The organism is Sphingomonas sp. CD22, assembly GCF_034556155.1.
GTDB lineage: Bacteria > Pseudomonadota > Alphaproteobacteria > Sphingomonadales > Sphingomonadaceae > Sphingomonas.
The window spans coordinates 170,681-228,351 of record NZ_JAYDYX010000004.1; the positions used below are offsets into that span (position 1 = coordinate 170,681).

Consider the following 57,671-nt stretch of genomic DNA (forward strand, 5'->3'; position numbering starts at 1 on the left):
TTGCGACCTTAGTCGCGAATGAAACCGTGGCCCGGCAATCGCATGGTCGGCACCGGTCACCCGAGTTGCGGCCTGGTTCAGGCCAGCGGCCATGGTAGGGAGCGGCGACGGATCGGGAGGATAGAGTGACGAAGCACAGGCTGGTGGCCGGGATCGCGACGGCGCTGACGATGGCGATGGCCCCCGTCGGCTCCGCAGCGGCGCAGCGGGTGGAGCGCGTCGCGGAGATGCCCGCCCACCTGACGATCCTACCGGTACGGGTCCATGGACGCGTCGAGCGGAAGGGCGATGCGCTCGTTCGGCAGTGGCCGGGCAGCTATGTCGAGACCGCGTTCGACGGGGCGACGGCGCTTTTCACGATCGGGGCGGGTGAGGTCGGGCTGCACGTCATCGTCGACGGGCGTGAGATCGACACGCTCGTCAGGCCCGCACCCGGCGTCTACCGCATCGACGGACTGCCCGGCGGCCGACATGAGTTGCGTATCGAAGTCGCCTCCGAAAGCCAGGCGGGGCCGACGCGGCTGGGACCGTTCTACGCCGCGCAGCGCGCCGTGATGCCACCGCCACCGGCCCGCGCCCGCCAGATCGAATTCGTCGGCGACTCGCACACGGTCGGCTATGGGGTGACGTCCGCCAAGCGCGAATGCACGCAGGACGAGGTGTGGAGGACAACCGACACGTCGCGGGGCTTCGGCGCGCTCCTGGCGCATCGCTACGACGCGGATTACGAGATCAACGCGATCTCGGGACGAGGCATCGTCCGCAATTACAACGGCTTCGCGGCGAACACGCTGCCGGACGCCTATCCCTATACGGTGTTCGACCGGCAATCCCGCGCCACCGACCCCGATTGGCACCCGCAGGTGATCGTCGTCGCGCTGGGGACCAACGACTTCACCACCCCGCTTCATGCCGGCGAGACATGGGCCACCCGCGACGCGCTCCATGCGGATTACGAAGCGCGATATGTACGCTTCGTGCAGTCGCTGCGCGCGCGCGATCCGAAGGCGTTGATCGTGCTGTGGGCGACCGATTTGGCCGACGGCGAGATCGCAGCGGAGGTCACGAAGGTCGTCGCCAAATTGCGCGCGTCCGGGGAGCGGCGGCTGGCCTATGTCCCGGTGAACGGTCTGGCGTTCACGGCCTGCAACGCGCACCCGTCGCTAGCGGATCAGAAGGTGATCGCCGACCGCATCGCCGGGGCGATCGATACGCAGGCCGATGCGTGGCAGAGGTGACGGACTGAAACGCGGCAACCTCATCGGCCGATTAGCCAAACGGCAGGCGGTATGGAGGTGCGGCCGAAGCATTCGCGATACCAACCGCCATCGGCCAGACGCGACTTGCTGAATATTTGGCGTGGGCAGCGTCTCTTCGCCCTACAGCACAGTCTCCAGCCCACTAAGCGTCAGGATAACATTAACTAATCGCCATTATCAGAACTCGATAGCGCCGCGATATCGAGACTGAAATGCCGCCTCAAATCACGGTCATCATCAATTCCTACAATTACGGCCGATACATCCGGCAGGCGATCGAAAGCGTCATCGGGCAGGGCTATCCGAACAAGCAGATCGTCGTCGTCGACGACGGCTCGACGGATGAATCCCGCTCGATCATCCACCAGTATAAAGACGTCGTACAGATCATCGCGCACCGTAACATGGGGCAGGCGCGGTCATGCCTCATCGCCGCGCGGTACGCGACCGGCGACATAATCCAGTTTCTCGATTCCGACGACTACCTCCTTCCAGGCGCACTCAGTCAGATCGTCCAGAAGTTCGAACCCGGCGTGTCGAAGGTCCAGTTCCAGCTTTGCCCGATCGATAGCAAGGGCGAGGTCGTCGGCGACCCCTGGCCGATCGAGAACAATCGCATCGACAGCAAGACGATCATATCCCGGATCAGGCGCAACGGATGCTATCCTTCGCCGCCCACCTCCGGCAACGCCTATCGTGCAGATGTGGTCAGATCGATCGACAGCATCGACTATGAAACCAGTATCGACGGTATCATCTATTTGTATGCGCCGTTCGTCGGCGACGTCCGGCACATCAATCATCCGCTGGCATCGTACCGATATCACGACGCGAACTACTCTCAGCACGGCAAGCTCGACGCACGGCGGCTGCGCGATGAAATCCGGATCCATCATGAACGCATCAAACACCTGAACACGTTGGTGCAGGCGCTGGACAGAAGCTTCGTACCGATCACGAATACGCGACACCATTCCGTGGTCCTGATCAAATCGGTGATGACGGCGGTGTGCGACGGCCATCGGCCCAGCCTTTCCTCCCTGCTGCGCTATTGCCAGTCGACCTTTGCCGATCGGGCGCCCCCCGGGAAGCTCGTCCAGCTGGTCGTCTGGTCGCTGGCGATCTATCTGTCGCCGCGCGGCCTGCGGATCGCCTTGGCCCGATACAAGGCGTGCCCGTTGGACCGTTCGATCAAGGAATTGCTGAAGGGCGCATTCGGCCCCGCCGCTGCATCCCTACGCTATGGACGCGAGGCTGAACGGCCGGAAGGTCTCCCCGTGGCAGGCAGCAATCCACTGGGGTAGGGCGGCAAGGACACGGCACCCATCCTCATGAGGAGGGCGCTTGCTAACCCCGGCATCCTCGGCAAGGATGTCCTATGGGCATATCGACGCAATCCGACGATGCATTGGCGACGCGCGTCGCGGAAGACCCCCGCTACGCCGCATTGGTACGCGATCGACAGCGCTTCTCGTGGACGCTGACCGCGATCACGATCGCCGTCTACAGCAGCTTCATCTCGCTCATCGCCTTCGACAAGCCGCTGATGGCGCGCCCGATCGGCGGTGGCACGATCAGCCTTGCGGTGGTGCTCGGCTTCGCGATGCTGATCGGCACGGTGGCGATCTGCGCGGTCTACGTGCGACGCGCGAACGGCGAATATGATGCGCGGCTCGCCGAGCTGCTCGCGGCGGTCCGCGCGTGACGCGCAGCCTGTGGCGGACGCTCGCGCTGCTCGCGTTGCTCGGCTGGGCGACCGGGGCGAATGCCGCGATCAGCGGCGCGATCCAGCGTCAGCCGACAAACTGGACCGCGATCCTGATGTTCGCCGGGTTCGTCGCGATCACGTTGTTCATCACCGGCGCGGCGGCCCGCCGCACGCGCACCGTATCGGACTTCTACACCGGCGGCGGGATCACCGGCTTCCAGAACGGCCTGGCGATGGCGGGGGACTATTGCTCGGCAGCGTCGTTCCTCGGCATCACCGCACAGATCTTCAACGACGGGTATGACGGGCTGATCTATGCGATCGGCTTCCTCGTCGGCTGGCCGATCGTGCTGTTCCTCGTCGCCGAGAAGCTGCGCAATCTCGGCCAGTTCACCTTTGCCGACGTGGCATCCTATCGCTTTCTGCAGGGCCCGGTGCGCAGCTTCGCGGCGGTCAGCACGCTGTTCGTCGTCGCATTCTATCTGATCGCACAGATGGTCGGCGCCGGGCAGCTCGTCCAGCTGCTGTTCGGTCTGCCGTATCTCTACGCGATCACCGTCGTCGGCGGGCTGATGATGATCTACGTCCTGTTCGGCGGCATGCGCGCGACCTCGTGGGTGCAGATCATCAAGGCGGTGATGCTGTTGTGCGGTGCGAGCTTCCTGGTGCTCGGCGTGATGGCGCATGTCGGCTTTTCGTTCGAGACGCTGTTCGCGCGCGCCGTCGCGGTGAAGACGCGGCTGGCGCTCCAAACCGGTCTTTCGCCCGCCGAGGCGCTGGTGAAGGGGCGATCGATCATGGGCCCGGGCGGGTTCATCAAGGATCCGATCTCGGCCTTGTCGTTCGGCTTCGCGCTCATGCTCGGCACCGCCGGGCTGCCGCATATCCTCATGCGCTTCTTCACCGTTCCCGATGCCCGCGAAGCGCGCAAATCGATCATGTGGGCGACGGTGTGGATCGGCTATTTCTACGCGCTGACCTTCATCCTCGGCTTCGGCGCGATCGTGATGATCTCGTTCAATCCCGATTACGTCGGCGTGGGCGGCGCGTTACGCGGCGGCAACAACATGGCGGTGATGCATCTGGCGCATGCGATCGGCGGCAACCTGTTCCTGGGCTTCATCTCGGCGGTCGCGTTCGCGACGATCCTCGCGGTGGTCGCGGGGCTGACGCTGTCGGCGGCGTCCGCGATCTCGCACGACATCTATGCCAGCGTGATCCGCCGGGGGACGGCCGATCCCGTCAAGGAGCTGCGCGTGTCGCGCGTCACGACCGTCTTGCTCAGCATCCTGGCGATCGTCCTGGGCATCGTGTTCGAGAAGCAGAACGTCGCCTTCATGGTCAGCCTCGCCTTCGCGCTGGCCGCGTCGGGCAATTTCCCGGTGCTGGTGATGTCGCTGCTGTGGAAGGGCTGCACCACCAACGGCGCGGCATGGGGCGGCGCGATCGGGCTGGCGTCCGCCTTCGGCCTGACCGTCCTGTCGCCGGTGATCTGGGTCGCGGTGTTCGGCTTCGATCACGCCGTCTTCCCGTACAGTTCGCCCGCGTTGTTCTCCGTGCCGGCCGGGTTCCTCGGCATCTGGCTGATCTCGACGCTCGACCGCTCGCCGCGCGCGGCGATCGACAAGGCGGGCTATGCCGCACAGCGCCTGCGCTCCGAGACGGGGCTCGGCGTGCACGACGCCGTCGCGCATTGAGCGGACGGCGCCGCTAGAGCGTCCGGCGCTACGTCCGGGCCTCCGCCGGTATCCCGCAATACCGGTCGAGGAACGTCTGGTGAGGGGGCAATTGTCGCACGGCACCGGCGATCCCGTCGGCCATGTTCGACAGCGTCGCCTTGAGCTGCGCCGGCGGCATCAACTGCACCAGCGGATGATGGCTCGCCGCACCGAGCCGCTGGCCGAGCATCACCTGCAACCATGAGGCGACGCGAAACAATTCGTGATTGTCCTGATAGGCGTTGGCACTGTCGCGGAACAAGGCGATCCGCTCGGCGAGGCTGTCGGGAATGCGCATCTCGCGCCGGTCGCGCCAGAACGGCTCGTCGCGTTCGTTCAGGTGGTAATGGAGGATGATGAAGTCCCGCACCCCCTCGATCTCGCGCGCGGCTTGCTCGTTGAAGCGCGCCACCGTCGCGTCGCTCGGCCGTCCCGCGGGCAGCAGCTGGAGGAAGCGGGTCAGGGCGATCATGATGAGGTGGATGCTGGTCGATTCCAGCGGCTCGACGAAGCCGCTGGCAAGGCTGAGCGCGATGCAGTTGCGGTGCCATGCCGCGCGACGGCGCCCGGTACGGAATTTGATGAGCCGGGGCGTGATGAGATGCTCGCCCTCGACGGCGTCGAGCAGGCGCGCCTGCGCGGCTTCGTCGCTCAGATAGTCGGCGCAATAGACCAGGCCGTTGCCGACCCGATGCTGCAACGGGATTTTCCAGCGCCAGCCGGCATCGTGTGCGATCGCGCGGGTATAGGGCACCGCCGGTCCGGTCGCTCGCGTCTGGATCGCGAGCGCGCGGTTGGTCGGCAGCCAGTGGCTCCAGTCCTCGAAGCCGACGCCCAGCGTCTCGCCGATCAGCAACGCGCGGAACCCGGTGCAGTCGAAGAACAGGTCGCCCTCGACGCGCCTACCATCCGCCATGACCAGCGCCGCGATATCGCCGGTGTGGGCATCCTGCTCCACGCGCTCGATCTTGCCTTCGATCCGGCGCAGGCCGTTGGTCTCGCATTTGTCCCTGAGATAGCGCGCGTACCGGCCGGCATCGAAATGATAGGCGTAGTTCAGCGCCGGGCTCGCCCCGACGGCGAACCGGCCGGCGATCGCCGCCTCATGCTCTAGGCAATAGGCGCCGAAGGGCTGCGCCAGTCCCTTGCTCTGCGCCTCCAGCCAGAAATGGTGGAATTCGCTCATCCAGGTCGATTTCCCGACGTCTCCGAACGAATGGATGTACCGATCCCCGTCGCGCGCCCAATTCTCGAACGAGATCGCCAGCTTGAAGCTGGCGCCGGTGGCCCGCATGAACTCCTGCTCGTCGATGCCGATCAGGGCATGGAAGGCGCGGACCGTCGGTATCGTCGACTCGCCGACGCCGACCGTACCGATATCCTCGGATTCGACGAGCGTCACCTCGGCCAGCGCGCCGAGCTGACGGGTCAGGATCGCCGCGGCCAGCCAGCCGGCGGTGCCCCCGCCCGCGATCACGATGCGCCTGATCCCGGTCGTTCCGGTCATCGGTTGATCCGTTGCAGAAGCTGCGCGCGCAACCGGCGCGCGGACATGGCGTCGAGCGGGGCGAGCGCGCCCTGGGCTGCGTCGGGCAGGTGCGCCGCGGGGCGTCCGGCGGGGCCGAACACATAATAGTCGAACATCGCCGACCACGCCGCCTTTTCCGCTGCCGGCCGGTCGCGCAGGCTGAGGAGGGCGTGGAGCAGGGTGTTCATCGGCGAATCGAGGAAGGGGGGGGCGTCGTTCCACCAGAAATTGATCATCATGTTGAAGTCGGACAGCGCCTCGACGTGATGCCACCAGAGCGCTGGGTAGATGACGGCATCGCCTGCCTCGAGTTCGGCGACGCGTGCGGCGGCCACCGCTTTGGCGAAGTCCGGAAAGCGGTCGGGATCGGGGGCGCGGAAGTCGACCAGCGACACGACCTGGCCGCCGGGGGTCGGCTCCAGCGGTCCCGGATAGAGGTTGGCGATCTGGTCCGGCGGAAAGAGCGTGAAGCGGCGCGCGCCGACGGCGACGCACGCGATGTTGTTCGACATGTCGTAATGCGCGGACGCGGTCGTGCGGTTGCCGATCCAGATGCTGCGCAACAGGTTCGCCAACGCCGGGTCTGCCGTGGCGAGATCGTTGCCCGCGTCGGCAAGACCGGGGAAATACTGATCGAGATCGGTGGAGCCGACATAGAAGGACGGCGCGTCGGCATCACCCAGATGGGCGAGCATGCGGCCGAGATATTCGCTCAGCGACACCCGCTGCGCCTCGAAGTTCAGGCGGGTCAGGCTTTCGTCGTAGAAATAGCGGCCGCCGAGTTCCGCCGGCGCGGTGTAGCCGACCGCGGGCCGGCCGTTGTAGAACGACAGGAGATAATCGGCCGCCGCCTGCGCGCCGTCGCGTCCGGCGGCGACGAGCGGCCAGTCGCGGCAGAGGCCGCGCACGACGACCGGCTCGCCGGCCAGCACCAGCGCGTGGGGATCGATCCGCGCCTGTCCGGCATCGATTTCGCGGACGCGGGCGGCGGTGATCGGCGGAGCGGTCACGCCGCGGCTCGCTTTCGCGTCTTCAATTCGATCAGCCGCTGCACGTTGCCGAGCGACGCCGCCGCGAGGATCGCCCCCTCCAGCAGGCCGGCGCGATGCAGCCGCTCGAGCCGCTCGCCCGAGAGCTCGGCAAGCGCCTGCCGATCGACGGTGAGCAGGTCGGGAAGCTCGTAGGCGCTCTCGTCGTCGAGGCTGATCTGCAAGGTGATCGGTTGCAACAGGCCAGCCTCCCGCCACGCCGCATAGATCGCCGGCGCCGTCTCCAAACCCTCGTAGATCGTGCGCAGGACGTCGCTCACATGGTTCAGCAGCGGCGCATTACCGCCATGCTCGCGAAAAACCGGCAGCCCATCCGACATGCCCACCCGAGCATCATCAACATCAACATGAATCATCGGCTCGCCGGGCTCGATCTCGTGGGGGCCGGCCGGGCCGATCGCGATGGAAAAGGGGCCACGACGCTGGAAGGCGGGAACGTAGCTGCTGGTCCAGCGCCCGCCATCGAGGAACAGGTTTTCGTCGCGATCCAGGCCGAGCAGCACGTAGGCCTGAAGGCCATCGCCTTCCGGGCGGAAGATGATCGGGAAGGACCGCTGCGCCTCCTCGAACTCTGCCGGGAAGATCGGCAGCTGATTGACGCTGTCGCCGTAATCGGCACCCGCCCGGATGGCGACGCGAAGATCGGCATGATCGACATTGTTGAGCAGGACGCGGTTCATGACTTGGACACTCGGTGCTGAAAAGCAGCATGCTCTTGATGCTGCACGATTTACCGTGGATCGACCAGCGAGAGAGGGCGGCCGTCGAAAAAAAAAGGCCGCTCCGAAGAGCGGCCTCAGAGGGGGACGAGGCTGATCCGGGGATCAGAAGCGGTAGCGCGCGCCGAGCAGAAGCCGCGGCTTGTTTTCCTGCGCAAAGAACGTCTGGTTGTTCGAACGACCGTAGCTGCGCACGGACTCGCTGGTGAGGTTGATCCCCTCCAGGGAGACGGCGATCTGTTTGCTGATGTCCCAGCTGACGTTCAGATCGACGGTGCTGTAGGGCGCGAAGAACACCGGGTTGCGGTCGGTGGTGCCGCCGCGCCCGATCTCCGACAGGAACTTGTCACGCCAATTGTAGGTCAGGCGTGCCGATATCCCGTTCTTGTCGTAGATGAGCGACGCGTTCGCCGTGTCGGACAGGCCGAGCAGGGCGAATTGATCGACGGTCGGCGCGGCGAGGACATCGATCCCGACATTGCCGCGCACCAGCGTGTAGGACGCCGCGACACCGAAGCCGGTCTGGCCGAAGAAATACTGGCCCGCGAATTCGGCGCCATAGATCTCCGCGTCGCGGTTGTTGATGGGAGAAGCGATCGAGAACACGGCCAGCGGGTCGTTGCCGTCTGGCGTGATGTCGACGGCGCGCGACAGCGTGTCGAAATAGCCCTGGTTGACCGACGTCCCCGAGCTGTTCGCGCGGATATCGGCATCGGTCTGCCCGACGTTGCCGCCGTTCTGGATCAGCCTGGCCGTATAGCTGAACAGGTTGATGTCCGATCGGTCGAGGCCGAGGCGGCCGAGCGCTGCCGCGGCGGTGCCCGAACGCGATCCCGCGGCGCCCGTTGTGGCATCGCGCAGCCCGAACAGATTGCCGTTCGTCAGACCGGTGCCGACGAAGTTGCGGACCCGCTTGTCGAAGAAGCCGGCCGACACATAGCTCGACGACTTGAAATACCATTCCGCCGAGACGTCGAAATTGTCCGAGACCAGCGGTCGCAGGTTCGGATTGCCTGTCGTGCCGTTCGGCTGGCCGCCGAAGAGCGTGGCGCGGCTGCCCGCACCCGCCGTCGAGCTGACGAACTGATCGCCGTAGGAGGGGCGTGCGATCGTCCGGCTGAACGACACGCGCGTGATCACGTTGGTGAACGGCGAAATCTGGAAGTCGAGCGCGGGCAGCAGATTGTCGTAGCTGCCGCGGCCGCTCAGCGGCGACGCCGTCGCCGATCCGGGCACGTTGAAGTCATTGTCCGACGTCCAGATGATCGCCGACGGTCCGTTGACCCGCGAGAAGGCGCTCACCTTCGTCACTTCATAGCGTGCACCGACGACCAGGGTCGCATCGGCACCGGCGATCTGCCCCTTCCACGTCAGCTGACCGTAGACCGACGCAATCTTCTCACGAATGCTGTCGTCGTTCGCGGAACCGGCGGTCACCGGATTGCCGCGATCCGCATAGAGTTGCGAGAACAGATTGGTCAGGGCGACAGCATTGCCGCGGAACGCGTTGAGGCCCGGCCCAGTCACGCCCGGCTTGAAATGGTCGAACTTGCAGACAAGGCAGAACGTCTTGATCAGGTCGCCGGCCTGCGCCGCGACCTCGCCGGGGTTGCTGATGCTCCAGTCGCCGAGCGTCTGCGTCGTCTGCGTGCGGGTCGAGCGCAGCTTGGAGTCGATATAGCTGCCGCCGAACTCCGCCTTGCTGCCCTCGCCAAGATCCCAGCCGAGGCCGAGTTGTGCCTGATTGATGGTCTGGATCTGCCTGGCGCTGTTGGTCCGGGCGACCTGCGTGCCGAGATCGCCGACGTCGAGCTGGCCGTTGCAATTGCCGATCGCGCGGCCGGGGCCGGTGCTGGTCGCGAGCGCGTTACAGTCGTTGATCGTCTCGTTGATCTGCGGGAAGCCGCGCGACCAGTCGATCGTCTGGCCGTTGACGACGTTCGCACCCATCGAGAACAGGGTCGAACTGGCGCCATTCGACGCGTCCGGCAACGCCTCCGACTTGGAATGCTGGATATCCGCGATGAGCTTGAACTTGTCGGTGACGTCCCAGGCGGCGTTCAGGCCATATTCCTGGAGCTTGTCCTTGGTCGCGCGGAACTGCTGCTCGTAGCCGGTGTCCTTGGGGTCGGGGACGGCCTGCGAGATGACCGTCGCGGTGGGCACGGGACTGTCGTCGAAGGTGACGCTGCCGAACGGCCGATTGAGCCAGTTGGTCTGATCCTGCCGCGCTTCGCTTTGCCGGTTCTGCGCCCACAGGACGTCCGCGGTCAGCAGCAGGCTTTCGACGGGACGATATTGCAGCACGCCCGAAGCATTGATCCGCTCACGCGTCGATTCGGAGAAGTGATAGCGCGCGTCGTTCGGGAAGGCGATCAGACTGCCGCTCGCCGGACGGTTGGTCACGATCGTGTTGGCGCCGATGATATCGCCGGGATTGTCGATCGTGCGGATGTTCCACGCGTTGGACGTCGAACTGGCCGCCGCCGAGTTGCGCTTCTGGTAGCTGCCGAACAAGGCGACGCCGAAGGTATCGCTATCATTTTTCCAGTTCAAAAGACCGGACACTTCCGGCGTGACTTTCGCCAGGCCGTCTTCGTCCTTCTCGATGCTGGTATCGTACGAGGCCTTGGCACCGACCGAGCCCGAGAAGCCGGCCTGGCGCGAGTCGAGCGGTTTGCGCGTGATGACGTTGATCGTCGCGCCGATGCCGCCGGTGGGGATCGCCGCGCGACCGGTCTTGTAGACCTCCAGCGTGCTGACGCCTTCCGAGGCGAGGTTGCCGAAGTCGAACGACCGTCCCGTCGCAGTCGCGAAATCGACGCTCTGATCGCCGCCCACGCCCTGCAGGTTCGTCGCGGGCAACTGGCGGCCGTTGAGCGTCACCAGGTTGAAGCCGCCGCCGAAGCCGCGCGCGGTGACCTCGGCGCCTTCGCCGTTCACGCGATTGATCGAGACGCCGCTGACGCGCTGGAGCGATTCGGCGAGGTTGGTGTCGGGAAACTTGCCGATGTCCTCGGCGGAGATCGCGTCGACGATGCCGTTCGAATTGCGCTTGATGTCGATGGCGCGGTTCAGCGATGCGCGGATGCCGGTGACGACGATATCGTCGCTCGTGCTATCGGCGGAAGGCGTGGTCGTCGCGCCGTCCTGCGCAGCACGCGGCGCGTCTTCGGACCCCGGCTGCGCATTGGTCGCAGGGGCGTTGGCATCGTTGCCGCCGCCGACGACCTGTGCCGCTGCCGGACTTGCGATGCACATCGCGATCGTGCCGACCGATGTCGTGCAGACGAGCGCACCCGCTAATTTGAAACCCCTCATACTTCCTCCCCGTACGGCTAAGTTGCCGTTTTTTGCAGGCAGCCACATCCCACCCGATGACTGTAAATTACTGTCGTGTCCTACGTTGTCAACGGCAATAAAAATATACAATCCATTGCGTCTGTTGTGTCACACCGCCATTTTGCGCGGGCTATATTGGTATGCATGAGGCTCGCCGCGTGTGGTCGACGCCGCGCGCGTACATGTCGGCCCACAAGGCGCGCGACGTCAGGCGATCGTCGGTCCCGATGGCGCGAGCGTGAGGAACACGTTCGCCGTCAGGCGCCCCCGCCGCGGATCGGAGCTGAGCATTTCGGGCGAGGGCACCGTTCCCGAGTGCAGGACGCAGCTGCGGTAGACGACCAGCCGGTTCCACCTGGCCGTCACCCGCGCGGTCCGTTCGAACCAAGGGGCGCCGTCGTCGACGTAGCCGGCGGGTGCGCCTTCGGTAGCGCGCACCGCATCATATGCCGCAAGTCGCGCCTGGCTCAGCAGCTCGAACCCCGTGGCGCGATGGCGATAGAAAGCGGTGCCGCCGGCCGCTTCGTCGCAGAGATAGTGCAGGATCGCGAACTGCATCGGATTCACCGAATCGACATGCGGCACCCGTTGCGCCGGCTTCAGATTGGCCGGCGGCAGGGTCACGAGCGAGAACGCGCCCTGCGCATGCAGCGGGCGTACCGACCCCAGCGAGAAGGCTTCGGCGAGCGGCCTGACGAGCACGTTCACGACCGCCTGGATGTAGGCATCGGGCAGCGCCGCGCGCAGTCCCGGATAGCCTCCCGTCGGGCCGAAGGCGGGTTGGAACGCCTGCGCCGCGGCGATGTCGCGCAGCCCGGCCGGGTCGGCGAGGAATCCTTCGGCTTGAAGCAGCGGTTCCTGCTCGCTCCCGATCACGGATGCGCCAAGCCTGACCCCCGTCGCAAGGTCGAAACTCGTCGTCATCGCTCGATCACTTTCGGCAGGGCTGCCTTTTCACCGCGGATCAGGCGCTGCGCCCGAAGGGTCATACCAACCGGTTCTGCCGTATGACCTCCTTGTACCAGGCCGCACTTAACTTCGGGGTCCGTTTCTGCGTGGCGAAATCGACATAGTGGATTCCGAAGCGTTTGCCGTAGCCGTCCGCCCATTCGAAATTGTCCATCAGGCTCCACAGGAAATAGCCTTTGAGCGGATAGCCTTCCGCCACGGCGCGACGGAACTGCCCGATATAGTTTCGCAGATACATGATCCGGTCGACGTCATCGATACGGCCGTCGGCAACGGGATCGTCCGCCGATGCGCCATTCTCCGAGATGAAGAGCGATTTGGGCCGCCACAGCTCGCTCACCATCCGTACGCCCCAATAAGCGACTTCCGGGCCGACGACGAGCCAGGGCGACGCCATCCGCGGCGAGGATGCGATATGCGGGATGACGGCATATCCCTTAGGGCCGGCATCGGCGCGCACCCATTCGGGCGCGTAGATGTTGAGCGCGACGAAATCGAGCGGACTGCCGATCGCGGCCATGTCGCCCGGCTGCACCTTGGGAGCGGCCGCGCCCTGCTCGGCGAGATAGCTGTCGAGATAATGTCCCTCCATGATCGCGGTCAGGAACATCGCATTCTTTTCCCGTGTCGCCTTCTTCGCCGCGGCGATATGCTCGGCCGTTTCGATCACCGGGATATGGAAGCTGGTATTGTCCGCCAGGCCGACGCGCGTGCCCGGCTTGGCATGCGCGCGGATCGCCTGAACGCCCAGCCCGTGCGCGAGCACACCATGATGGCGGACTTGGTTGACCGCCGCCGCCGCCAGCTTGAGTCCGGGTGCGTGTATGCCGCGCTGATGGCCCAGATCGGTAAAGCAGGCGAGTTCGTTGACCGTCATGAAATCCTGGACGCGATCCGACAGCTTGTTCGCCATGAATCCCGCATAATCGGCAAAAGCATAAGCCGTGTCGCAGTTCTGCCAGCCGCCCGGCAGCGCCTGTGGAAGATCCCAGTGGAACATCGTCACGTACGGCCGGATGCCTGCGGCGATCAGCGCATCGATGATCTTATTGTAATAGTCGAGACCCTTCTGATTGACCTTGCCGCGCCCATCCGGAAAGATGCGCGACCACGCGATCGACATCCGGTAGCTGTTGACGCCGAGCGCCTTCAGCAGCGCGATGTCCTCCGCATAGCGGTGGTAGCTGTCACAGGCGACGTCGCCGGTATCATTGTTGGCGACCTTGCCGGGCGTATGCGAAAAGACGTCCCAGTTGGTCTGGCCGCGACCATCTTCGCGCACGGCACCTTCGATCTGATAGGCGGCGGTGGCACAGCCCCAGCGGAAGTCGGCGGGGAACGAGAGGTCGACGGGATCGGCAGATGCCCGTTGCATCCCCGCTGCTAGGCCGACGCCGGCCGTCAATCCGTTCCGTAGCATGTCGCGGCGGTTCATCTGCCCTCTCCGATATATCGCTTTTGTAGCGTTGCTGGCATAACGGCCTTTTTGTCCTACGTTGTCAATCGGCTGCGAGCGATATTTCGCTATGCTGTCCGGACGCCGATGTGGACCAAATGCACGATCGTGCCTACGCCGTCTCATGATCCACGATCAGCGCCGCACTACGATTGTCGATGTCGCCCGTCATGCGGGGGTGTCGATCAAGACGGTTTCCCGTGTCCTGAACGGGCAACCGCATGTGACGGAGGAGGTGATCCGGCGCGTCAGGGAGGCGGCTGCCGCGGTCAACTACCATCCCAACATGCTGGCACGCGCGCTGGTTCAGCGCCGGTCGCACCTGATCGGCCTCGTCTACGAAAATCCGTCGCCCAGCTATGTGGTCGATCTGCAGAAGGGTGTGCTGGAACGCCTGCGCGGCGAACATTTCCGCCTCGTCGTCATTCCGATCGCCTCGATCTCGGAGCATGAAGCCGACGTCGTGGGACTGTTACGGTCTGCAGCGCTCGACGGCGTCGTGCTCGCCCCGCCAGCGTCGGACAGCGCCCGCATCATGGCGGACCTCACCGCGGCGAGCATCTGCTTCGCGCGGATCGCCCCGACGCGCCTGATTGAGGCGGGGCCGAGCAATCTGATCGACGACGTGACGGCCGCGCGCGAAATAGCGGCGCATGTCATCGCGCTCGGCCATCGCAACGTGGGCATCATCACGGGCGATCCCACGCATGCCTCCGCCGATGCGCGGATGAAAGGCTATGGCGAGGCGTTCGCGGTAGCGGGTCTGCCGATGCCGCGCGATCACGTGGCGACCGGCTTCTACACCTATGACAGCGGCTATGCGGCGGCGCAGACCTTGCTGCATCGCGCCGATCGGCCGACCGCGATCCTCGCGCAAAACGACGATATGGCGGTTGGTGCCCTGATCGCCGCGCTCGAGGCGGGGCTGACGGTCCCGGGCGATCTGTCGATCACCGGCTTTGACGATTCTGAAGTCGCGCGGATCGCTTGGCCGGCGATCACGACGGTGCGTCAGCCGGTGTTCGATATGGCGGTCGCCGCCGCCGACATGGTCGTGGCCCAGCTCAATGACCAAAGCCCTGACATGTGTCGCAAGCATCGACACGAGCTGATCATCCGTCAGTCGACCGGGCCTGTGCCCCGCTGATGCACCGTCGGGCGTGATCAGCTCAAGGAAGATCGAACACGGATGTTGCCGTGCCGAAAGCCCGTGAGACAGCCGAACCGAACAAACGGGCGCCTACGCGAGGCGCAGCGCCCCCCGCCTATGCGTGATCCGGCGGTCCGCCCTCGATCGCGGCCGCGTCCATCCAGAACGGTCCGAAGCCGTGACCATCAAGATCCTCGAACGCGCGGCTGTACATGAAACCCATGTCTTGCGGCTCATGCACCTCACGTCCGCCCGCTTCGACCGCTGCCCGCGTAATCGCGTCGACCGCTTCGCGACTATCGAACGACAGCGCGTAATGTCCGGTGGAGTTCGTCGTCGCGTCGACGATCGTCTTCTCGGTGAATGTCGCAAAGAAGGGCTTGGCGAGCAGCATGACGTAGATCGCATCCGACCACACCATCGAAGACGACTGCTCGTTGCTGAAGCGGGCGTTCTTCTCGAAGCCGATCGCCTCATAGAAGGCCGTCGATGCCGCGACATCGGCGACCGGCAAGTTGACGAAGATCATCTTGGTCATCGTAATGCTCCCTGCGTCGAAACGGCGGCCGCCGAGTCGACCGGCGCGCAGCGCGGCGATCAGGATGAACGATTAACCGAAATTGGAAAGCGGACAGGGCGGTTCGCGCGACGCTTTGTGCCAAATCTGTCGAAGTAGGCGCTATGCCTTTGCGAGAAGCTGCTCGACCCGGAAAACGAGCTCGTCCGGGTCGAACGGCTTTTTCATATAATCGTTGGCGCCGGCGAAGCGGGCGAGCTCCTCGTCGCGCTGCCCCTGACGCCCGGTGAGCATCATGACCGGCAGATCGGCGAAGGCAGCGCTCTTGCGCAGTTCCTGCACCAACAGGACGCCCGCCAGGCCCGGCATGTTGCAGTCGAGGATCACCAGATCGGGCTTTCGCGCCTTGATGATCTTGAGCGCTTCGCCACCGTCGAGGACGAGTCCGGCGCCGTGGCCCGCCGAAATGAGCGCATCGCGGGCGATTTCACCGACGATCTCGTCGTCGTCTGCGATGATGATCCGGGCCATAAGTGTCTCGCTCTAGGTTTCGAAATCCGCGGTTCGGGGTGGCGCAACGCCGTCAAACCCGAGCGCCCATCTTTAAGAACCAATGGTTCAACAAGGCCTTAACCAATCCCGCCGTAGACGCGACGTCTAACGGGAGACGCCGCAATGTACACGGAGAGGATCAGGTCGCAGGTCGCGCTCATCGCCGCGATGGTCCTGCTGATCTGCTGTGCGGGGTCCGGGCTCTGGCTGGTCCACGAGAAGCAGAAGGCCGACGCCTGGGTTCGCCACACCTACACTGTCAAGGAGCATCTCTCCGACGTCCGCGTCGATCTGCTGCGCGCGGAGGTATACCGCCGCGCCCTCGTCCTCGGCGACACTCAGGCGCGCGACACGCTCACGCAGATCGCCCGCGAAGTGCCGCGGCAATTGTCGACGCTGCGCCGGTCGACCGACGACAATCCCGATCAGCACGCGCGAGTCGAAGCGTTCGCGCAGATCGCAACCACCAGGCTGAAGGACATCGACGAGACCATCGCTTTGACCCGGCAGGGCAGGGCGAGTGACGCAATCGGGATCATGGCGAGCCCCGACAGTCATGAGGCCACCGCCGCCCTGATCGACCTGATCAAGCGCATCAGCGCCGAGGAGCGGCGCCTGCTGGCCATCCGGCTGAAGCACGCCGAGAATCTGCGCGAGCCGATCCAGGCGGGCCTGATCGTGAGCGGCTTGCTCATCGTGCTGCTTGCCGTGCTCGTCTACCGTGATCGTTGGCGGCGGCTCGACGCCTTGCGCATCGCGAACGAGCGCCTCGAGGCGGACATCCTGCGCCGCGAAATGGCGGAGTCGGAACTGGCGCTCCTCGCGCAGAATGCCACCGATGCCGTGCTGCGCGTCGATCTCAAGGGCCGCTGCATCTATGCGTCGCCATCGGTCGAGCAATTGTTCGGGGTCAAGGCCAGTGTGCTGGTCGGGCAACGGCTGGGCGCGTCGGTTCACCCCGACGATCGTCCCGAAATGCAATCATTCCACCGCGCGCTCGTCACCGGAAGCCTCGATCGCGGCGTGCGGGCCTATCGCGCCAGGCGGATCGACATGCCGGCGTACGAGCTATGGATCGAAGCGCATTCCGGCCTCGTCCGCGACCCGGCCACCGGCGAACCGCGAGAGATCATCACGTCGCTGCGCGACGTCACCGAACGCAAACGCCTCGAAGCAGAACTGGAGGCGGCGCGCGAACATGCCGAAGCCGCCGTGCGCGCCAAGTCGAGTTTCCTCGCCAATATGAGCCATGAGATACGCACGCCGATGAACGGCGTTCTGGGGTTCGCCGACCTATTGCTCAACAGCGAGATATCGAGGGAGCAACGCCATCAGGCGCAATTGATCGTCGATTCCGCCAAGGCGATGATGCGCCTGCTCAACGACATTCTCGATCTCTCCAAGATCGAGGCAGGGCAGATGCAAATCTCGCCCGAGCCGATCGATCTCCGCCATGCTCTGCGCAACTGCATCAAGCTCGTACAACCCGCCGCATCCCAGAAGGGCCTGCAGCTCGATGTCGAGATCGACGACGCGCTGCCGGTCTGCGTGCTGCTGGATGGCCTGCGACTGCGTCAGGTCACGCTGAACCTGCTGGCGAATGCGGTGAAATTCACCCCGGCGGGCAGCGTGTGCCTGCGTGCATATGGCGTCGAGCGGCAGGGGCGTGCGATGTTCGAAGTCGCCGTGGAGGATACCGGCATCGGCATCCCCGCGCATCGTCAGGCGGCGGTATTCGATCAATTCACCCAGGCCGAACAATCCACGGCGAAACGGTTCGGCGGCACCGGTCTCGGCCTGACGATCAGCAAGCAACTCGCGGCGTTGATGAGCGGCAGCCTCGAACTGACCAGCGACGAGGGGATCGGCACGACGTTCACGCTGCGCCTGCCATTGCTGCCGGCGCAAACCGACGCGCGGGAGGCGGTCCTGATCGCCGCCCGGGCGACCGGGCAGCGCCCGCTCCGTATCCTTCTCGCCGAGGATCACGACGTCAATCAGGTGTTGATGAAGGCGATGCTGTCGCGGCTCGGCCACGAGTGCGTCATCGTCGACAACGGCCTGCGCGCCGTGCAGACGGCGACCGCCGCCGATGCGCATTTCGACCTGCTGCTGATGGATGTGCAGATGCCCGTCATGGACGGGCTGGACGCCGCCAGAGCGATACGGTCGGCGGGGATCACCGCCGATCACCTGCCGATCGTGGCGCTGACGGCCAATGCCTATGCCGACGACGTCGCCACCTGCCTCGACGCCGGGATGCAGGACCATCTCGCCAAGCCGCTCGACCTGGCGATGCTGACGCGCGCCGTCCAGAAATGGACCCGTTCCGCGCCTTTCCAGGTCATCGCCACACCGACGTTCACCGTGAGCCCGGCACTACAAGCCCGCTTCGACGATCGTAAGGCGGAACTGGTTGCCCTGGCCGAACGCCTCGCCGCCGACGACCAGTTGAGCGAAGAGCAGGTCAGGCAGCTTGCGGGGCTGCTCCACAAGCTAGCCGGCTCCGCTGCGATGTTCGGGCAGAGGGATCTCGGCGTACGCGCGGCAGAACTCGAGGAGCAGCTGGAAACGGCGGCAGCGGGCAGTGAGAAGACCGTGGTGCATACGGTGTTGGAAACGCTGCGCGACGTGGCTTAGGCAATCGAGAGCATCGCTTCTGGTCGGTGGATGTGTCTGTCTGGACCTCGACGGCGTCAAATGAACATCCGGTGGTGGAGCACCAACACGGCGGCGCCCAGCGGAGCCGCCAGATCCGGCTCCAGCGCAGCCACCGCAAGCGTCGCGGGCGGTTCGCGGACGCCGCGGCGTTCCGGCAGGGTGCGTTCGGGCCATTCCACCGCGTCGACGATCCGGCGGGCGAGCGCGCGCGGCAACCGGCCGCCCAGCACGATCGCCTCGCAGTCGAAGGCATAACGAAGCGTCTGGAACAGCCAGGTGAAGGAGTCTTGGCGCGCGGCGAGCCACGCGTCGACCCCCGGCCAGCGCGGATCGAACCGCGCCACCAGATCGCCGATGCCGTCGCACACGGTGCCGTGATCCGCGAGCGTGACCCTGAGGTCGCCGAGGTTCGGCGTGGTGCGGCCCGCGAAGGTGAACAGCCCGGCGATCTCGCCGGCATTGCCGTGATGGCCACGGAGCAACTGGCCGTCGATGACGGTCGCGGCGCGGAAGCCGGCAGCGACGTTGACGTAGCAGAAGCTGCCGAAGTCGGCGCCGATGCCGAGCAGATGCTCGCCGACCGCGGTGGCCGCCGCGATGTTCTCGACCATCGCGGGCAGGCCGAGGCGGCGGCCGACGAGCGCCTCGAGATCGACCAGCGCCCAGGCGTCGAGCTCGGGGGAGGGGTTGACGATCCGCGGGGCGGTGAAGAAGCCGGCGATCGCCACGCCGATCCCGACGATCCGCTCGCGCAGCGGCTGTTCGTCGCGGAACCGCGCGACCGCATCGAGCAGGGCAGCGCGCGGCATCCCCGGCAGGCTGATCTCCCGCCGCGCGCGAACCGCCCCCGCGAGGTCGAGCAGCAGCACGTCGGCGCGGTCGGTCATTACCGACAGGCCGAGGCTGAAGGCGGCGTCGGGAACGATGTGGATCGTCGCGCTCGGTTGGCCGCGGCCCTGCGCCACGGCCTCGCCCGCACGGACCAGCCCCGCGGCCTCCAGTTCCTCGGTGGCGCGGAAGATCGCGGTGCCCGACAGGCCGGTGTCACGGATCAGCGTCGATCGCGAAAGGCCGTCGTGCCGCCTGACGAGGGTCAGCACGCGGCGCGCGCGCGGGGTGAGGGAGAGGTGGTTCATCTTCACTAACTTCACGCAGAGGCCAACGGCCCAGCGTTAGCCCCGCCGTCTTCAGACTGTCAAATACATATCGTACAGAATGAAATGTATTCTACGATGTCGAGGGGGTCCATGATATATTTTACGAGACGTTCCATGCTGTTGACGCTGGCGGCCGGCACGATGCTGGCGGGGATGCCGGCGCAGGCGCAGGAGCAGGCCGGTGCGTCTGTGCCAGGCGACGCGAGCACGCAGGACAGCGATCAGCCGGACATCGTCGTCACCGGCTTCCGCGCATCGCAGCGCTCGGCGACCAAGGCGAAGCGCGACGCGGCGGTGATCCTCGATTCCGTCGCGCAGGACGACGTCGGCCGATTGCCCGACCTCAACATCGTCGAGGCGAGCCGGCGGATCACCGGCGTGTCGGTGGTCGGCGGTGCGGATGCGACCAAGAACCGCGACATCTATCAGCGTGCGACGATCCGCGGTCTCGATCCGCGCTACAATCTCGTCACGATCGACGGCATCCCGCTCGCCTCGCCCGACTGGGTCTATCGCGGTGCGCGGCTCGAGATGCTGCCGGCATCGCTGGTCTCGCGGATCGAGGCGATCAAGAGCGTCACCGCGCAATATGATCCGCACGCGCTGGGCGGGCAGATCAACATCGTGTCGAAGAGCGCCTTCGACGGCCGCGGCGATCGCAGCCTCGTGCTCAACGCCAATGCCGGCGACAACGACACCGCCGGCAAGCTCGTTCGCGGTGGTGGCGTGACGATCCGTACCGATGCCACCGCCGCGGCGCGGTTCGGCGCCAACCGCGAGTTCGGCGTCGTCGCCTCCGCCGAATACCAGCGCCTGCCGTCGACCGCGCGCGCCGAACTGCCCGGCGACAGCAACGGCGCGGGCTGGTCCTATTTCACCGCAAGGGGCGCGCGCACGCCGTTCGCCGCTCCGTCGACCGGCTATCCGGTACCGGTACGCAACCAAGATTATTTCTTCGAGAACATGCGCACCCGGCTCAGCGGCAATCTGAAGCTGGAATGGCGACCCGACGATGCGACCGCGCTGGCGCTGTTCGGCGGCTATTATCACGACACCGATACCGAGACCCGGTACGAGCTGCTCACCGTCCCGACCGGCGCGCCGACCGACGTTACGCCGACCAGCGGCCGGTTTGCGCGCGGCGACCTGCAACAAGGGCTGACCTATCAACCGGTGACGCGCGACACCTGGCTGGTCGATGCCAAGGGGCATCACGATTTCGGCGGTGGCGTGGTGCTCGACACGACCCTCGCGCGATCGCAGGCGACCTATCGCGAGCTGCGCGAGATGATCAAATACGACACCAACCCGCAGCCTGGCAACGCCACGGCAGGCTATCTGCCGGCGTTCGGCTATGCCTATCGTATCGTCCACGGCCGCCCGCGGCTGACGCTCAACGACAGCGCCGCGGCCAACAATCCCGACAGCTATCGCGCGCTCTACTATCGCAGCATCGACCGTGACCTCGATTCGACGGTGGATTACGCCAAGGTCAACCTCGGCATCAACGCCGCGGCAGCCGACCGCGGCTTCGGCGCCAACATCGGCGTCGCGGCGACGCGCACCGATCTCGCCTACGACCAGCGCTACGCCGAATATGTCCCCGCCGATGCCGCTGGACAGACGACGATCGGGTCGGCGCGCGGCCTGCTCTACGATCAGCGTCCCGGCGCCTATATGACGCCAGACGTCCCCTATCTGCTGATCGACCGGCAGGCGGCATGGCAGCGGTTTGCGGCAACGCGCAGCGCCTTCGTCGCCACCAACCAGATCGCCAACAATGCCGCCGACGATTTCCGCGATCTGGAGACGACCAAGGCGGCCTATGCGCAGGCACTGTTCCGCACCGACCGCTTCGACGTGCAGGCCGGGGTGCGCTACGACGACACGCGCCTCGTCGTCGACACCAACCAACCGACCAGCACTGCGGCGACCGCCTATCGGGCGGTGCGGCGCACGACCGGTTACGCCTATTGGCTGCCCTCGGGGCTCGCCACCTATCAGCTCGGCGACGGCATGCGGCTGCGCGCGGGCGTGTCGAAGACGATCGGCCGGCCCGACTATAGCCAATATGCCGTTCGCAACACGTTCGGGGTCGGCACCGACGGCACGCTGACGATCAGCACCGGCAACCCCGACCTGAAACCGCGCGAGGCGTGGAATTACGACCTGTCCTACGAATGGTATCTCGGCGCCGGCATGATCTCGGTCGCCGCCTTCACCAAGGATATCCGCAACGAGATCTTCACCAGCAGCCAGCAGGGGCCGGCGACGCTGTTCCAGGGCGTCACCTACCAGACCGTCTTCGTCAACACGCCGCGCAACGCCGCGTCGGCGCGGGTGAAGGGGCTGGAGGTCGGCTATACCATCGACCGGGTCGCGGCGGTGCCGGGCCTCGGCTTCAACGCCAACGTCACGCTGCTCGACGGATCGTATCGCCAGCCGGTCAGCGCGGCGGGGCGCGCAGCCGGCCTGCCGGCGACGCGGCGGACCAGCGGGTTGATCCAGCAGCCCGACTATATCGCAAACCTCACCGTCTTCTATGCCACCGGGCCGGTCGAGCTGCGCGGTTCGTACAATCGCATCGGCCGCGCGCTGCAATCGGCGGACGGCGATACGCCGCTGCGCGATCTCTATCAGGAGCCGCGCCAGCAAGTCGACGTGCAGGCGCGCTTCGCGGTGCGCGACGGGCTCGATCTCGTCGGCCAGGTGCAGAATCTCACCAAGGAGGCGTTCGTCGTCCGCCAGGGGCGCCGGCGCGAGGACGTCAATTACTTCTTCCCCGTCGGACGGACGTTTTGGCTCGGCCTGTCGTGGACGCCGAAGCTGTGAGGCCGCTGCTGTCGGCCATGGCGGCGGGCATGATGCTCGCCGCTACCGCGGCCACCGCCGCGCCCGATGCCGGTGCCCCGGACGCGGCCGTTGGGGCGCCGGCCGAGGCGACGGTCCGCGTCGTGCTCAAATTCGTCAAGCACCGGGCAGGCGCGGGGGTGCGCTTCGATGCGGCGAGCTGCCCGGCCTGTCGCCTCGTCACCGAAGCCAACTGGAACGCCGACAACGACCGAGAGACCGTGGTCGCCGTGACGGTGCCGCGGATGCGGTCGCTGGAGCTCGGTTTCGCCGGGTCGGTCGCGACGATCTGGCGGGTGATCCTGGAAGGCGGCGACCTGCCGTTCCGGCGCGAGGGCGCGCGGATCGTCGTGGCGCTGCCGCCGGTGCCGGCGGATGCGATCACCGCCGGCGAGGTGGCGACGCATATCGTCGAGCCGGGCATGGTGCTGCGCTTCGAACATGCCGATCCGGCGCGGCAAGCGGGCGATTATGCCGGCGGCCGTTTCCCCGCGGTCGAGCGCGCCGCGGCCGACGTGCTGGAATTCGCGCAGCGGGAGGCGGTGCGCGAACTCGGGCTGGGCGAGCATGTCGCGCGGGCGGGGCTGGGGACGATCCAGATCATGGGCTTCGACACCAACGCCCCCCACGATCATCGCGACTCCCCGCCGCACATCCACATGCATCTGCGCTGGCCGGGCAATACGGGGACGCAGATCGGCCATTATTACATCGGGCCGGACGGTTTGCTGACCCACAATGTCGTCGGGGTCAAAGGCCTCGATGCGCCGCAGCGCCGCTTCGAGCGCGGCCAGGCGTTCACGACGATCGGCGCGGACGGGCAGGGCGTCTACACCCACCGCATCACCGCCGAAGGCTGGCTCGATCTCGGCCGGTCGGACGGCCCGCTATGCCATATCCGCCCGGCCGGCGCCGGCGGCTTTGCCTCTGGTGCGATCGTCGCCTGTCCGGGGCAGGCGCCGCGGCGGATCAGCGTCGACGACGACCTCGCGCACGGCGTCCTGACCGTCGACACCGACGCGATCCGCGAAACCTTCCGCTACGATCCCGATACCGGCCGGCTGACCTCGCCGAGCGACGTCCCCCGGCCCGGCCCGTCGGTGTTCACCGGCGACGGGTGACGCTGCGCACCGCGCATCACGCCAACGATCAGGAGGAAACGATGACCAGCGGATAGCGCATGCCGCCCTCGACCCATGCCATTTTTCGAAAAGGAAAGATCAATGATCAAGTTTGCCAAGGTAACGGCGATGTTCGCCGCTCTGGCTGCCGCGGTGATGCCGACCGCCAGCTCGGCCTATGAGGTGATCGCGCATCGCGGCGTCTATCATGACATCGATACCAATCAGACGCTGTCGGAAAATTCCTATTATGCGGTGGTGCGCGCCCATGATCTAGGTCTGCGCGGTATCGAGCTTGATCTTCGTCTCGATGCGAGCAACAATCTGCTCGTCGTGCACGACATGATCTCCAATCGTGCGACCGATGCCGATAACGGCGATGGCGTCGTGAATGCCGTCGACGTCGCACTCAATCTACAGCAATCGCCATCGACGATCCACTTTGCCGACCATCCGTCGTCGTTCTGGGGCGGGGCGTTGCTCAAGAATTATGGTCGGAACGCCCGTCTTATCCACAATTCGTCGGTGACGGGCGACGTCGCCCACATTCAAAGCCTCTATTCGCTGCTCAACAACCTGAAGAACTATCGCGCGCAAATCCTCAACGACCGCAACTTCATGGTCGTGCTGGACATCCAGGATCCGCGTATCCTGAAGCTGGCTGCCGACCAGGTCAAGAGCTTCGGTGTCGAAAGCCACTTCTATCTCAAATTCTTCGCGAGCAAGGCGCTTTATAATGCCGCGCAGTATAAGTATAACGGTGCAGACACGTGCTATGAATATGCGAAGGGTAACAATCTGACCGGGCTGAACGTCATTCCACAGATCAACGATGGCGAACTCGACATCAACGAGGATGACGATGCCGGTCTCAACGTGTTCCAGACGCGGCTGTCGCCCGAGCATTTCCTGCAATGCTGGGCGGACGCACAGTCGCAGCATGCCGACGCAGCGAAGATGCCGATCGTCAGCGCAAGCGTGCCGGCGGATAACGTCTCCGCCACCAGTGCGGCCTATTCCGTCATCCGCTGGGCGCAGTCGCACGGGCGCAAGACGATGACGATCATCCCCAATCCCGATGCCGGCCGGCTCATCAGCGGCAGGTGCCAGCTCTTCTCGTTCCAGTCTTTCAATGTCGGGGCGGTCAGCTTCAACGGCGGCGCGCGACAGGCCAAGGCCAATTTCGCCTCGGACTTCTCAGTCCATCCGGACTATATCGTCTGGGATGTCATGGGCGATCTGAGAAACAATACCTACTATACGGACTTCACGACGTTCACATCCAATCTGTGCTGATATCGCAGGCGGCGCTGGGTCAAACCAGCGTCGCCTCGCGACGTTCGGAGCGCAACGGGAGTATCGAAAACGTGCAGGTATTGATCGAGCGACGCCGTATCTTAATCACGGGTGCGACTGCGCTGCTCGGCGCCGTCGCTGGCGGCGGTTATCTGCTGATGCCGCGGACCCGCCAGGTGCCTTTGCAGGATGCCGATCACGTACGGATCGTTCAAGCCCCTGCCGCGCTGCTGCCTGCCCCGTCGCGCGCGACAGATGGTCATGAGATCCCTGTGGTCGCTACGTCAGCGTTGGATGAACGGGTCGAAGATCAACTTGTTAACGCGGCAGCGGCAGACCGTGCGGGTAGTCGGCAGCGCATGATCGAACGGCGCAGACAGGCGGCAAGCGACGTGCAGCCAACCATACAAGCCGGTGCCTCTAACGGTGAGGAGGCATGGGCTCCCTGAGGTCGCCAATGCAGCGGCGCAGTTTGGCCTTTTTAGAGAAAATGCCATGCCTCGTGATCGCTGAAACAGACTGGGCGGAGAGCAATGTCTTGAGCCAGGTTGCCAGCCCTCGTCGAAATAAGCGTCGCGATCCGATCCCGGCCCTGCGAGGAAATCAGGATCAGCGACCTGTGTCGGCTGACGAACGAGCCGATCGAGCGGCTGAGGCCGATCTGCCCCAAGGACTGGCCTCGGCAGGTGCCGGGTCGGAAGCGCAACGGCTGTCCGGCGACCGCGCGACGACGCGGACTGGTTTAGAGACGCCCCGCTGATCAAGGGCGTCCAGCCCTGTATCCACAGCCGGCGATCACGCAACGAACCGATCAGATACGGCACAGGGGGCTACCGGTTAGGTAACCGTATCGCGATCATGTTGGTGGGCCCGGCAGGACTCGAACCCGCAACCTAGCCGTTATGAGCGGCCAGCTCTAACCATTGAGCTACAGGCCCCACCTGGGCGTTCGCTAGCGCAACCGGCGGCAAAGAAAAAGCCGGTGCGTGGGGTCGCGCATCACGAAAAAGGGCGCTTCCCAGTCGGGAAGCGCCCTTCGAGATCGTGCGACAGCAGGATCGGCGCGCCGGGCAAGCCCGACGCCGCGCGATTACAGGTTGTCGGCCTTGGCCTCGGCTGCGTCACGGACGTTGTCCGCTGCGGCGTTCGTGTTGTCGGCAACGTTCTCGAGCACGGCAGCAGCCGAGGCGTTCGAGGTGTTGTCGGCCAGCGCGTCGATGTTGTCGGCCTGCGCTTCCATGTTGTCGGCCAGCATGTCACCGTTGTTCTCGACGGCGGCAGCTTCAGGCGACTTGTGGCAGGCAGCGACGGACATCAGGCCGGCGGCAGCGAGAACGAAAGCGATCTTCTTCATTCGGTTGCTCCCAAGCAAAGCAAAGCAAAATCGCGGCCGGCCCGATCGCCGTCGCGAGACAGCTCAAATACCGCACGACTCCCCCCGGTCAATCACGAAATTCACCGAGGCGAAAGGTTCCGACATTCTTTGGCCGTTATCGCCGCGGCGTGACCGCGCCGATTTCCTCGGGCGCATTGGCCACCACGGCGAGCATCGCGGTCCATGCCGCGACGTTCTGGCGGAGCTGTTCGGGGTCGATCCGGTCGAGCGTGTCGTCGGGCGTATGGTGCGTGTCGAAATAGCGCGTGCCGTCCTGGTTGAGGTCGATCGCGGCGACGCCGAGCGCCAGCGTCGGGCCGACGTCGGTGCCGTCGCCACCCACGCCCGCACCGCGGCCGATGCCCAGCGGGGCGAGGGCGGTCTGCAGCCGGTCGGCGATCGGCTTCGCGGTTTCGGGCAGATTGACCTCGTAGCGCCAGATGCGATCCGCACCGAAATCGCTCTCGCCCGCGGTCGCATGGCGCTCGGCGCCGTGCACCCGCGCATAATCCTTGCCGCCATAGCCGCCCGGCTCCTCCGCGCCGAACCAGACGACGCGGATCGTCCGCTTCGGCCGCGGGCCGTCGAGCAGGCGCTTGGCGGCGGCGGTGGTGATCGCAACGCCCGAGGCATCGTCGATCGCGCCGGTGCCGAGGTCCCAGCTGTCGAGATGGCCGCCGACCAACACGATCCCCGCCTTGGGGTCGCTGCCCGGCACTTCGGCAATGACGTTGCCCGAGGTGCCGGTGCCGGCGAAGCGCGGGGTGAGCACCAGCCTGAGCGTGATCGGCTTTCCGCGATCGGCGATCCGTTCGAGCAATTCGGCATCGCTGACCGACAGCGCCGCCGCGGGGATCGGCGCGACGCCGGCGGGAAAGTCGGTGACGCCGGTATGCGGGTTGCGATGATGATCGGTGCCGATCGACTTGATGACGATTGCCGCCGCGCCCTTGCTCGCCGCCAGCGCCGGGCCGACGAAGCGCGCCGGGCCATAAGCCCCGTAGCTCGACCCGTCCTGCGTCGGCACCATCGCATTGCCGACATAGACGATCTTGCCGCGCACCGCCGCGGCGGGCGCATTGGCGAGATCGCCATAGGTGCGGAACACCGCGACCGGGGCGGTGAGGCCCGCCGCGGGCGTCGCGCCGGAATTGCCGAGCGCGACCAGCTTGAGCGCCTGCGGGAAGGGGGCGACCACTTCGGCACGCTCCTCGCCGCGCAGCCAGACCGGCATCTGATAGGTCTCGACGTGGACGTTCTTGAAGCCGAGCGCCTTGAGCTTGGCGACGCCCCAGGCCCGCGCCCGCGCCTCCGCCTCGGTCGCCGCCAGCCGCTGGCCGACCTCGGTGGTCAGCCCCTCGACGATGTCATAGGCGACGTCGTCCTTGAGCGCGGCGTCGCGCAGCACCGCGACCTTGGCATCGACCGGGGCGGGCAGGGGCGGCACGCTATGCTGCGCCGCCAGCGCGGTGGAAGAGGCGAGGGCCAGCAAGGCCAGTGCGATACGCGTCATTCGGTCGGTTCCCCTGTTCGGTCGTATCGCCGGGGTGTGAGCGATGGCCGCGCCGAGCACAAGCCGGGGCGGGCAACCGCGGCGGCATTTGCACGGGGGGCATCGGATCGCTACATGCCGCTCCAAGATTTCCCGTCCTTATCGATCAGGAGCCGTCGGCACATGGCCGTCCAGTATACCTACGTCATGAAGGGTCTGACCAAGACCTTCCCGGGCGCGAACAAGCCCGTTCTGAACAACATCCATCTGCAATTCATTCCGTCCGCGAAAATCGCGATCATCGGCCCCAACGGCGCCGGCAAGTCGACGCTGATGAAGATCATGGCGGGCATGGACCCCGATTTCACCGGCGAGGCCTGGGCGGCGGAAGGCGTGCGCGTCGGCTATCTCGCGCAGGAGCCGCAGCTCGATCCGACCAAGGACGTGATGGGCAACGTCAAGGACGGCGTGCGTCCGGTCGCCGACCTCGTCGATCGCTTCAACGCCATCTCGGCCGAGATGGGTGATCCCAAGGATGACACCGACTTCGACGCGTTGCTCGAGGAGATGGGCGAGCTGCAGGCCAAGATCGACGCGATCGACGGCTGGACGCTCGACAGCCAGCTCGAGCAGGCGATGGAAGCGCTGCGCTGCCCGCCGGGCGACGCCGAGGTCACCCGCCTGTCGGGCGGCGAGAAGCGCCGCGTCGCCTTGTGCAAGCTGTTGCTCGAAAAGCCCGACATCCTGCTGCTCGACGAACCGACCAACCACCTCGACGCCGAAAGCGTGTCGTGGCTGGAAAATTACCTCAAGGAATACAACGGCAACGTCATTCTCGTGACGCACGATCGCTACTTCCTCGACAATGTCGTAAACTGGGTGCTCGAGCTCGATCGCGGCCGCTATTACACCTATGAGAGCAACTATTCGGGCTATCTCGAAAAGAAGGCCAAGCGGCTGGAGCAGGAGGAGCGCGAGGAGGCCGGCAAGCAGAAGGCGATCGCGGACGAGCTGGCCTGGATGCGTCAGACCCCCAAGGCCCGCCAGACCAAATCGAAGGCGCGTATCCGCGCATTCGACGAGCTGATGGCGAAGCAGGAGAATCGCGTCGCCGGCAAGGCGCAGATCCTCATCCAGCTGCCCGAGCGGCTCGGCGGCAAGGTGATCGAGGCCAAGGGCCTGACCAAGGCCTATGGCGACAAATTGCTGTTCGACGGGCTCGACTTCACGCTGCCGCCGGGCGGCATCGTCGGCGTCATCGGGCCGAACGGCGCGGGCAAGTCGACGTTGTTCAAGCTGATCACCGGGCAGGAACAGCCCGACAGCGGCACGATCGAGGTCGGTTCGACGGTGAAGCTCGGCTATGTCGACCAGAGCCGCGACGATCTCGATCCCAACAAGAACGTCTGGCAGGAGATTTCCGACGAGCTCGAGGTCTTCCGGTTCGGCAAGCAGGAGCTGGGCACGCGCGCCTATGTCGGCGCGTTCAACTTCCGCGGACCGGACCAGCAGAAGAAGGTCGGCCAGCTCTCGGGCGGTGAACGCAACCGCGTCCATATGGCCAAGATGCTCAAGGAGGGCGGCAACGTCCTGCTGCTCGACGAACCGACCAACGATCTCGACGTCGAGACGCTGCGCGCGCTCGAGGAGGCGCTGGAGACGTTCGCGGGCTGTGCGGTGGTGATCAGCCACGATCGCTTCTTCCTCGATCGCCTGTGCACGCACATCCTCGCCTTCGAGGGCGACAGCCACGTCGAATGGTTCGAGGGCAATTACGAGAGCTACGAGGAAGACAAGCGCCGTCGCCTGGGCGATGCGGCCGATCGTCCGACACGGCTGGCGTACAAGAAGCTCACGCGCTGAGGGGGCAGGGGCGGCTTCGGAAACGGCGCCGCCCGTCTCGTCGCGAAATCAGCGCATTTCTTTTAGATGACCCGGTCACCCCAGGCTTGTTCCGCGGTGACCGGGTGGGCGTGATGCCGACGGTACCTAAGAAAAAGGCGAACCGGGATCAAAGACCGTTGGTCGAGACCGTCAAGCCGGGGATCGTCGCCGCCGCGAGCGGTTGGCCGATCGCGACACGGCGGTGGTGACGAAACGTCGACCCGGCGGGGGAAGACATGAGATGGATGATCCTGCTCTCAACCTCCACCACCCAATATTCGGCGATGCCCGCGGCGGCATAGGCTTCGCGCTTACGGCCCATGTCGATCGCAAGCGTCGTCGAGGATATTTCGACGATCAGGGCGACGGAGGCGGAAGGGATGGCGCCGGGCCCGCGCGGTTCGCGGGTCAGCACGATATCCGGTTGCGGCATGTCGTTGTCGGAGATGAAGACGCTGCCACCGGTCGGATAGAGCGTAGACCCGATCGTTTCGAGCATGCGGCGAAGGCGATAGGTCAGCTCGTCGCGGACGAAGGCATGCGGGCGGTATTCCGGCGCCATGACGAGCACGTCTCCCCCGATCAATTCCGTCCGCCGGTCGTCAAACGCATCGGCATCGCAGAGACGAAGATAGTCCTCGACCCGCAAGGCATATTTTCCGGGGGAAAGACGGTCCCGCGCCAACATGGCGTTTATATACCATTCGGAACCGTCGGACGAAAGGCTACCGCACCCGCTTGACGAAGATCCGCCCGTCTTCGCGGCGTTCGGTCTGGAAGTTCGGCACCGCCTGGATCAGGTCGGATAGCTGCTGATAGCCATAGTTGCGCGCGTCGAAGCTCGACCGGTTGCCGGCGAGCTGGCCCATCGCCGACAGGCTGACATAGCCTTTCTCGTCACGCTTGACCGACTGATAGGCGTCGATCAGCAAGGCGATCAGTTCGGGGTCGATCGGCTTCTTCGCCTTGGGCGCGGCGATCGACGGCGGTAGCGATTCGCCGATCGGCACGTCGACGTTGGCCGGCTTGGCCGCGACCGCTGCGGGCATCGCCTCGGCCTTCGCCTCGCTGACCAGCGCGCCGACGTCGATGAAGCGCGTGCATGCCTGTTTGAACGCCTCGGGCGTCTTGAGATTGCCGAAGCCGTAGACGGGGATGCCGTCCTGGCGGATGCGCATCGCCAGCGGCATGAAGTCGCTGTCCGACGACATGATGCCGAAGCCGCCGATCCGGCCGCGGAACAGCAGGTCCATCGCGTCGATCGTCATCTTCATGTCGGTGGCGTTCTTGCCCTTGGTCAGGTCGAACTGCTGCTGCGGCTCGATGCCGTGCTTGAGCGTCATGTCGCGCCAGCCCTTGAGCGCAGGCTTTGACCAATTGCCGTAGACGCGGCGGATGTTGACCGTGCCCAGTTCGGCGAGCACGGTCAGCACGGGATCGATCGCATGCCAGGAGGCATTGTCGGCGTCGATCAGCAGGGCGATGTTGCGATTGTTGTCGTCGGGCATGCGCCCGGCCTATCAGAGCCCGATCAGCCCCGCCAGCGCAGCGCGTCGACGCTCCACCGCCCGCCACCGGCTGCGGCAAGGTACAGAAAGCCGAAGCAATAGAGGATCGCCGCCTCGCCGCCATTGGCGAGCGGCAGCCAGCCCTGTGGCGCATGCGCGAGGAAATAGGCCACCGCCATCTGCCCCGACAGGAGGAAGGCGACCGGCCGGGTCAGCAGCCCAACCGCGATCAGCGCGCCGCCGACCAGTTCGAGCCCCCCCGCCACGGTAAGCAGCGGATTGAGCGGCATCGAAAAAGGCGGCAAGCCGAAGAACTTCGATACGCCGTGACCGAGAAACAGCAGGCCAAGCACGAAACGGAAGACGCTGAGGAGATGGGGCGACCAGCGGTCGGGGATCGGCATGAGCGGGGACCTTTCGTTGTCGACCCGAAACATCGCGCGATCGATCGTCCGGCGCAATGCGAAGGGCCGAAACGGTCCGTTGCCGCTCACGCCTCGGGATAGCGGATCGCGATCACCTCATAGTCCTTCTCGCCCGCGGGCAGCAGCACGCGGCGCACGTCGCCCACCGTCGCGCCGCGCAGCGCGCGGGCGATCGGTGCGTTCCAGCCGATCCGGCCGGCGCCCGCTTCCGCCTCGTCGTCGCCGACCAGCGTCAGCACGCGCGTCGCATCGTCCTCGTCGGCGATCGTCACCGTTGCGCCGAACCAGACGCGGGTGCGGTCCTCCGCGCGCGCGGGATCGACGACCTTGGCCGCCTTCATCCGCTTCGACAGCCAGCCGAGCCGCCGGTCGATCTCGCGCAACCGCTTGCGGCCGTAGATATAGTCGCCGTTCTCCGACCGGTCGCCGTTACCCGCCGCCCAGGCGATCGTATCGACCAACGCCGGCCGTTCGCTGCCGAACAAACGCTCATATTCCGCGCGCAGCACCGCATAGCCCGCGGGCGTGATGTAATTCGGCCGTTGCTTCATCGCCATGGCTCAGCCCGGCCGGCCCTTGCCGAGATACCAGCTCGTATTCGCCGGCCCGCGGCTCTTGGCGCGCGCCGGGTTGATGAGGTCGTAGACGACGGCATTCTCGACCACGCGCTGCACGTAGTTGCGGGTCTCCTGATAGGGGATCGCCTCGATCCAATCGACCATGTCGACCGCGCCGGTGCGCGGGTCGCCGTTGGCGCGCAGCCATTTGTTCACGTTGCCGCCGCCTGCATTGTACGCCGCGATCGCCAGCGGATAGCTGCCGTAGATGTTGAATACGCGCTGGAAATAGCTCGACCCCAGCATGATCGAGATATTGGGATCGGTAGTCAGCGAGGCGGGGTCGTAGGCGATGCCGATCTTGCCCGATTGCTCGCGCGCGGTGGCGGGCATCAGCTGCATCAGGCCGCGCGCACCGGCATGGCTGACCGCGGTCTTGTCGAACTGGCTCTCCTGCCGCGCGATCGCGTGGATCAGCGTCCAATTGTCCTCGTAACCCACCGGCACCGCGACCGTCGGGAAACCCGTCGCGGAATAATCGCTTAAGCCGTTCTGCATCGCGCTGCGCCCGACCAGCACGCCGAGATCCGGCCGGCCGATCTGCGTCGACAGCTCGGCGGCGAGCAGATGGTCGGTCGGGCTGGTGGCGTCCGCGGCGATCTGGCGGATGAACGCGGTCTGGTCCTGCCACTGGCCGATCTGGCCGAGGAAGCGCGCGGCGCGCACCGTTTCGCGGCTGGCGAAGGCCTGCCGCACCTCGGGCGCGATCGCCGGCGTGCCGATCCGCGGCGGCGCGACCAACGGCCGCCCGGTCCGCTCCAGCGCCAACTGCCCGTAGAATTGATCGCGATAGCCCGCCGCCTGCGCGAAATAGCCCGCGGCCTCCGCCGATTTGCCCGCCGCCTCGGCGGCGCGGCCGGCCCAATAGAAGCCCTTGGCGCGCGTCTGCGGCGCCTGCGAACCGCGGCCGTATCGCTCGAACATCACCATCGCATCGGCAGGCCGGCCGAGCTGCTTCATCGCGGTCTGCCCGGCTAGCCAGACCAGGCTCGTATAATCGTCGCGCTCGCCATAGGGTTTGGTCGAGACGTCGGTGCCGGCCGGATAGGCATCGTCGACCTGCCGCGCGATGTCATAGGCGAGCTGATACTGGCCGTCCGCCGCCGCGCCACGCGCATTGGTCAGCAGCACCTCATACCAGGCCTCGACCGCGCCCGGCCGCCCGGCGAGCGTCCGCGGCCGCGCCAGCCAGCTCCGCGCGGTCGGCGACGCGCCCGAATTGCGCAGCCAGACGGCGCGATCGGCGACATAGCCGGGGTCGGTCGCATATTGATCCTGCGTCCGCATCGCGAGGTCGGCGGCATTGGCCGCATTGGTGCGGAAGGCGAGCCGCGCTTCGAACACCGGGCGTCGCGCCGGGCTGGTATAGGCGATCTGGCGCGAGGCGACTCCCGTCGCATTCTGCCACAGCAACGCGTCCATCCGCGCATCGTGATCGTCGGGCGTCAGTGCGCTCGCGAAGCTCGTCAGGATCGTCGCCTCGTCGTTCGCCGATAGCCCGCCCTTGCGCCACGCGGCGCGCGCGGCGGCCTGCGCCTCTGCAGTGCGACCCACCGCCTGATAGGCGCGCGCCTGCGCGACGAGCCCCGCGGTCGACTGCGGCGGGAAGCGGGTGAAGAAGGCGAGCACGCTGTTCGGCGAGGCATTGACCGCCTGGCGCTCCGCCGCGCGGCGGTTGGCGGTCTGGCTCGGCCAGCCGGGATGCGCCATCAGGAAGCCGGCGTAGCTGTCGAACGGCAGCGCGTCTGTCTGCTGGATCGTCTTCCACTGCGCGATGGCGGCGGCGATCGCACCGTCGGCGGGCGATTGCGGCGCCTGCGGCGACATGTTCGCCATCTGCGTGCGATAGCGTTCGAGTGCGTCGGGGCTGCTCGCCTGATTGCTCGGCGGCACCTGCTGCTGTACGGGCGCCGCGGTTACTCCGGCGAAGGCGGCGATGAGGATCGAGATCGGCAGGCTGGTCGGGTGCATGTGGACATCATACGGTCTCGACCCGTATCTGTCCTGAACGAAAATCCCGACTGGCCGCAGCAGGAGCCCGAAAAGTCCCATGTTCTCTGGTTCCATCCCCGCTCTGGTCACGCCCTTCGCCGCCGACGGAGCGTTCGACGAAGCCGTCTACCGTGATCTTATAGAGTGGCAGATCGCCGAAGGGTCGTCGGCGCTGGTCCCCTGCGGCACCACCGGCGAAGCGGCGACGCTGACCGCCGACGAGCATTTCGGCATCGTCCGCATCTGCGTCGAACAGGCGGCGGGCCGCGTGCCGGTGATCGCCGGCGCCGGGTCGAACGACACGCAGGTCGCCGCCGCGAACATCGCGCGGGCGCGGGAGGCGGGCGCCGACGCCGCGTTGATGGTCCCACCCTATTACAACCGCCCGAGCCAGGAGGGCATCTATCAGCATTTCGCGCATCTCGCCGCGCGCGCCGAACTGCCCATCGTGCTCTACAACGTTCCCGGCCGTACGGTGACCGACATCCAGCCAGCGACGCTGGTGCGGATCGTTACCGCCTTTCCCGACATCTTCGTCGCGGTGAAGGACGCGAGCGGCGCGATCGCACGCGTCTCGGCGCATCGTGCCGGCTGCGGACCCGACTTCGTCCAGCTCTCGGGCAACGACGACATGGCGCTGGCGTTCAACGCGATGGGGGGCAGGGGGTGCATCTCCGTCTCCGCGAACGTCGCGCCGCGGCTGTGCGCAGACTTCCAGGCGGCGTGCCAAGCGGGCGATTATGCCGCCGCATTGGCGTTGCAGGATCGCTTGTATCCGTTGCACGACGCTTTGTTCTCGGACGCGTCGCCCGGGCCGGTGAAGTACGCGATGACGCGCGTGAGGCCGGGCTTTCCGAAGGGGCTGCGTCTGCCGATGACGTGGCCCGCGGAGGCGTCGCGGGCGGCGGTGGACGCCGCACTCGCACATGCGGGGCTTATCTAAGTCCTCCCTCGCTTTAGCGGGGGAGGGGGACCGCCCGCGTAGCGGGTGGTGGAGGGGGCGTCTCCGCAAACGCTAGGTCGCCGTATCCTCCCCCTCCGTCAGGCCTAACGGCCTGCCACCTCCCCCTGGCGGGGGAGGAATAAGGGCGGAGAGGGAATTAGACCGTCCAAACGATATCACCCGCCCCCGCTTCCCCTCGCTCGCAACACCTCCTACATCGCCCCCACATGTCGCGTCCCAAACCTGCCACCTTCGACAAGAAGAAGATCGTCGCCGAGAACCGCAAGGCCCGGTTCGAATACACGATCGACACCGTCTACGAGGCGGGCATCGCGCTCACCGGCACCGAGGTGAAGTCGCTCCGCTTCGGCGAGGGCAGTATCGCCGAGAGCTATGCCGAGGTGCGCGACGGATCGGTGTGGCTGGTCAACGCCAACGTTCCCGAATTCAGCCACGGCAACCGCTTCAACCACGAAGCCAAGCGTCCGCGCAAATTGCTGCTCCACGAGCGCGAGATCAACAAACTCCACGGCGCCGTCGCACGCGAGGGCATGACGCTGGTCCCGCTCAGCGTCTATTTCAACGGCCGTGGTCGGGCGAAGGTCGAGCTGGCGCTCGCCAAGGGCCGCAAGGACCACGACAAGCGCGCCGCGATCAAGGAACGCGAGTGGAAGCGCGAAGCCGGCCGCATCATGCGCGACCGCGGCTGAACCCGGCGACCGACGCGAGCATGTTCCACAAGAGCGTCGCCTGGTGTCGTCGCAACATGCCGACGCGCGAATCGATGGAATCGAACCGGCTGCTGCGCCCGGTCGCGCATCGGGTGATGGAGCCGGGCCTGTGGCGGTTCAACCGCCGGTCGGTGCCACGCGGCGTCGCGCTCGGCATGGTCGCCGGCTTCCTGTTCCCGGTCGCGCAGATCGCGATCGCCGCGCTGTTCGCGCTGCCGTTCCGCGCCAACGTGCCGGTCGCCGCGCTCACCACCTTCATCACCAATCCGCTGACCACGCCCTTCCTGTGGTTCCTCGCCTATCGCATCGGCGCCTGGGTGCTGCACAGCGACGCGCCGGCGATCGTCCAGCCGGTGGCGGAGGCGACCGACTGGCTGCACCGCGTCACCGGCGCGCTCGGCTGGCTGTGGGACAAGGGGCCGGCGTTCGCGCTCGGCCTCGTCATCCTGACCAGCGTCAGCGCCGGCCTCGGCTATGCGTTGAGCGCGTTCGGCTGGCGGTTGTGGATCGCGCGCAAATGGCGTCACCGTCATGCGCCAAACCGGGTTTGACGGGCCGTGCCAAGCCGGTACAACACGCAGCATAATATTCGACAAGACAGGGGGATTTTGATGCGTAAACAGGTACTTGCCGCCATTCTGCTCGCTTCGGCCGCATCCGGCGCGGTCTATGCGCAGACCAATGCGCGCTCCGCGACGGCACCCGTCGCCACCGATGGCAAGCCGAAGCTCGGCGATTTCGGCGTCGACCTGACCGCGATGGATCGCAAGATCGCGCCCGGCGACGATTTCTACAATTACATCAACGGCGCGTGGATGGCGCGCACCGAAATCCCCGCCGACAAGGCGAGCTGGGGCGGCTTCGGCATCCTGCGCGACCTGTCCGACACCCGCACCAAAGCGGTGATCGAAGGCGCGGCGGCCAGCCCGAGCAGCGATCCCGTCGCCGCCAAGATCGGCGACACCTATGCGACCTTCATGGACGCCGCGACGATCGAGGCGGCGGGTGCCGCGCCGCTCAAGCCCTATCTTGCCAAGATCGCCGCGATCCGCTCGCAGAGCGATCTCGCCAAGGCGTTCGGCGAGGCGACGATGCACGGCATCGACGTGCCGGTCGGCGCCGGCGTCGAGCAGGACCTCAAGGACAATACGGTCTACGCCGTCTATCTCGGCCAGGGCGGCCTCGGCCTGCCGGATCGCGACTATTACCTCAAGGACGACGCCAAGTTCGCCGAGGCGCGGACCAAATACGTCACCTATATCGCCGACATGCTGCGCATGGCCGGCCAGCCCGACCCGCAGGGTTCGGCGCAGCGCATCTACGATCTCGAAAAGCAGATCGCGCAGGTCCATTGGGAACGCGCCGAGCTGCGCCAGGTCGAGAAGGGGTATAATCCCGCGCAGGTCGCCGATCTCGCGACCAGCATGCCGGGCTTCGACTGGAAGGCGATGCTCGCCGCGCAGGGTCTCGGCGCGCAGACCCGCGTCATCGTCGGCCAGCCCTCGGCGCTGACCGGCACCGCGAAGATCATCGCCGCCACGCCGCTGCCGGTGTGGAAGGAATATCTGGCGTTTCACACGATCTCCAACGCTGCGCCGCTGCTGTCGTCGAACTTCGTCAACACCCAGTTCGCCTTCTTCGGCACGACGCTCAACGGCACGCCGCAGCTCAAGGAGCGCTGGAAGCGCGGCGTCGACCTCGTCAACGGCAGCCTCGGCGAGGCGGTCGGCCAGATCTACGTCCAGAAATATTTCCCGCCCGAGGCCAAGGCCAAGGCCGACGAGCTGGTCCACAACCTCATCGTCGCGATGGACGCGCGCCTCGCCAAGCTCGAATGGATGGCGCCCGAGACCAAGGTGAAGGCGCGCGCCAAGCTCGCCGCCTTCACGCCGAAGATCGGCTATCCCGACAAGTTCCGCGACTATACCGCGCTGCGCGTCGTCAAGGGTGACGTGCTGGGCAATGCCGACCGCGTCGCCGAATTCGAATACAACCGCCAGCTCAACAAGATCGGCAAGCCGGTCGACCGCAGCGAATGGTTCATGACGCCGCAGACGGTCAACGCCTACGCCAACCCGCTGATGAACGAGGTCGTCTTCCCGGCTGCGATCCTCCAGCCGCCGTTCTTCGACCCCAATGCCGATCCTGCGGTGAACTACGGCGCGATCGGCGCGGTGATCGGCCACGAGCTGAGCCATCACTTCGACGATCAGGGCCGCAAGTTCGATCCGAAGGGCAATTTCGCCGATTGGTGGACGCCCGCCGACGTCCAGCGCTTCACCGCGCTGACCGACAAGGTCGTCGCGCAATATGGCGCCTACGAGCCGATCGCGGGCAGCCACGTCAACGGCAAGCTGACGCTCGGCGAGAATATGGCCGATCTCGCCGGCATCAACGTCGCCTATGACGCGTACAAGCTGTCGCTCAAGGGCAAGAAGCCGCCGGTGCTCGACGGTTTCACCGGCGACCAGCGCTTCTTCATGGGCTTCGGCCAGGTCTGGCAGACCAAGGCGCGCGAGGCCTCGATCAAGAACCAGCTCACCACCGATCCGCACACGCCGGGCCAGTGGCGCGCCTATGTCGTCCGCAACCTCGACGCCTGGTATCCGGCGTTCGACGTGAAGCCGGGGCAGAAATATTATCTCGCCCCCGCCGACCGCATCAAGATCTGGTAATCCTTCGCTTTTCCGCCGCCCGCTCTGACAAGAGCGGGCGGCGTTTTTCGTTTCCGGAGACGTTATGAAGTCCTTCCTCATCGCCGGGCTGCTCGGCGCATCGGCGCTTGCCGGCATCGTCCACGCCCAGACGGCACCCGCGCCGGCCGCCGCTACTTCGGGCAAGCCCGAACTCGGCACCTACGGCTTCGACACCGCCGGCATGAACACCGCGGTCGCGCCCGGCGACGATTTCTACGAATACGCCAACGGCACCTGGGCCAAGACGACTGCGATCCCCGCCGACAAATCGAGCTTCGGCGCGTTCGACGTGCTCGCCGACCGGTCGCGCGATCGCACCCGCGGCATCCTCGACACCGCCGCTGGGATGCGCGGGTCGAAGATCGGCACCGCTTATGCGACCTATCTCGACACCGCGGGGATCGAGAAGAAGGGCCTGGCCCCGATCAAGCCGTGGCTCGCCGAGATCAAGGCGGCGACCAAGGCGAGCTATCCGACGCTGATCGCCAAGGCGGCGCGGCAGGGGGTCGGCACGCCGTTCGGCACCGGCGTCGGCCAGGATGCCAAGAGCCCCGAAGTCTATATCGTCGGCGTCCGTCAGGCCGGCCTCGGCCTGCCCGATCGCGATTATTACCTCGACGCCAAGAACGCCAAGGAGAAGGCGGGCTATGAGGCGCATATCGCCACGATGTTCACCCTCGCCGGCGAAGCCGATGCCGCGGCACGCGCCAAGGCGCTGGTCGACTTCGAGACGCAGATCGCACAGGTGAGCTGGACGCGGATCGACAGCCGCGACGCCAACAAGACCTATAACAAGACGAGCGTCGCCGACCTCTCGCACAGCGCGCCGGGCTTCGACTTCGTCACCTATCTGAAGGCGCTGGGCACGCCGGTCGACAGCCTCAACGTCAGCCAGCCTTCGGCGATCACCGGTATCGCCAAGCTGATCGCCGACGCGCCGATCGCGGTGCTGCAGGACCAATTGCTGATCCGCAGCCTCGACAATTACGCCGACGTGCTGCCCGCCGCCTTCGATCAGGAGCAATTCGCCTTCTACGGCACCTTGCTCTCGGGCACGCCGCAGCAGGAGGAGCGCTGGAAGCGCGCGGTCGGCTTCACCAGCGGCGCGCTGTCCGACGAGGTCAGCAAGGTCTATGTCGCGCAATATTTCCCGCCCGAGACCAAGGCGGCGGCCGACAGCCTCGTCAGGAACGTGCTGGCGGCGATGGATACGCGCATCGACAAGCTCGACTGGATGGCGCCGGAGACCAAGGTCAAGGCGCATGCCAAGCTCGCCGCCTTCACCCCCAAGATCGGCTATCCCGACCGCTGGCGCGACTATTCGGCGCTGAAGATCGTCCCCGGCGACGCCTTCGGCAACGAACGTCGTGCGGCGGAATGGCGCTACGCCTATAATATCGGCCATCTCGGCAAGCCGTTGCAGCGCTGGGAATGGGGCATGACGCCGATGACGGTCAACGCTTATGCCAATTTCGGCATGGTCGAGATCGTGTTCCCCGCCGCGATCCTGCAGCCGCCGTTCTTCGATCCCAACGCCGATCCGGCGGTGAATTACGGCGGCATCGGCGCGGTGATCGGTCACGAACTCAGCCACCATTTCGACGACCAGGGCTCGAAATACGACGCCAAGGGCCAGCTCACCGATTGGTGGACGCCGCAGGACGTCGCACGCTTCAAGGCGCTCACCGCCAAGCTCGTCGCCGAATATGACGCCTACGAGCCGCTGCCCGGCATGCACGTCAAGGGCGCGCTCACGCTCGGCGAGAACACCGCCGATCTCGCCGGCCTGTCGGTCGCTTATGATGCGTACAAGACGTCGCTGAACGGGCGCGCGGCGCCGGTGATCGACGGCATGACCGGCGACCAGCGCTTCTACCTCGGCTGGGCGCAGGTCTGGCGCCGCAACTATCGCGAGGCCAATCTCAAGCAGCGGCTGATGACCGATCCGCACAGCCCGTCGCAGCAGCGCACCTGGGTCGTCCGCAACCTCGACCCATGGTATGCCGCGTTCAAGCCGGCGCCGACCGGCAAGATCGTCCTGCCGCCCGAACAGCGCGTGCGCATCTGGTAGCAGGGCGGGGTTCCGGCGATCACCAGAGGCAAGCCGTCACCCGGAGTCTTTTCGGGGTGACGGCGGTCGCTGCGTGATCGCCCGCCCCACGGGGGATTTGACCATCGCGGAAAGGAAGCAATACGCCGCAACGGCTTGCTGCTGCGCCGGACCGCCACCAATCGCTTGACCTGACCGGCCCGATCCCGCGATGACGGCGCGGAGATGGCATCGTCCCCGATCCTCGATAACCCCACCCGCACCGCTGCGCTGCTCGCCGGCGCGATCACGCTCGCCGCGGCGGTGCTGATCCTCGCCGTCGTCGGCAGCCTCGTCGCCGCGGCGGGTTTCCTCGCGGTCGGGATCATCGCCGCCGGCATGGTCTTCGCCTGGCGGCTGCTGACGCCGCAGCACGCCACCGAGCCGCGTACGATCGACTGGGAGTTCACCCGCGCCGTCGCGCAGGCGAGCAGCGACGCGGTCGCGATCACCGATCGTGCCGGCCGGCTGGTCTGCGCCAACGACGCCTATGAGGCGCTGTTCGCCGGTTTCCCGACCCCGCCCGGCCTGCCGCTCGACAATGACGGCGTCGCCCTGCTCGGCAACGCCGGCCGTATCGCCTGGCGCGAGGGCAACGGCGTCGTCCGTAACCTTCACGTCGGCGTCCACCGCGTCTGCGCGCGCATCACCCGCGCCGGTGACGAGGGCGACATGCTCGTCTGGCGGTTCAGCGTCACCGAGGAGCAGGACGTCGCCGCCTCGACCGAGGCGCTGATCGAGGGCGCGACCGGCGATCGGCTCGGTGGCGCCGGGGTGATGGCGGCGCTGATCTGCCCCGACGGCCGCGTCCGCGCCGCCAATCGCGTGCTGGCCCAGCGCGCGCTCGGCGGCGGCGAGCGGCTGGAGGGCCGCGACTTCGCCCGGCTGCTGATCACCGACAGCCGCGGCCTCGTCCGCTTCGAGCGCGAGGGGCTCGACGGCACGCCGCTGCGCGTCGTCCAGATCCCCTTCATGGATTCGGAGGATGCGCCGGTGCTCGTCGCTTTGCTCGACGACGAGGATAGCGCACCCGCGATCGGCGCCTCGGCCTCGGCGCATGTGCGCAGCCTCGTCAGCCTGATGCCGTTCGGGATGGCGCTGGTCGATCGCGAGGGCAAGTTCCTCCAGATGAACGACGCCTTCATCCGCGCCGCGGGTGTCGACGCGCGCACCCCGCCGCTCTACCCGGGCGATCTCGTCGTGCGCGAGGACAAGGCCGCGGTCGCCGATGCGATCCGCCGCTTCGCCGGTGGTGCCACGCATTCCTCCGACATGGCGGTGCGCCTCAAGAGCCACCCCGAGGAGCCGGTCGCGCTCACCATCGCCGGCGCGCGCGGACTGGGCGATGCCGCGGTGCTGCTCAGCCTCAAGGACAATAGCGAGGAGAGCCGCCTCAAGCGCGAGGTCGCGCAGGCGACCAAGATGCAGGCGGTCGGCCAGCTCGCCGGCGGCGTCGCGCACGATTTCAACAATATCCTGACCGCGATCATCGGCCATTGCGACCTGATGATGATGCGCCATTCGCCCGGCGACAGCGACTACGACGATATCCAGCAGATCCGCACCAACTCGAACCGCGCCGCCAGCCTGACCCGCCAGTTGCTCGCGTTCAGCCGCCAGCAGACGCTGCGTCCGCAGACGCTGCAACTGCCCGATGTCGTCGCCGAGGTCTCCAATCTGCTCAAGCGGCTGATGGGCGAACAGATCCGCCTCGACGTCACGCACGGCCGCAACCTCGGCGCGGTGCGCGCCGATCCCGGCCAGCTCGAACAGGTCGTCGTCAACCTCGCGGTCAACGCGCGCGATGCGATGCTCGCGCACAATCCGGGCGGTGGCGGGACGCTGACCATCCAGACCAAGTCGGTCACCGCCACCGAGGTGCGTGCGATGGCGTCCGACATCCTGCCCGTCGCGGATTACACCGCCCTGGTCGTCAGCGACGAGGGCGGCGGCATTCCCCCCGAGATCCTGCCCAAGATCTTCGAACCCTTCTTCACCACCAAGGAGGTCGGCAAGGGTACCGGTCTCGGCCTGTCGACCGTCTACGGCATCGTCAAGCAATCGGGCGGCTGGATCTTCGCCGAATCGAAGCCGGGGCAGGGCGCCACCTTCACCATGTACCTGCCGGTCCACGCCGCGGGCACCGTCACCCGCGTCCCCGCCTCGCGGCCCAGTCCCAAGCCGGTGGAGATGTGGGGCACCGGCACGATCCTGCTGGTCGAGGACGAAGGCATGGTCCGCGCCGTCGCCGAGCGCGCGCTGACCCGCCAGGGCTATACCGTGATGACCGCGGAGAATGGCGAGGCGGCGCTGGAGCTGCTCGACCGCAACGGCCGCCCCGACCTGTTGATCAGCGACGTGGTGATGCCGACGATGGACGGCCCGACGATGGTCCGCCACGCCCGCGACCGTTATCCCGATCTGCCGATCATCTTCATGTCGGGCTATGCCGAGGAGCAATTGCGCCGCTCGATCGACCTCGACAACGTCGCCTTCCTGCCCAAACCGTTCAGCGTCCAGCAGCTCGCCGAGGCGGCGAGGGACGTGCTGGTCGGGCGGTGATGCCGTCGCCACGGCGCGCTGCGGCAGGAACGGGACAGGTTCCGCGAAATCATCTGTTGGCATTGCGCAACGACCGCGGGTAAGGGCGCAGGATGGCTTCCCCTACGCAGATCCTCATCGTCGAGGATGAACCTCTCATTGCGATGATGCTCGAGGATTTTCTCGAGGTCCTGGACAAGACGTCCGCCGGCACCGTCGACACGGTCGCGGGCGCGCTCGCGCGGGTCGCGGACGGCGGCATCGACGCCGCGATCCTCGACGTCAACCTGCGCGGCGGCGAGAAGAGCACGCCGATCGCCGAAGCGTTGGCGGCACGCGACATCCCCTTCATCTTCGCCACCGGCGGCAGCGACGACAGCGTCGACGCGCAATTCCGCGATCGCCCGGTGCTGCAAAAGCCGTTCACCATGGACGGCGTGGCGAAGGCGCTGGACGCGCTCTAGGCCGGGACCTCCGCAAAACTCGGCCGGTGCTCCCGCGCAGGCGGGAGCCCAGGAGTCGCGCGCGCTACCGGACGTTTCCTTGCTTGGCTCTGGGTTCCCGCCTTCGCAGGAACAGCGGAAGAAGTATGGCGACGGTCGACAGGACAGGCGATCGCGCGAAGCGACAGGCGCGCCCCGCGCATGCATGACGCATTTGTCACCGGAACGAAGGTCCTTGCGATCGCATTGACCGATCGAGGCTTTCGAGAAGGAACAGATGTGGCAGGCGAACCGATTGCGATCGTCACCGGCGGGGAATCCGGCATCGGCGCGGCCTGCGTCGCGGCGCTCGCCAAGGCCGGCGCCCGCGTCGTCTTCACCTATTTCCGCGACGCCGCCGCCGCAGCGGCGGTCGCGCAGGCGGCCGGCGGCGAGACGCGCGCCCATGCCGTGCAATGCGACGTCTCCAGCGAAGCCGCGGTCGAAACGCTCTTCGCAGAGACCGAGGCGCGGTTCGGCACCGCGACGTGGCTGGTCAATTCCGCCGGTCTCAACATGGCCGGCACCAAGCTGGTCGACATGCCGCTCGACCAGTTCGATCGCGTGCTGCGTTCCGATCTCTACGGCCCGTTCCTCACCTGCCGCCGCTTCGTCCGCGCCGCCGAGGCGGCGAAGGCCGGCGGCCGCATCGTCAACATCTCCTCGATCCACGAACGCGCGCCGCGCCCCGGTGGTGCCGATTACGATTCGGCCAAGGGCGGCCTCGCGCAGCTCACCGCGACGCTGGCGCTCGAACTCGCGCCGTCGCGGATCGCGGTCAACGGCATCGCCCCGGGCATGATCCTGACCCCGATGAACGCGCATGCGGTGGAGGACGCCGCCTATCGCGCGAAGCTGGAGGCGAACATCCCCTGGGGCCGCGCCGGCACTGCCGACGAGGTCGCGACGCTCGTCGCCTTCCTCCTCTCGCCCGCGGCGGATTATATCACCGGCACCACCGTCACGATCGACGGCGCGCTGTCCCTCGTCATCGCGCAGGGCGCATAGGAGCGCCCCCGATGCCCACTTATGCCGTCGAGGCCCTCGACACCGTCACCATCGCCCCCGGCTCGCCGATCGACGGCATGGACCTGATGAGCCCGTTCGTCTGGCGGGAGCAGGGCCGGTACCGCATGCTGGTGCGCGGCGTTCCCGATCCGCTCGGCCCCGCCGATCCCACCGGCCTGATCGCCAGCGGCTGGAGCGACGACGGCCTCCACTTCACGCTCGACGCGCAGCTCGCGATCGCGCCGGGCACCGATCCCGCCGACGCCGATGCCGGCGGCTGCGAGGACCCTACCGTACTGATCGCCGACGACGGCGGCTATGTCGTCTATTACACCGGCGTCGACGCCGCCCGCTCGCAGGGTGTGTTGATCGCCGCGAGCGGCGCCACGCTCGACACGCTGGTCAAGCGCCGCGTCGCGCTCGCCGCCCCGGCCGGCGAGGGCAATATCAAGGAAGCGACCTTCGCGCAGACCGCGGCGGGCGACTGGCGCCTGTTCTACGAATATGCCGCCGCGGAGGAACGCGGCATCGGCGCCTCGCGCGTCGGCATCGCTCGCGCCGCGCGACTCGGCGATCCCTGGACCTCTCTCGCCGATCCCTTTCCGATCCGCGCCGATTCGTGGGACAATTGGCATCTGTCGACCGGCCCGGTCTGCTGCCTGCCCGGCGCCGATCCGGTGATGTTCTACAATGGCGCGACGCTCGACGCGCGCTGGCGGATCGGCTGGATCAGCTTCTCGCCCGATTTCGCTGCGGTCACCGGTCGCGGGCTCGAACCCGTCATCCTGCCGCCGCCGCCCGAGGATCGCGCCAAGACCGACATCGCCTTCGCCGCCTCGACCGTCATCGAGGACGGCATGATCTCGCTCTATTTTTCGCTGGAGGATCGCATCCTGCGTCGCGCCCGCATCCGATATTACGCGTAACAAGCTTGCGTTGAAGGGCCCTCCCGCGACATAGGGCGTCGCCATGACCCAGTTTGACAAGTCCCGCCTGCCGAGCCGCCACGTCTCGGTCGGCCCCGAACGCGCTCCGCACCGCAGCTATTACTACGCCATGGGGATCGGCGAGGAGGATATCGCCAAGCCGTTCGTCGCGCTCGCCAGCGCCGGCAACAATTCGGCGCCGTGCAATACGACGCTCGACGGCCAGGCGGATGCCGCGCAGGCCGGCGTGATCCAGGGCGGCGGCATGCCGCGCCGCTTCAACACGATCACCGTCACCGACGGCATCGCGATGGGCCATCAGGGGATGAAGGCGTCGCTGGTCAGCCGCGAGGTGATCGCCGATTCGGTCGAGCTGTCGGTGCGCGGCCATTGCTACGACGCGCTGGTCGGCTTCGCCGGCTGCGACAAGTCGCTGCCCGGCATGATGATGGCGATGCTGCGCCTCAACATCCCGTCGATCTTCGTCTACGGCGGGTCGATCCTGCCCGGTCGCTTCCAGAACCGCGACGTCACCGTCGTCGACGTGTTCGAGGTGGTCGGCAAATATGCCGCCGGCGCCTGTCCGCTGTCGGAGGTGCACGAACTCGAGAAGGTCGCCTGTCCCGGCCACGGCGCGTGCGGCGGCCAGTTCACCGCCAACACCATGGCCTGCGTCGGCGAGGCGATCGGCCTCAGCCTGCCCAACAGCAACATGGTCCCCGCGCCGTACAGCACGCGCGAGCAGATCGCCGTCGCCGCCGGCGCGCAGGTGATGGAGCTGGTCGCGAAGCAATTGCGTCCTCGCGACATCTGCACCCGCGCCGCCTTCATCAACGCCGCGCGCGTCGTCGCCGCCACCGGCGGTTCGACCAACGCCGCGCTGCATCTGCCGGCGATGGCGAGCGAGGCGGGTATCGATTTCGACCTGTTCGACGTCGCCGAGGCGTTCAAGTCGACCCCGTATATCGCCGACCTCAAGCCCGGCGGGCAGTATGTGGCGAAGGACATGTACGAGGCGGGCGGCGTCTACATGCTGATGAAGACGATGCTTGCCGGCGGTCTGCTCGACGGCGATTGCATCACCGTCACCGGCAAGACGCTCGGCGAGAACATCGATCAGGTGACGTGGAACCCCGACCAGAAGGTCATCTACGACGTCAAGACGCCGTTGAGCCCGACCGGCGGCGTCGTCGGCCTGCGCGGCAGCCTCGCCCCCGATGGCGGCATCGTCAAGGTCGCCGGCATGCACCGCCTCCAGTTCGAAGGGCCGGCGCGGGTGTTCGACTGCGAGGAGGATTGCTTCGCCGCGGTCGAAGCGCGTTCGATCAACGAAGGCGAAGTGCTCGTCATCCGCTACGAGGGGCCGAAGGGCGGCCCCGGCATGCGTGAGATGCTGTCGACCACCGCGGCGCTCTACGGGCTCGGCATGGGCGAGAAGGTCGCGCTGATCACCGACGGCCGATTCTCGGGCGCGACGCGCGGCTTCTGCATCGGCCATGTCGGCCCCGAGGCGGCCGAGGGCGGCCCGATCGCCCTGGTCGAGAACGGCGACACGATCCGCATCGATGCCGAGGCCGGCACGATCGACCTCATCGTCGACGACGCGACGATGGCCGCGCGCCGCGCCGCCTGGCAGCCGCGGGTGAACGATTACGGCTCGGGCGCATTGTGGCGCTATGCCCAGAACGTCGGTCCTGCTTGGCAGGGCGCTGTCACCCATCCCGGCGCCAAGGCCGAAACCCACGTCTATGCGGATATCTGATCGCCGGGGCGCAGGAGCGGCGCTGCTGCTCCTCGCCGCGTGCAGCGATCCGCATGCCGGCGACAACGCGCTGGCGCAGGTGGAATCGGCGCAGGCGGAGGCGGCGGAGGACGACGGCAACATCCTCTGCGCGCGCGGCGGTGAAGCGCTCAAGCGCGACTGCACCGTCGAGCAGACGCAGAGCGAACGCGGCCTGATCCTCACCGTGCGTCATGCGGACGGCGGCTTCCACCGCCTGCTGGTGACGCGCGACGGCCGCGGCGTGGTCGCGGCGGATGGCGCCGAGCCGGCGAAGGTGACGATCCCCGAACCCGGCACGATCGACGTCGCGCTCGGCACCGATCGTTACCGTCTGCCGGCGACGATCAAGGCCGGACGATGATCACGATCGACGGCCAGCCGATCCTCACCGCCGCGCAGATGCGCGCCGCAGAAGATGCCGCGATCGCCGCTGGCACGTCGGTAAAGGCGCTGATGCAGCGGGCGGGGGAGGGCATCGCCGCCGCCGCGCGCCGTCTCGCCATCGGTGCGGACGTTCTCGTGGTCTGCGGCCCCGGCAACAACGGTGGCGACGGCTATGTCGCCGCGACGACGCTCGCCCGCCTCGGCCACCCGGTCCACGTGGCCGCCAGCGCCCCGCCGAAGACCGACGCTGCCATCGCCGCGCGCGCCGGCTGGACCGGCCCGATCGAGGCGCTCGCCGAAACCGCACCCGCGCCGGTGCTGATCGATTGCCTGTTCGGCACCGGCGTGACGCGTCCGCTCGCACCGGAGATCGACGCGACGCTCGCCCGCCTGTCGCGCACCGCCCGCCTCGTCATCGCGGCCGACCTGCCCAGCGGCACCGATGCCGACACCGCAGATGCCCCCGACTGGGCGAAGAACCACCCCGCCACGCTGACGCTCGCGCTCGGCGCGCTCAAGCCCGCACACGTCCTCCACCCCGCCGCGGCGGCCTGCGGCAATGTCCGCCTGATCGACCTCGGCATCGACCGCCCTGATGCGGTCATGGTGGCCGACCGGCCGACGCTCCCGCACCCCGGCCCGACCTCGCACAAATACACCCGCGGCATGGTTGCGATCGTCGCCGGCGCGATGGAGGGCGCCGCCCGCCTCGCCGCCGTCGCCGCGTTGCGCAGCGGCGCCGGCTATGTCGCGCTCTACGGCGGCAGCGGGCAGGGCGGCCCCGATGCCATCGTCCACCGCCCCTACGACCCCGAAGCGCTCGCCGACGACCGCATCGGCGCGATCCTGATCGGTCCCGGCCTCGGTCGCGACGACGAGGCACGCGCGCGGCTTGCCGCGCTGATCGCCGCCGACACGCACCGGCTCGTCATCGACGGCGACGCGCTCCACCTGCTCGACCCGGACGCGCTCCGCGCCCGCCGCAACCCGGTCGTCCTCACCCCCCACGCCGGCGAGTTCCGCGCGCTCTTCGGCAGCCCCGCAGGCTCGCTGCTCGATCAGGCGCGCAGCGCCGCCACCCGCGCCGACGCCATCGTCGTCCTCAAAGGCCCTACGACGATCGTCGCCAGCGCCGCCGGCGCCCGCGTCCATCCCGCCGGCAATCCGTGGCTTTCCACCGCCGGCACCGGCGACGTGCTCGCCGGCACGATCGCCGCGCAGCTCGCATACGGCCACGCCGATCCGCTCGCCGCCGCCGATGCCGGCGTCTGGCTCCACGCTCGGGCGGCGACGCTGGCGGGGAAAAGCTTCATCGCCGACGACTTGGCAAATGCGCTCACCCCGGCCAGAGCCGGCCCATGACCTCCACCGACACCATTTTACGCGTCGCGGCGCGCGGCGACGGCGTCACCGCCGACGGCCGCCACGCCGCCTTCGCCGCGCCCGGCGACCTGCTCGGCGCCGACGGCACGCTGACCCACGGCCCGCATCACCAGGCGCCGCCGTGCCGCCATTTCCCCGAATGCGGCGGCTGCCAGCTCCAGCATCTCGACGACGACGCTTATGCCGCCTTCGTCACCGACCGCGTCGCCAGCGCGCTCGACGGGCAGGAGCTGACCGCCACGCTGCGCCCGCCGTTGGTCTCGCCGCCCAACACCCGCCGTCGCGCGACGCTGCACGCGGAGGGGAAGGGCGGCCGCGTCACGCTCGGCTTCACCGCCGAGAAGAGCCATGCGATCGTCGACATGCGCGAATGCCATATCCTCGCGCCGAAGCTGTTCGCGGTCGTCGTCCCGTTGCGGACGTTGCTCCAGAAGCTTGGCTTCAAGCGCCGCGGCGACGTCCACCTGACGCTGTCGGATCAGGGGCCGGACGTGATGGTCACCAACCTCACCGCCGACGGCCTCGCCGCCGCCGAGGCGATCACCGGCTTCTGCGAGCGCCACGCCATCGCGCGCTTCACGCTCGACAGCGGGATCGGCGCCGAGACCCGCTGGGAGCCGCAGCCGGTGACGATCACGCTCGGCGGCCATCCGGTGCCGCTGCCGCCCGCCGCGTTCCTGCAAGCCACGCAGGAGGGCGAGGACGCGCTCGTCGCCGCGATGCGCGAGGCCACCAGGGGCGCCGCGACGATCGCCGACCTGTTCGCCGGTCTCGGCACCTTCACCCTCGCGCTGCCGGCACGCGTCTACGCCGCGGAGGGCGCTCGCGACGCGCTCTTCTCGCTGAAATCAGCGGCGGGGAGGGGGCAGCTTCCGGTCTTCACCGAACACCGCGATCTCTACCGCCGCCCGCTGACGGTCGCCGAACTCGACCGCTTCGACGCGATCGTCATCGATCCGCCCCGCGCCGGCGCGCGCGATCAGGTCGAGGCGCTCGCCGCCTGTCAGGCGAAGGTGATCGGCTACGTCTCCTGCAACCCGTCGAGCTTCGCCCGCGACGCGAAATTGCTGATCGAAGGAGGCTGGCGGATCGACTGGGTCCAGCCGGTCGGCCAGTTCCGCTGGTCGACCCACGTCGAACTGGCGGCGCGCTTCATCCGGTAATTGGTTCACGCGAAGGCGCGAAGGCGCGAAGAGGTCCCGCCAAGGGCGAGCGGATCGACCGAAAGACGAGCAATTGCATGCGGGAATGTCCTGCGGCTTCCCCGATCGCAACACCTTCGCGCCTTCGCCTGAACCTCAATATACCGCCGACACGAAGAACAGCCCGTCCGGCGGCGCGTTCAGCCCCAGCCGCGCGCGATCCCGCGCCTCCAGCGCCACCCGCACGTCGTCCACCGACCACCGCCCCATACCGACCAGCGCCAGACACCCCACCATCGAGCGCACCTGATGATGGAGGAACGACCGCGCCGCCGCGCGCACCGCGATCCGTTCGCCCTCGCGCGCCACCGACAGCAGATCGAGCGTCCGCACCGGGCTGTCCGCCTGACAATGCGCCGAGCGGAACGTCGTGAAGTCATGCCGCCCGACCAGCACCGCCGCCGCCGCCGCCATCGCGTCGGCATCGAGCACCTGCGGCACTTGCCACGCCAGCCCCGCCTCCCAGGTCAGCGGCGCCCGCCGGTTGACGATGCGATACTCATACGCCCGCCCCAGACACGAAAACCGGGCATGCCAATCGTCCGCCACAACGATGCAGTCGAGCACCGCGACCGGCGCCGGCCGCACCCGCGCGTTCAGCGCCTCCATCAACCGGAACGGCGCGATATCCTTGGCGATATCGACATGCGCGCGCATCCCAAGCCCATGCACCCCGGCATCGGTCCGCCCAGCGGCATGGACCGCGGTCCGCTCGCCGGTCACCGCGAACACCGCCTCCTCCAGCGCCGCTTGCACGCTCGGCCCATGCTTCTGCCGCTGCCAGCCCATGAACGGCCGGCCGTCATATTCCACCGTCAGCGCGAACCGCGTCAAAGCTGCGTGCCCGACCGCACCGGAAAGCCGCGCAGCAACTCGGCGGTGCTGGTCACACCGCGCCCGGCGCGTTGCACCAGCGTCGGCCGGATCGCGCCGTCGCCGCAGGCGACCGTCAGCGCATCGTCCACCGTCGTCCCCTCGCCGCCGGGGAAGCTGAACGGCAGCACGTCGGCGCCGAGCACCTTGACCCGCTCGCCCGCGATCTCCAGCCACGCCCCCGGCGCGGGGTTCATCGCCCGCACCAGCCGCTCGACCTCCACGGCGCTGCGCGTGAAATCGATCCGCGCCTCCGCCTTGTCGATCTTGCTCGCATAGGTGACGCCCGCCTCGGGCTGCGCCACGGGCGGATGCGCATCGAGATCGCCGAGCACCTCGACCATCAACCCCGCACCCAACGCCGCCAGCTCTTCGGTCAGCTCGCCCGAGGTCTTGCGATCGACCGCCACGCGCCCCTCCAGCCGCACCGGCCCGGTATCGAGCCCCGCCTCCATCTGCATGATCCCGACCCCCGTCTCGGCATCGCCGGCGAGGATCGCGCGCTGCACCGGCGCCGCCCCGCGCCAGCGCGGCAGCAGCGAGCCATGCACGTTGAGACACCCGAAGCGCGGCACGGCCAGCACCGCCCTGGGCAGGATCAGCCCGTAGGCCGCCACCACCGCGACATCCGCGTCCAGCGCCGCGAACGCCGCCTGCTCCTCCGCGCCCTTCAGGCTGACCGGATGCCGCACCGCGATCCCCAGCGCCTCGGCGCGCTGCTGCACCGCCGAGGCGACCGTCTCGCGCCCGCGCCGCCCGCCGGGGCGCGGCGGCTGGCTATAGGCCGCGACGACGTCATGTCCGGCCGAAACCAGCGCCTCCAGCGTCGGTACGGCGAAGTCGGGAGTTCCCATGAAGATGATCCGCATGGGGTGTCTTCAACGCGCTGGCGGGCGATGGCGCAACCCCCTATCTGTTCCGTCATGGCCTCTCCCGAAATCGAAGCCCTGACCCAGGCGCTCGCGCGCCTCCCCGGACTTGGGCCGCGGTCGGCACGCCGCGCGGTGCTCCATCTGCTCAAGAAGCGCGAGGCGGCGCTCGGTCCCTTGCGCGCCGCGCTGGAGGCGGTCGACGAACGGCTGGAGACCTGCGCGACCTGCGGCAACGTCGACACCGCCAACCCCTGCGCGATCTGCGCCGACCCGCGCCGCGACCAACGATCGCTCTGCGTGGTGGAGGAAGTGGCGGACCTGTGGGCGCTCGAACGCTCGCGGCTTTTCCCCGGCCGCTTCCACGTCCTCGGCGGCCGATTGTCGGCGCTCGAAGGCATCCGCCCCGAGGATCTCGCGATCGAGACCCTGGTCACCCGGATCGAGGCCGGCGGCATCGACGAGGTCGTCCTCGCGATGAACGCGACGCTGGAGGGCCAGACGACGGCGCATTACCTCGCCGACCGCATCGAACGCTTCCCGGTACGCGTGACCCAGCTCGCCCACGGCCTGCCGGTCGGCGGCGAACTGGATTATCTCGACGAAGGCACGCTCGCGCAGGCGCTGCGCGCGCGGCGTCCAGTGTAATTCCTCCCCGGCACGGGGAGGGGGACCGCGCATCGCAGATGCGTGGTGGAGGGGGGCTTCCACACGCGCCTACGCGGGAGGAGAGCCCCCTCCACCATGCCAACGCATGGTCCCCCTCCCCGTGCCGGGGAGGACTATGCTCGAACTTGACGCCAAACCCCTCGCCACCTAGCTGACCGGGCATGGCAGTCCTCCCCATCGTCGAAGTCCCCGATCCGCGCCTGCGCCTGATCTCCAAGCCCGTCGAGCAGGTCACCGACGAAACGCGCGCCTTCGTCCAGGACATGATCGACACGATGTACGACGCCAACGGCATCGGCCTCGCCGCGATCCAGGTCGGCGTCGACAGCCGCATCCTCGTCATCGACCTGCAGGACGAGAAGGACGAGGAAGACAAGCCGATCAAGGCGCCGCACGCCTATATCAACCCCGAAATCCGATCGGTCAGCGAAGAGACGAGCAGCTACAACGAAGGCTGCCTGTCGATCCCCGAACAATATGCCGACGTCGCCCGCCCGGCGCGCTGCCGCGTCCGCTGGCTCGACGAACAGGGCGAAGCCCATGAGGAAGAGCTGACCGGCCTGCTCTCGACCTGCATGCAGCACGAGATCGATCATCTCAACGGCATCCTCTTCATCGACCATATCAGCCGCCTCAAGCGCGACATGGTCATGAAGAAACTGACGAAAATGCGCCGCTGACGCACAGGCGCGGGGCGGCTCGCTCCGCTTCCTCCGCATCCGTCACCCCGGACTCGTTCGAAACCTCCGCGACACTGCCCAGTGCTTGGAACGCGAAGTGCTTACATGAACGGTCCTGTGTGTCGGCCCCGCCCGTGACAGGGGGAGACTGAGGCGGGCAGCGTCGAGCGTCCATATCCCGCAATTAGGGACTGTCCTCCCTCCGACGTTCGATCTATGTTCCTCGTCACGAAAAGACCGCCGCCGACGTCCGCCATGACGTCCGCCGGCCGCCAAAGGGAATGACCGTGGACCTGACGATCGTCATCATCGCCATCCTCGCGCTCGCGGCGGGGCTGCTCGTCGGTTGGCTGCTCGCCAGCCGCAGGGCCGGCAGCCTCACCGCCGATCTCGCCGTCGCGCAGAGCAAGGCCGCCGACGCCGAGATCGCCGCCCGCGCCCGCGACGCGGTCGAGCGCGAACGCAACGAGGCGATGCGCGACCTCGCCGCGCTCCGTGCGCAGGCGGAGGATCGCGCCGCCACGCTCGATGCGCTGCGCGACGAACTCTCCGCAATCCGCGCCGATCGCGACGCCGCCCGCACCGCGCTCGCCACCACCGGCGCACAGGTCGAGGCGTTCGAGGCGCGCCTGATCGACATGCGCGACGCCAAGGAGCAGATGGCGGCGCGGTTCAACGACCTCGCCAACAAGGCGCTGACCGACGCGCAAAAAGCGTTCCTCGATCGTGCCGAGGCCCGCTTCCGCCAGTCGGAGGAACTCGCCGGCACCAACCTCAAATCGCTGCTCCAGCCGGTCAACGACCGCCTGCTCCGCTACGAGGAAGGCGTCGCCAAGGTCGAGGCCGAGCGCCGCGACGCCTTCGGCGATCTCAAGGGCCAGATCGAACAGATGCGGCTCGGCCAGGAGCGCGTCTCCGGCGAGGCGGCCAAATTGGTCAACGCGCTGCGCAACGCGCCCAAGGCGCGCGGCCGCTGGGGCGAGCAGCAGCTTCGCAACGTGCTCGAAACCTGCGGCCTCGCCGAACATACCGACTTCGCGATGGAGGTCAGCGTCGCCGACGGCGAGGGCGGTCGCCTGCGCCCCGACGCGATCGTCCGCGTTCCCGGCGGCAAGTCGCTGATCATCGACGCCAAGGTGTCGCTCAACGCCTATCAGGACGCGTTCGGCGCGGTCGACGAGAGCGAGCGCCATATCGGCCTCACCGCGCATGCCGCGTCGATGCGCGCGCATATCAACGGCCTGTCCGCCAAGGCCTATTGGTCTCAGTTCGACGATACGCCCGAATATGTCGTGATGTTCGTCCCCGGCGAGCATTTCCTCTCCGCCGCGCTGGAGCACGATGCCGGCCTGTGGGATTATGCCTTCGACAAGAAGGTCCTGCTCGCCACGCCGACCAATCTGATCGCGATCGCGCGCACCGTGGCGGCGGTCTGGCGGCAGGAGAAACTGGCGACCGAAGCCCGCGCGATCGGCGCGCTCGGCAAGGAACTCTACGACCGGCTCGCCAAGGCCGGCGAGGACCTCCGCAAGGTCGGCGGGGGCCTGACCACCGCGGTCAACAATTACAACAATTTCGTCTCGAGCTTCGAAAGCCGCGCCCTGGTGTCGGCGCGCAAGTTCCGCGACCTCAATATCGAACCCGGCGCGCGCGAGATCGGCGTCGCGGAACCCGTCGAGGCACTCGCGCGCTACGGCGAGGAAGCGCTGCGCCTGCCGGATGCGGCGGAATAGAGGAGCGGGCGGTGAAGGGCATGCACGACGGCGACGTCATCATGGATCGCGACGGGCGCGTGTCGGGCATGGTCGCCGGCGACGTGATCGTCCGATCGGGCTGCGACGTCAGGATCAGCGGCATGGTCGCCGGTGACGTCTACGTCGAGGCCGGCGCCCGCGCACGGATCAGCGGCATGGTCTCCGGCCGCATCATCGACCGCGGCGGCTCAATCCGGGTCAGCGGCATGGTCGGTGGCTAGGCCGGTCGGCAAGGCGTTGACGCTGCGGCCGAAACCGGCACCGCTGTCCTACAGGCGGCCATCGTGCTACCCATCCGGCTCTTTCTCATCGGTGCAGAAATCGAAACGATAGGGCTCGATCGTTTCGATTGAGGTGTCCAACTTGTCCATCTTTGCGTCATGCGCGAGGCGGCGGCAGGACCAGTAGCGAGGATAGGCATCCAGATTGAAAGTCCTCCCTCGCCAGGGGGAGGTGGCGCGGCGAAGCCGTGACGGAGGGGGAGGAAAGCGATCACTTCGGTTGCGTGTCCTCCCCCTCCGTCATGCCTTCGGCATGCCACCTCCCCCTGGCGGGGGAGGAATGACTTCGATGCCGCCCCTAGCCGTGCTGCGCCAACACCTCATAGGCCATCACCGCCGTCGCCACCGCGGCGTTGAGACTGTCCGCTTTCCCCAGCATCGGGATCTTGACCAGCAGGTCGCACGCCGCGGCATAGTCCGCCGGCATCCCCTGCGCCTCGTTGCCGGTCAGCAGGAAGGTCGGCGTAGCGTAGCGCGCCGCCCGATAATCATGGTTGGTATCGAGGCTCAGCCCGACGAGTTGCCCCGGCCCCTCGCGCAGCCAGCCGAGGAACGGCCCCCATTCGCTGCGCACCACCGGAATGGTGAACAGCGCGCCCATGCTGGCGCGCACCGCCTCGACCGAGAAGGGATCGACGCATTCGCCGATCAGGATCAGCGCGCCCGCGCCCACCGCATCGGCGGTGCGCAGGATCGTGCCGAGATTGCCGGGATCGCGCAGCCGCTCGGCGACCAGCCAGATCTTCGATGTGGTCCGATCGAGATCGGCCAGCGTCCGGTCGAACTCGTCGAATACGCCGACCACCGCCTGCGGATTGTCCTTGCCCGACAATTTGGACAGGATGTCGGGCGTCGTCTGGATCGACTCGCCGCCCGCCATCTCGACGTCGATCGACAGCGCATGGACCAGCGGGTGGTCGGCATTGCCCGCCGCGTAGAAGAGGATGCGCGGCAGTCGCCCGGTCTCGCGCGCCTCGGTGAGGATGCGCAACCCCTCGGCCATGAACTGGCGCGCGCCGCGGCGATGGCGCTTGTCGCGCAGTTCGCGGGCGTATTTGACGAGCGGGTTGGAAAAGGCGGTGATCTCACGGGGCATAGGTTCCCCCTCCGGCACAGCGGCCGGTCAGCGCAAGCTCAATCTTCGCCGAACTTGGCCTCGACCAGCTCGCAGAGCGCGCCAACTGCCGCCTCGGCGCCGTCGCCGCTCGCGCTTATCGTGATCGAATCGCCCTTGGCGGCGCCGAGCATCATCAGGCCCATGATCGACGTGCCTGTCACCGCGCCGTCGTCCTTGCTGACCTTGACCTCGACCGGCTGGGTCGAGGCGAGCGTGACGAACTTGGCGCTCGCCCGCGCGTGCAACCCACGCTTGTTGGTGATGAGGACGGTGCGCGTGACCTCCGCGCTCACGCCGCCGCCTCGCCGAGCACTTCGGAGGCGACCGAGATATATTTGCGCCCGGCCTCGCGCGCCGCGGCGACCGCCTCGACGACCTTCATCGATTTGCGCGCCGAGCCGAGCCGGATGAGCATCGGCAAATTCATGCCCGCGATCACTTCGACCCGCCCGCGTTCCATCAACGAAATCGCGAGGTTGGACGGCGTGCCGCCAAACAGGTCGGTCAGCACGATCACGCCGCGGCCCGAATCGACCGCACCGATCGCGGTGGCGATATCGGCGCGCCGCTCCTCCATATCGTCGTCGGGACCGATCGAGATCGTCGCGATGCGATCCTGTGGACCGACGACATGGATCATCGCGGTCACGAATTCTTCGGCGAGCCGCCCGTGCGTCACCAGAACGAGGCCAATCATCTCAGATACGTTACTCATTTGCTGGCCGGCGGCCCCTCGAGCGAGTCCTGCGGTGCGGCCCCGAGGTCGCGATGCGTAATGGTGGGCGAAAAACCCGCTTTGCGCAACCGGTCAGCGAGATACTCGGCGACATGGACCGATCTGTGTCTCCCTCCGGTACAACCGATCGCGACGCTGACATAGGATTTCCCCTCGGCGCGGTACCGCGGGATGAGGAG

General features: G+C 67.1%; 50 protein-coding genes and 1 tRNA gene (1 of these 51 cut by a window edge). 28 read left to right on the forward strand and 23 right to left on the reverse strand.

The genetic code is table 11. The features are described 5' to 3' along the window. The first annotated feature begins 125 nt into the window (after nt 1-125). From SFC76_RS09495 to SFC76_RS09510, 4 genes are all read left to right on the forward strand, one after another. Nucleotides 126-1,238: an SGNH/GDSL hydrolase family protein gene (locus tag SFC76_RS09495; RefSeq protein ID WP_322849236.1), complete on the forward strand. Its 1,113-nt coding sequence runs from the start codon at nt 126-128 to the stop codon at nt 1,236-1,238. Between the two features lie 233 nt (nt 1,239-1,471). Then, nucleotides 1,472-2,563 carry a glycosyltransferase family 2 protein gene (locus SFC76_RS09500; RefSeq protein WP_322849237.1) on the forward strand — a complete coding sequence of 364 codons (1,092 nt, stop codon included), beginning with the start codon at nt 1,472-1,474 and terminating at the stop codon, nt 2,561-2,563. Between the two features lie 74 nt (nt 2,564-2,637). After that, nucleotides 2,638-2,964 carry a DUF485 domain-containing protein gene (locus SFC76_RS09505; RefSeq protein ID WP_322849238.1) on the forward strand — a complete coding sequence of 109 codons (327 nt, stop codon included), beginning with the start codon at nt 2,638-2,640 and terminating at the stop codon, nt 2,962-2,964. Continuing rightward, nucleotides 2,961-4,664 carry a cation acetate symporter gene (locus SFC76_RS09510; protein ID WP_322849239.1) on the forward strand — a complete coding sequence of 568 codons (1,704 nt, stop codon included), beginning with the start codon at nt 2,961-2,963 and terminating at the stop codon, nt 4,662-4,664. The genes SFC76_RS09505 and SFC76_RS09510 overlap by 4 nt, the downstream gene beginning before the upstream one ends. Before the next feature lie 28 nt (nt 4,665-4,692). Here the strand turns inward: SFC76_RS09510 and SFC76_RS09515 are convergent, their stop codons facing one another. The 6 genes from SFC76_RS09515 to SFC76_RS09540 all read right to left on the reverse strand — a co-directional run bounded on the left by SFC76_RS09515 (nt 4,693) and on the right by SFC76_RS09540 (nt 13,727). Continuing rightward, a complete protein-coding gene (locus SFC76_RS09515; RefSeq protein ID WP_322849240.1) occupies nt 4,693-6,192 on the reverse strand; it encodes a tryptophan halogenase family protein in 1,500 nt (499 codons plus the stop codon). Then, nucleotides 6,189-7,223, reverse strand: a complete 1,035-nt coding sequence (locus tag SFC76_RS09520; protein ID WP_322849241.1) for a cupin-like domain-containing protein — start codon at nt 7,221-7,223, stop codon at nt 6,189-6,191. Before SFC76_RS09520 ends, SFC76_RS09515 begins: the two co-directional genes overlap by 4 nt. After that, on the reverse strand, nt 7,220-7,942 hold the full coding sequence (locus SFC76_RS09525) for a SapC family protein (protein WP_322849242.1): 723 nt from the start codon (nt 7,940-7,942) through the stop codon (nt 7,220-7,222). Before SFC76_RS09525 ends, SFC76_RS09520 begins: the two co-directional genes overlap by 4 nt. A gap of 144 nt (nt 7,943-8,086) precedes the next feature. Continuing rightward, on the reverse strand, nt 8,087-11,302 hold the full coding sequence (locus SFC76_RS09530; RefSeq protein ID WP_322849243.1) for a TonB-dependent receptor: 3,216 nt from the start codon (nt 11,300-11,302) through the stop codon (nt 8,087-8,089). A gap of 228 nt (nt 11,303-11,530) precedes the next feature. Then, entirely contained in the window at nt 11,531-12,247 is a 717-nt protein-coding gene (locus tag SFC76_RS09535) for a DUF6445 family protein (protein WP_322849244.1), read from the reverse strand. A gap of 61 nt (nt 12,248-12,308) precedes the next feature. Then, nucleotides 12,309-13,727, reverse strand: coding sequence for a GH1 family beta-glucosidase (locus tag SFC76_RS09540; RefSeq protein ID WP_322849245.1), 1,419 nt, complete (start codon nt 13,725-13,727; stop codon nt 12,309-12,311). A 145-nt stretch (nt 13,728-13,872) separates the two neighbouring features. Between SFC76_RS09540 and SFC76_RS09545 the strand changes: the two genes are divergently transcribed. After that, complete coding sequence (locus tag SFC76_RS09545) at nt 13,873-14,895, forward strand: LacI family DNA-binding transcriptional regulator (RefSeq protein WP_322849246.1); 1,023 nt, start codon at nt 13,873-13,875, stop codon at nt 14,893-14,895. A 118-nt stretch (nt 14,896-15,013) separates the two neighbouring features. On the opposite strand, the gene SFC76_RS09550 is transcribed toward SFC76_RS09545, so the two are convergent. Both SFC76_RS09550 and SFC76_RS09555 read right to left on the reverse strand, forming a co-directional pair. Continuing rightward, on the reverse strand, nt 15,014-15,436 hold the full coding sequence (locus SFC76_RS09550) for a VOC family protein (RefSeq protein WP_322849247.1): 423 nt from the start codon (nt 15,434-15,436) through the stop codon (nt 15,014-15,016). A gap of 141 nt (nt 15,437-15,577) precedes the next feature. Then, nucleotides 15,578-15,946 carry a response regulator gene (locus SFC76_RS09555; protein ID WP_038665254.1) on the reverse strand — a complete coding sequence of 123 codons (369 nt, stop codon included), beginning with the start codon at nt 15,944-15,946 and terminating at the stop codon, nt 15,578-15,580. Nucleotides 15,947-16,135: 189 nt separating this feature from the next. On the opposite strand from SFC76_RS09555, the gene SFC76_RS09560 reads away from it, so the two are divergent. Continuing rightward, on the forward strand, nt 16,136-18,607 hold the full coding sequence (locus SFC76_RS09560; protein WP_322849248.1) for a hybrid sensor histidine kinase/response regulator: 2,472 nt from the start codon (nt 16,136-16,138) through the stop codon (nt 18,605-18,607). 56 nt (nt 18,608-18,663) lie between these two features. Here SFC76_RS09560 and SFC76_RS09565 read toward each other — a convergent pair whose 3' ends face one another. Then, a complete protein-coding gene (locus SFC76_RS09565) occupies nt 18,664-19,764 on the reverse strand; it encodes an ROK family transcriptional regulator (RefSeq protein WP_322849249.1) in 1,101 nt (366 codons plus the stop codon). Between the two features lie 135 nt (nt 19,765-19,899). Here SFC76_RS09565 and SFC76_RS09570 point away from each other — a divergent pair, with 135 nt between their 5' ends. The 4 genes from SFC76_RS09570 (at nt 19,900) to SFC76_RS09585 (ending at nt 25,501) form a co-directional block, all read left to right on the forward strand. Then, nucleotides 19,900-22,617, forward strand: coding sequence for a TonB-dependent receptor (locus SFC76_RS09570; RefSeq protein WP_322849250.1), 2,718 nt, complete (start codon nt 19,900-19,902; stop codon nt 22,615-22,617). Nucleotides 22,618-22,646: 29 nt separating this feature from the next. Then, the gene (locus SFC76_RS09575; RefSeq protein WP_322849251.1) at nt 22,647-23,756 is read left to right on the forward strand and encodes a hypothetical protein; all 1,110 of its coding nucleotides are present in this window, start codon (nt 22,647-22,649) and stop codon (nt 23,754-23,756) included. 102 nt (nt 23,757-23,858) lie between these two features. Next, nucleotides 23,859-25,052: a hypothetical protein gene (locus SFC76_RS09580; RefSeq protein WP_322849252.1), complete on the forward strand. Its 1,194-nt coding sequence runs from the start codon at nt 23,859-23,861 to the stop codon at nt 25,050-25,052. Further along, complete coding sequence (locus tag SFC76_RS09585; RefSeq protein WP_322849253.1) at nt 25,046-25,501, forward strand: hypothetical protein; 456 nt, start codon at nt 25,046-25,048, stop codon at nt 25,499-25,501. The genes SFC76_RS09580 and SFC76_RS09585 overlap by 7 nt, the downstream gene beginning before the upstream one ends. 413 nt (nt 25,502-25,914) lie before the next feature. Here SFC76_RS09585 and SFC76_RS09590 read toward each other — a convergent pair. From SFC76_RS09590 to SFC76_RS09600, 3 genes are all read right to left on the reverse strand, one after another. Beyond that, a tRNA-Ile gene (locus tag SFC76_RS09590) sits at nt 25,915-25,990 on the reverse strand. A 152-nt stretch (nt 25,991-26,142) separates the two neighbouring features. Continuing rightward, a complete protein-coding gene (locus tag SFC76_RS09595) occupies nt 26,143-26,406 on the reverse strand; it encodes a hypothetical protein (protein ID WP_322849254.1) in 264 nt (87 codons plus the stop codon). 136 nt (nt 26,407-26,542) lie between these two features. Continuing rightward, nucleotides 26,543-27,940 (reverse strand): M20/M25/M40 family metallo-hydrolase, encoded by a 1,398-nt coding sequence (locus SFC76_RS09600; RefSeq protein WP_322849255.1) that lies wholly within the window; start codon nt 27,938-27,940, stop codon nt 26,543-26,545. A 162-nt stretch (nt 27,941-28,102) separates the two neighbouring features. On the opposite strand from SFC76_RS09600, the gene ettA reads away from it, so the two are divergent. After that, on the forward strand, nt 28,103-29,782 hold the full coding sequence (gene ettA, locus SFC76_RS09605; protein WP_322849256.1) for an energy-dependent translational throttle protein EttA: 1,680 nt from the start codon (nt 28,103-28,105) through the stop codon (nt 29,780-29,782). A 148-nt stretch (nt 29,783-29,930) separates the two neighbouring features. Here the strand turns inward: ettA and SFC76_RS09610 are convergent, their stop codons facing one another. The 5 genes from SFC76_RS09610 to SFC76_RS09630 form a co-directional block, all read right to left on the reverse strand. Beyond that, nucleotides 29,931-30,491 carry a Uma2 family endonuclease gene (locus tag SFC76_RS09610; RefSeq protein ID WP_322849257.1) on the reverse strand — a complete coding sequence of 187 codons (561 nt, stop codon included), beginning with the start codon at nt 30,489-30,491 and terminating at the stop codon, nt 29,931-29,933. 37 nt (nt 30,492-30,528) lie between these two features. Next, complete coding sequence (locus SFC76_RS09615; RefSeq protein ID WP_322849258.1) at nt 30,529-31,311, reverse strand: NYN domain-containing protein; 783 nt, start codon at nt 31,309-31,311, stop codon at nt 30,529-30,531. A 23-nt stretch (nt 31,312-31,334) separates the two neighbouring features. Beyond that, entirely contained in the window at nt 31,335-31,715 is a 381-nt protein-coding gene (locus tag SFC76_RS09620; RefSeq protein WP_322849259.1) for a DoxX family protein, read from the reverse strand. Nucleotides 31,716-31,801: 86 nt separating this feature from the next. After that, nucleotides 31,802-32,287: a GreA/GreB family elongation factor gene (locus SFC76_RS09625; RefSeq protein ID WP_322849260.1), complete on the reverse strand. Its 486-nt coding sequence runs from the start codon at nt 32,285-32,287 to the stop codon at nt 31,802-31,804. A 9-nt stretch (nt 32,288-32,296) separates the two neighbouring features. Then, a complete protein-coding gene (locus tag SFC76_RS09630; protein WP_322849261.1) occupies nt 32,297-34,324 on the reverse strand; it encodes a lytic transglycosylase domain-containing protein in 2,028 nt (675 codons plus the stop codon). Nucleotides 34,325-34,403: 79 nt separating this feature from the next. Here SFC76_RS09630 and dapA point away from each other — a divergent pair, with 79 nt between their 5' ends. From dapA to SFC76_RS09695, 13 genes are all read left to right on the forward strand, one after another. After that, nucleotides 34,404-35,288 carry a 4-hydroxy-tetrahydrodipicolinate synthase gene (gene dapA / locus SFC76_RS09635; RefSeq protein WP_322849262.1) on the forward strand — a complete coding sequence of 295 codons (885 nt, stop codon included), beginning with the start codon at nt 34,404-34,406 and terminating at the stop codon, nt 35,286-35,288. A gap of 227 nt (nt 35,289-35,515) precedes the next feature. Then, a complete protein-coding gene (gene smpB, locus SFC76_RS09640) occupies nt 35,516-35,998 on the forward strand; it encodes an SsrA-binding protein SmpB (RefSeq protein WP_038659218.1) in 483 nt (160 codons plus the stop codon). A gap of 20 nt (nt 35,999-36,018) precedes the next feature. Next, nucleotides 36,019-36,570 carry a DUF2062 domain-containing protein gene (locus tag SFC76_RS09645; protein ID WP_322849263.1) on the forward strand — a complete coding sequence of 184 codons (552 nt, stop codon included), beginning with the start codon at nt 36,019-36,021 and terminating at the stop codon, nt 36,568-36,570. Nucleotides 36,571-36,630: 60 nt separating this feature from the next. Beyond that, nucleotides 36,631-38,694, forward strand: a complete 2,064-nt coding sequence (locus SFC76_RS09650; RefSeq protein WP_322849264.1) for a M13 family metallopeptidase — start codon at nt 36,631-36,633, stop codon at nt 38,692-38,694. Nucleotides 38,695-38,758: 64 nt separating this feature from the next. Continuing rightward, on the forward strand, nt 38,759-40,786 hold the full coding sequence (locus SFC76_RS09655; RefSeq protein WP_322849265.1) for a M13 family metallopeptidase: 2,028 nt from the start codon (nt 38,759-38,761) through the stop codon (nt 40,784-40,786). Between the two features lie 204 nt (nt 40,787-40,990). Continuing rightward, on the forward strand, nt 40,991-43,366 hold the full coding sequence (locus SFC76_RS09660; protein WP_322849266.1) for a response regulator: 2,376 nt from the start codon (nt 40,991-40,993) through the stop codon (nt 43,364-43,366). A 92-nt stretch (nt 43,367-43,458) separates the two neighbouring features. Continuing rightward, nucleotides 43,459-43,809, forward strand: coding sequence for a response regulator (locus tag SFC76_RS09665; protein WP_322849267.1), 351 nt, complete (start codon nt 43,459-43,461; stop codon nt 43,807-43,809). Nucleotides 43,810-44,067: 258 nt separating this feature from the next. After that, on the forward strand, nt 44,068-44,835 hold the full coding sequence (locus SFC76_RS09670) for an SDR family NAD(P)-dependent oxidoreductase (protein ID WP_322849268.1): 768 nt from the start codon (nt 44,068-44,070) through the stop codon (nt 44,833-44,835). Between the two features lie 11 nt (nt 44,836-44,846). Next, nucleotides 44,847-45,761, forward strand: a complete 915-nt coding sequence (locus SFC76_RS09675) for a glycosidase (protein WP_322849269.1) — start codon at nt 44,847-44,849, stop codon at nt 45,759-45,761. Nucleotides 45,762-45,804: 43 nt separating this feature from the next. Continuing rightward, nucleotides 45,805-47,523 carry a dihydroxy-acid dehydratase gene (gene ilvD / locus SFC76_RS09680; protein ID WP_322849270.1) on the forward strand — a complete coding sequence of 573 codons (1,719 nt, stop codon included), beginning with the start codon at nt 45,805-45,807 and terminating at the stop codon, nt 47,521-47,523. Continuing rightward, nucleotides 47,510-47,905 (forward strand): hypothetical protein, encoded by a 396-nt coding sequence (locus SFC76_RS09685; protein WP_322849271.1) that lies wholly within the window; start codon nt 47,510-47,512, stop codon nt 47,903-47,905. Before ilvD ends, SFC76_RS09685 begins: the two co-directional genes overlap by 14 nt. Then, on the forward strand, nt 47,902-49,290 hold the full coding sequence (locus tag SFC76_RS09690; protein WP_322849272.1) for an NAD(P)H-hydrate dehydratase: 1,389 nt from the start codon (nt 47,902-47,904) through the stop codon (nt 49,288-49,290). Before SFC76_RS09685 ends, SFC76_RS09690 begins: the two co-directional genes overlap by 4 nt. Beyond that, entirely contained in the window at nt 49,287-50,474 is a 1,188-nt protein-coding gene (locus tag SFC76_RS09695) for a class I SAM-dependent RNA methyltransferase (protein WP_322849273.1), read from the forward strand. Before SFC76_RS09690 ends, SFC76_RS09695 begins: the two co-directional genes overlap by 4 nt. A gap of 135 nt (nt 50,475-50,609) precedes the next feature. On the opposite strand, the gene truA is transcribed toward SFC76_RS09695, so the two are convergent. Together truA and fmt are read right to left on the reverse strand one after the other, a co-directional pair. Continuing rightward, nucleotides 50,610-51,347, reverse strand: a complete 738-nt coding sequence (truA, locus tag SFC76_RS09700) for a tRNA pseudouridine(38-40) synthase TruA (protein ID WP_322849274.1) — start codon at nt 51,345-51,347, stop codon at nt 50,610-50,612. Further along, the gene (fmt, locus tag SFC76_RS09705) at nt 51,344-52,255 is read right to left on the reverse strand and encodes a methionyl-tRNA formyltransferase (RefSeq protein ID WP_322849275.1); all 912 of its coding nucleotides are present in this window, start codon (nt 52,253-52,255) and stop codon (nt 51,344-51,346) included. The genes truA and fmt overlap by 4 nt, the downstream gene beginning before the upstream one ends. Nucleotides 52,256-52,309: 54 nt before the next feature. Between fmt and recR the strand changes: the two genes are divergently transcribed. The 4 genes from recR (at nt 52,310) to SFC76_RS09725 (ending at nt 55,579) form a co-directional block, all read left to right on the forward strand. Then, nucleotides 52,310-52,903 (forward strand): recombination mediator RecR, encoded by a 594-nt coding sequence (recR, locus tag SFC76_RS09710; protein WP_322849276.1) that lies wholly within the window; start codon nt 52,310-52,312, stop codon nt 52,901-52,903. Nucleotides 52,904-53,085: 182 nt separating this feature from the next. Then, a complete protein-coding gene (gene def, locus SFC76_RS09715) occupies nt 53,086-53,604 on the forward strand; it encodes a peptide deformylase (protein WP_322849277.1) in 519 nt (172 codons plus the stop codon). Between the two features lie 281 nt (nt 53,605-53,885). Continuing rightward, the gene (locus tag SFC76_RS09720; RefSeq protein ID WP_322849278.1) at nt 53,886-55,337 is read left to right on the forward strand and encodes a DNA recombination protein RmuC; all 1,452 of its coding nucleotides are present in this window, start codon (nt 53,886-53,888) and stop codon (nt 55,335-55,337) included. A 20-nt stretch (nt 55,338-55,357) separates the two neighbouring features. Further along, nucleotides 55,358-55,579 carry a hypothetical protein gene (locus SFC76_RS09725; RefSeq protein WP_322849462.1) on the forward strand — a complete coding sequence of 74 codons (222 nt, stop codon included), beginning with the start codon at nt 55,358-55,360 and terminating at the stop codon, nt 55,577-55,579. A gap of 358 nt (nt 55,580-55,937) precedes the next feature. On the opposite strand, the gene SFC76_RS09730 is transcribed toward SFC76_RS09725, so the two are convergent. The 4 genes in view from SFC76_RS09730 to rapZ are tightly spaced (at most 38 nt apart) and all read right to left on the reverse strand, a layout consistent with a single transcriptional unit that may run on beyond the window. Next, the gene (locus SFC76_RS09730; protein ID WP_322849279.1) at nt 55,938-56,735 is read right to left on the reverse strand and encodes an RNA methyltransferase; all 798 of its coding nucleotides are present in this window, start codon (nt 56,733-56,735) and stop codon (nt 55,938-55,940) included. Nucleotides 56,736-56,773: 38 nt separating this feature from the next. Continuing rightward, nucleotides 56,774-57,049 carry an HPr family phosphocarrier protein gene (locus SFC76_RS09735; RefSeq protein ID WP_322849280.1) on the reverse strand — a complete coding sequence of 92 codons (276 nt, stop codon included), beginning with the start codon at nt 57,047-57,049 and terminating at the stop codon, nt 56,774-56,776. Further along, the gene (locus SFC76_RS09740) at nt 57,046-57,453 is read right to left on the reverse strand and encodes a PTS sugar transporter subunit IIA (RefSeq protein WP_038659276.1); all 408 of its coding nucleotides are present in this window, start codon (nt 57,451-57,453) and stop codon (nt 57,046-57,048) included. The genes SFC76_RS09735 and SFC76_RS09740 overlap by 4 nt, the downstream gene beginning before the upstream one ends. 14 nt (nt 57,454-57,467) lie before the next feature. Then, nucleotides 57,468-57,671 carry the 3' portion of an RNase adapter RapZ gene (gene rapZ, locus SFC76_RS09745; protein WP_322849281.1) on the reverse strand. 705 nt of this gene lie beyond the right edge of the window, so only the last 204 of its 909 coding nucleotides appear in the window; the start codon falls outside the window, past its right edge; the stop codon is at nt 57,468-57,470.

Coding starts and splice junctions, on each gene's coding strand:
- SFC76_RS09500 (WP_322849237.1), top strand. CDS start 1,472: ATGCCGCCTCAAATCACGGTCATCATCAATTCCTACAATTACGGCCGA.
- SFC76_RS09505 (WP_322849238.1), top strand. CDS start 2,638: ATGGGCATATCGACGCAATCCGACGATGCATTGGCGACGCGCGTCGCG.
- SFC76_RS09515 (WP_322849240.1), bottom strand. CDS start 6,192: ATGACCGGAACGACCGGGATCAGGCGCATCGTGATCGCGGGCGGGGGC.
- SFC76_RS09525 (WP_322849242.1), bottom strand. CDS start 7,942: ATGAACCGCGTCCTGCTCAACAATGTCGATCATGCCGATCTTCGCGTC.
- SFC76_RS09530 (WP_322849243.1), bottom strand. CDS start 11,302: ATGAGGGGTTTCAAATTAGCGGGTGCGCTCGTCTGCACGACATCGGTC.
- SFC76_RS09535 (WP_322849244.1), bottom strand. CDS start 12,247: ATGACGACGAGTTTCGACCTTGCGACGGGGGTCAGGCTTGGCGCATCC.
- SFC76_RS09540 (WP_322849245.1), bottom strand. CDS start 13,727: ATGAACCGCCGCGACATGCTACGGAACGGATTGACGGCCGGCGTCGGC.
- SFC76_RS09545 (WP_322849246.1), top strand. CDS start 13,873: ATGATCCACGATCAGCGCCGCACTACGATTGTCGATGTCGCCCGTCAT.
- SFC76_RS09550 (WP_322849247.1), bottom strand. CDS start 15,436: ATGACCAAGATGATCTTCGTCAACTTGCCGGTCGCCGATGTCGCGGCA.
- SFC76_RS09555 (WP_038665254.1), bottom strand. CDS start 15,946: ATGGCCCGGATCATCATCGCAGACGACGACGAGATCGTCGGTGAAATC.
- SFC76_RS09560 (WP_322849248.1), top strand. CDS start 16,136: ATGGTCCTGCTGATCTGCTGTGCGGGGTCCGGGCTCTGGCTGGTCCAC.
- SFC76_RS09565 (WP_322849249.1), bottom strand. CDS start 19,764: ATGAACCACCTCTCCCTCACCCCGCGCGCGCGCCGCGTGCTGACCCTC.
- SFC76_RS09570 (WP_322849250.1), top strand. CDS start 19,900: ATGCTGTTGACGCTGGCGGCCGGCACGATGCTGGCGGGGATGCCGGCG.
- SFC76_RS09575 (WP_322849251.1), top strand. CDS start 22,647: ATGATGCTCGCCGCTACCGCGGCCACCGCCGCGCCCGATGCCGGTGCC.
- SFC76_RS09580 (WP_322849252.1), top strand. CDS start 23,859: ATGATCAAGTTTGCCAAGGTAACGGCGATGTTCGCCGCTCTGGCTGCC.
- SFC76_RS09595 (WP_322849254.1), bottom strand. CDS start 26,406: ATGAAGAAGATCGCTTTCGTTCTCGCTGCCGCCGGCCTGATGTCCGTC.
- SFC76_RS09600 (WP_322849255.1), bottom strand. CDS start 27,940: ATGACGCGTATCGCACTGGCCTTGCTGGCCCTCGCCTCTTCCACCGCG.
- ettA (WP_322849256.1), top strand. CDS start 28,103: ATGGCCGTCCAGTATACCTACGTCATGAAGGGTCTGACCAAGACCTTC.
- SFC76_RS09610 (WP_322849257.1), bottom strand. CDS start 30,491: ATGTTGGCGCGGGACCGTCTTTCCCCCGGAAAATATGCCTTGCGGGTC.
- SFC76_RS09615 (WP_322849258.1), bottom strand. CDS start 31,311: ATGCCCGACGACAACAATCGCAACATCGCCCTGCTGATCGACGCCGAC.
- SFC76_RS09620 (WP_322849259.1), bottom strand. CDS start 31,715: ATGCCGATCCCCGACCGCTGGTCGCCCCATCTCCTCAGCGTCTTCCGT.
- SFC76_RS09625 (WP_322849260.1), bottom strand. CDS start 32,287: ATGAAGCAACGGCCGAATTACATCACGCCCGCGGGCTATGCGGTGCTG.
- SFC76_RS09630 (WP_322849261.1), bottom strand. CDS start 34,324: ATGCACCCGACCAGCCTGCCGATCTCGATCCTCATCGCCGCCTTCGCC.
- dapA (WP_322849262.1), top strand. CDS start 34,404: ATGTTCTCTGGTTCCATCCCCGCTCTGGTCACGCCCTTCGCCGCCGAC.
- smpB (WP_038659218.1), top strand. CDS start 35,516: ATGTCGCGTCCCAAACCTGCCACCTTCGACAAGAAGAAGATCGTCGCC.
- SFC76_RS09645 (WP_322849263.1), top strand. CDS start 36,019: ATGTTCCACAAGAGCGTCGCCTGGTGTCGTCGCAACATGCCGACGCGC.
- SFC76_RS09650 (WP_322849264.1), top strand. CDS start 36,631: ATGCGTAAACAGGTACTTGCCGCCATTCTGCTCGCTTCGGCCGCATCC.
- SFC76_RS09655 (WP_322849265.1), top strand. CDS start 38,759: ATGAAGTCCTTCCTCATCGCCGGGCTGCTCGGCGCATCGGCGCTTGCC.
- SFC76_RS09660 (WP_322849266.1), top strand. CDS start 40,991: ATGGCATCGTCCCCGATCCTCGATAACCCCACCCGCACCGCTGCGCTG.
- SFC76_RS09665 (WP_322849267.1), top strand. CDS start 43,459: ATGGCTTCCCCTACGCAGATCCTCATCGTCGAGGATGAACCTCTCATT.
- SFC76_RS09675 (WP_322849269.1), top strand. CDS start 44,847: ATGCCCACTTATGCCGTCGAGGCCCTCGACACCGTCACCATCGCCCCC.
- ilvD (WP_322849270.1), top strand. CDS start 45,805: ATGACCCAGTTTGACAAGTCCCGCCTGCCGAGCCGCCACGTCTCGGTC.
- SFC76_RS09685 (WP_322849271.1), top strand. CDS start 47,510: ATGCGGATATCTGATCGCCGGGGCGCAGGAGCGGCGCTGCTGCTCCTC.
- SFC76_RS09690 (WP_322849272.1), top strand. CDS start 47,902: ATGATCACGATCGACGGCCAGCCGATCCTCACCGCCGCGCAGATGCGC.
- SFC76_RS09695 (WP_322849273.1), top strand. CDS start 49,287: ATGACCTCCACCGACACCATTTTACGCGTCGCGGCGCGCGGCGACGGC.
- fmt (WP_322849275.1), bottom strand. CDS start 52,255: ATGCGGATCATCTTCATGGGAACTCCCGACTTCGCCGTACCGACGCTG.
- recR (WP_322849276.1), top strand. CDS start 52,310: ATGGCCTCTCCCGAAATCGAAGCCCTGACCCAGGCGCTCGCGCGCCTC.
- def (WP_322849277.1), top strand. CDS start 53,086: ATGGCAGTCCTCCCCATCGTCGAAGTCCCCGATCCGCGCCTGCGCCTG.
- SFC76_RS09720 (WP_322849278.1), top strand. CDS start 53,886: ATGACCGTGGACCTGACGATCGTCATCATCGCCATCCTCGCGCTCGCG.
- SFC76_RS09725 (WP_322849462.1), top strand. CDS start 55,358: ATGCACGACGGCGACGTCATCATGGATCGCGACGGGCGCGTGTCGGGC.
- SFC76_RS09730 (WP_322849279.1), bottom strand. CDS start 56,735: ATGCCCCGTGAGATCACCGCCTTTTCCAACCCGCTCGTCAAATACGCC.
- SFC76_RS09740 (WP_038659276.1), bottom strand. CDS start 57,453: ATGATTGGCCTCGTTCTGGTGACGCACGGGCGGCTCGCCGAAGAATTC.